General features: G+C 43.0%; 52 protein-coding genes (2 of these 52 running past the window's edge). 14 read left to right on the forward strand and 38 right to left on the reverse strand.

Translation table 11 applies throughout. From position 1 onward, the window contains the following. Nucleotides 1–43 carry the 5' portion of a purine nucleoside phosphoramidase gene (gene hinT, locus HWQ47_RS16005; protein ID WP_269967064.1) on the reverse strand. Its footprint begins 317 nt before the window's first position, so 43 of the gene's 360 nt are visible here — the first part of the coding sequence; its start codon is at nt 41–43; its stop codon lies beyond the left edge, outside the window. Nucleotides 44–327: 284 nt separating this feature from the next. Between hinT and HWQ47_RS16010 the strand changes: the two genes are divergently transcribed. Continuing rightward, on the forward strand, nt 328–741 hold the full coding sequence (locus tag HWQ47_RS16010) for a TetR/AcrR family transcriptional regulator (protein WP_269967065.1): 414 nt from the start codon (nt 328–330) through the stop codon (nt 739–741). Nucleotides 742–806: 65 nt separating this feature from the next. On the opposite strand, the gene HWQ47_RS16015 is transcribed toward HWQ47_RS16010, so the two are convergent. Continuing rightward, nucleotides 807–1178 carry a hypothetical protein gene (locus HWQ47_RS16015; RefSeq protein ID WP_269967066.1) on the reverse strand — a complete coding sequence of 124 codons (372 nt, stop codon included), beginning with the start codon at nt 1176–1178 and terminating at the stop codon, nt 807–809. 167 nt (nt 1179–1345) lie between these two features. Here HWQ47_RS16015 and HWQ47_RS16020 point away from each other — a divergent pair, with 167 nt between their 5' ends. Further along, nucleotides 1346–1903, forward strand: a complete 558-nt coding sequence (locus tag HWQ47_RS16020) for a hypothetical protein (RefSeq protein WP_269967067.1) — start codon at nt 1346–1348, stop codon at nt 1901–1903. Nucleotides 1904–2024: 121 nt separating this feature from the next. Here the strand turns inward: HWQ47_RS16020 and HWQ47_RS16025 are convergent, their stop codons facing one another. The 16 genes from HWQ47_RS16025 to bioB all read right to left on the reverse strand — a co-directional run bounded on the left by HWQ47_RS16025 (nt 2025) and on the right by bioB (nt 19013). Continuing rightward, complete coding sequence (locus tag HWQ47_RS16025; protein WP_269967068.1) at nt 2025–2657, reverse strand: helix-turn-helix transcriptional regulator; 633 nt, start codon at nt 2655–2657, stop codon at nt 2025–2027. Between the two features lie 496 nt (nt 2658–3153). After that, complete coding sequence (locus HWQ47_RS16030) at nt 3154–3339, reverse strand: hypothetical protein (protein ID WP_269967069.1); 186 nt, start codon at nt 3337–3339, stop codon at nt 3154–3156. A 128-nt stretch (nt 3340–3467) separates the two neighbouring features. Continuing rightward, the gene (locus tag HWQ47_RS16035) at nt 3468–5267 is read right to left on the reverse strand and encodes a bifunctional protein-serine/threonine kinase/phosphatase (RefSeq protein ID WP_269967070.1); all 1800 of its coding nucleotides are present in this window, start codon (nt 5265–5267) and stop codon (nt 3468–3470) included. After that, the gene (locus HWQ47_RS16040) at nt 5267–6733 is read right to left on the reverse strand and encodes a NarK family nitrate/nitrite MFS transporter (RefSeq protein WP_269967071.1); all 1467 of its coding nucleotides are present in this window, start codon (nt 6731–6733) and stop codon (nt 5267–5269) included. Before HWQ47_RS16040 ends, HWQ47_RS16035 begins: the two co-directional genes overlap by 1 nt. A gap of 2 nt (nt 6734–6735) precedes the next feature. Continuing rightward, nucleotides 6736–7092 (reverse strand): nitrite reductase small subunit NirD, encoded by a 357-nt coding sequence (gene nirD, locus HWQ47_RS16045; RefSeq protein ID WP_269967072.1) that lies wholly within the window; start codon nt 7090–7092, stop codon nt 6736–6738. A 32-nt stretch (nt 7093–7124) separates the two neighbouring features. Further along, complete coding sequence (nirB, locus tag HWQ47_RS16050; protein ID WP_269971765.1) at nt 7125–9743, reverse strand: nitrite reductase large subunit NirB; 2619 nt, start codon at nt 9741–9743, stop codon at nt 7125–7127. 329 nt (nt 9744–10072) lie between these two features. Continuing rightward, nucleotides 10073–10618 carry a response regulator NasT gene (locus HWQ47_RS16055; protein WP_269967073.1) on the reverse strand — a complete coding sequence of 182 codons (546 nt, stop codon included), beginning with the start codon at nt 10616–10618 and terminating at the stop codon, nt 10073–10075. Beyond that, nucleotides 10619–11770 carry a glycosyl transferase gene (locus HWQ47_RS16060; protein ID WP_269971766.1) on the reverse strand — a complete coding sequence of 384 codons (1152 nt, stop codon included), beginning with the start codon at nt 11768–11770 and terminating at the stop codon, nt 10619–10621. It lies immediately after the preceding gene. Further along, nucleotides 11770–12666, reverse strand: a complete 897-nt coding sequence (cobA, locus tag HWQ47_RS16065) for a uroporphyrinogen-III C-methyltransferase (protein WP_269971767.1) — start codon at nt 12664–12666, stop codon at nt 11770–11772. Before cobA ends, HWQ47_RS16060 begins: the two co-directional genes overlap by 1 nt. A gap of 35 nt (nt 12667–12701) precedes the next feature. Beyond that, nucleotides 12702–12956, reverse strand: a complete 255-nt coding sequence (locus tag HWQ47_RS16070; RefSeq protein ID WP_269967074.1) for a hypothetical protein — start codon at nt 12954–12956, stop codon at nt 12702–12704. A gap of 30 nt (nt 12957–12986) precedes the next feature. Beyond that, a complete protein-coding gene (gene cctA, locus HWQ47_RS16075) occupies nt 12987–13334 on the reverse strand; it encodes a tetraheme c-type cytochrome CctA (RefSeq protein ID WP_269967075.1) in 348 nt (115 codons plus the stop codon). Between the two features lie 449 nt (nt 13335–13783). Then, complete coding sequence (gene htpX, locus HWQ47_RS16080) at nt 13784–14644, reverse strand: protease HtpX (RefSeq protein ID WP_269967076.1); 861 nt, start codon at nt 14642–14644, stop codon at nt 13784–13786. 272 nt (nt 14645–14916) lie between these two features. Further along, nucleotides 14917–15594: a dethiobiotin synthase gene (bioD, locus tag HWQ47_RS16085; RefSeq protein ID WP_442802059.1), complete on the reverse strand. Its 678-nt coding sequence runs from the start codon at nt 15592–15594 to the stop codon at nt 14917–14919. A gap of 3 nt (nt 15595–15597) precedes the next feature. Further along, nucleotides 15598–16398, reverse strand: a complete 801-nt coding sequence (locus HWQ47_RS16090; protein WP_269967077.1) for a methyltransferase domain-containing protein — start codon at nt 16396–16398, stop codon at nt 15598–15600. Between the two features lie 315 nt (nt 16399–16713). Then, nucleotides 16714–17934, reverse strand: a complete 1221-nt coding sequence (locus tag HWQ47_RS16095) for an 8-amino-7-oxononanoate synthase (protein ID WP_269967078.1) — start codon at nt 17932–17934, stop codon at nt 16714–16716. Nucleotides 17935–17948: 14 nt separating this feature from the next. Beyond that, nucleotides 17949–19013 carry a biotin synthase BioB gene (gene bioB, locus HWQ47_RS16100; protein ID WP_269967079.1) on the reverse strand — a complete coding sequence of 355 codons (1065 nt, stop codon included), beginning with the start codon at nt 19011–19013 and terminating at the stop codon, nt 17949–17951. 110 nt (nt 19014–19123) lie between these two features. Here bioB and bioA point away from each other — a divergent pair, with 110 nt between their 5' ends. Further along, nucleotides 19124–20491: an adenosylmethionine--8-amino-7-oxononanoate transaminase gene (bioA, locus tag HWQ47_RS16105; RefSeq protein WP_269967080.1), complete on the forward strand. Its 1368-nt coding sequence runs from the start codon at nt 19124–19126 to the stop codon at nt 20489–20491. Between the two features lie 28 nt (nt 20492–20519). On the opposite strand, the gene bluB is transcribed toward bioA, so the two are convergent. The 5 genes from bluB to HWQ47_RS16130 all read right to left on the reverse strand — a co-directional run bounded on the left by bluB (nt 20520) and on the right by HWQ47_RS16130 (nt 26826). Then, nucleotides 20520–21185, reverse strand: coding sequence for a 5,6-dimethylbenzimidazole synthase (gene bluB / locus HWQ47_RS16110; RefSeq protein WP_269967081.1), 666 nt, complete (start codon nt 21183–21185; stop codon nt 20520–20522). Between the two features lie 191 nt (nt 21186–21376). Continuing rightward, the gene (locus HWQ47_RS16115) at nt 21377–21865 is read right to left on the reverse strand and encodes a hypothetical protein (protein ID WP_269967082.1); all 489 of its coding nucleotides are present in this window, start codon (nt 21863–21865) and stop codon (nt 21377–21379) included. A 181-nt stretch (nt 21866–22046) separates the two neighbouring features. Continuing rightward, entirely contained in the window at nt 22047–22493 is a 447-nt protein-coding gene (locus tag HWQ47_RS16120) for a hypothetical protein (RefSeq protein WP_269967083.1), read from the reverse strand. A gap of 53 nt (nt 22494–22546) precedes the next feature. Further along, entirely contained in the window at nt 22547–24577 is a 2031-nt protein-coding gene (locus HWQ47_RS16125) for a DmsC/YnfH family molybdoenzyme membrane anchor subunit (RefSeq protein WP_269967084.1), read from the reverse strand. Nucleotides 24578–24621: 44 nt separating this feature from the next. Then, nucleotides 24622–26826 (reverse strand): molybdopterin oxidoreductase family protein, encoded by a 2205-nt coding sequence (locus HWQ47_RS16130; protein WP_269967085.1) that lies wholly within the window; start codon nt 26824–26826, stop codon nt 24622–24624. A gap of 368 nt (nt 26827–27194) precedes the next feature. Between HWQ47_RS16130 and HWQ47_RS16135 the strand changes: the two genes are divergently transcribed. Next, entirely contained in the window at nt 27195–28220 is a 1026-nt protein-coding gene (locus tag HWQ47_RS16135; protein WP_269967086.1) for an FHA domain-containing protein, read from the forward strand. Between the two features lie 30 nt (nt 28221–28250). Further along, nucleotides 28251–30965, forward strand: coding sequence for a serine/threonine-protein kinase (locus HWQ47_RS16140; RefSeq protein ID WP_269967087.1), 2715 nt, complete (start codon nt 28251–28253; stop codon nt 30963–30965). A gap of 16 nt (nt 30966–30981) precedes the next feature. Here HWQ47_RS16140 and HWQ47_RS16145 read toward each other — a convergent pair whose 3' ends face one another. Then, nucleotides 30982–31581 carry a hypothetical protein gene (locus HWQ47_RS16145; protein ID WP_269967088.1) on the reverse strand — a complete coding sequence of 200 codons (600 nt, stop codon included), beginning with the start codon at nt 31579–31581 and terminating at the stop codon, nt 30982–30984. A 924-nt stretch (nt 31582–32505) separates the two neighbouring features. Between HWQ47_RS16145 and codB the strand changes: the two genes are divergently transcribed. The 5 genes from codB to HWQ47_RS16170 all read left to right on the forward strand — a co-directional run bounded on the left by codB (nt 32506) and on the right by HWQ47_RS16170 (nt 36539). Then, a complete protein-coding gene (gene codB / locus HWQ47_RS16150) occupies nt 32506–33771 on the forward strand; it encodes a cytosine permease (protein ID WP_269967089.1) in 1266 nt (421 codons plus the stop codon). A 10-nt stretch (nt 33772–33781) separates the two neighbouring features. Continuing rightward, entirely contained in the window at nt 33782–35080 is a 1299-nt protein-coding gene (locus HWQ47_RS16155; RefSeq protein ID WP_269967090.1) for a cytosine deaminase, read from the forward strand. A 207-nt stretch (nt 35081–35287) separates the two neighbouring features. Next, the gene (locus tag HWQ47_RS16160) at nt 35288–35779 is read left to right on the forward strand and encodes a GNAT family N-acetyltransferase (RefSeq protein ID WP_269967091.1); all 492 of its coding nucleotides are present in this window, start codon (nt 35288–35290) and stop codon (nt 35777–35779) included. 15 nt (nt 35780–35794) lie between these two features. Beyond that, nucleotides 35795–36304, forward strand: coding sequence for a GNAT family N-acetyltransferase (locus HWQ47_RS16165; RefSeq protein ID WP_269967092.1), 510 nt, complete (start codon nt 35795–35797; stop codon nt 36302–36304). Between the two features lie 91 nt (nt 36305–36395). Continuing rightward, nucleotides 36396–36539: a hypothetical protein gene (locus HWQ47_RS16170; RefSeq protein WP_269967093.1), complete on the forward strand. Its 144-nt coding sequence runs from the start codon at nt 36396–36398 to the stop codon at nt 36537–36539. Between the two features lie 79 nt (nt 36540–36618). Here HWQ47_RS16170 and HWQ47_RS16175 read toward each other — a convergent pair whose 3' ends face one another. The 6 genes from HWQ47_RS16175 to cobB form a co-directional block, all read right to left on the reverse strand. Beyond that, the gene (locus HWQ47_RS16175) at nt 36619–37839 is read right to left on the reverse strand and encodes a carbohydrate porin (RefSeq protein ID WP_269971769.1); all 1221 of its coding nucleotides are present in this window, start codon (nt 37837–37839) and stop codon (nt 36619–36621) included. 12 nt (nt 37840–37851) lie between these two features. Further along, nucleotides 37852–39096, reverse strand: coding sequence for a quaternary amine ABC transporter ATP-binding protein (locus HWQ47_RS16180; RefSeq protein ID WP_269967094.1), 1245 nt, complete (start codon nt 39094–39096; stop codon nt 37852–37854). Continuing rightward, nucleotides 39089–39985: an ABC transporter permease gene (locus HWQ47_RS16185; RefSeq protein WP_269967095.1), complete on the reverse strand. Its 897-nt coding sequence runs from the start codon at nt 39983–39985 to the stop codon at nt 39089–39091. The genes HWQ47_RS16180 and HWQ47_RS16185 overlap by 8 nt, the downstream gene beginning before the upstream one ends. Nucleotides 39986–40054: 69 nt before the next feature. Continuing rightward, the gene (locus tag HWQ47_RS16190; protein ID WP_269967096.1) at nt 40055–41059 is read right to left on the reverse strand and encodes an ABC transporter substrate-binding protein; all 1005 of its coding nucleotides are present in this window, start codon (nt 41057–41059) and stop codon (nt 40055–40057) included. A gap of 373 nt (nt 41060–41432) precedes the next feature. Beyond that, a complete protein-coding gene (locus tag HWQ47_RS16195; protein ID WP_269967097.1) occupies nt 41433–41888 on the reverse strand; it encodes an ATP-binding protein in 456 nt (151 codons plus the stop codon). Nucleotides 41889–41934: 46 nt separating this feature from the next. After that, nucleotides 41935–42699: a Sir2 family NAD+-dependent deacetylase gene (cobB, locus tag HWQ47_RS16200; protein WP_269967098.1), complete on the reverse strand. Its 765-nt coding sequence runs from the start codon at nt 42697–42699 to the stop codon at nt 41935–41937. 356 nt (nt 42700–43055) lie between these two features. Here cobB and fur point away from each other — a divergent pair, with 356 nt between their 5' ends. After that, complete coding sequence (gene fur / locus HWQ47_RS16205) at nt 43056–43487, forward strand: ferric iron uptake transcriptional regulator (RefSeq protein ID WP_269967099.1); 432 nt, start codon at nt 43056–43058, stop codon at nt 43485–43487. A gap of 200 nt (nt 43488–43687) precedes the next feature. Beyond that, nucleotides 43688–45331 carry an FMN-binding glutamate synthase family protein gene (locus tag HWQ47_RS16210; protein WP_269967100.1) on the forward strand — a complete coding sequence of 548 codons (1644 nt, stop codon included), beginning with the start codon at nt 43688–43690 and terminating at the stop codon, nt 45329–45331. Between the two features lie 91 nt (nt 45332–45422). On the opposite strand, the gene sucD is transcribed toward HWQ47_RS16210, so the two are convergent. The 8 genes from sucD to sdhC all read right to left on the reverse strand — a co-directional run bounded on the left by sucD (nt 45423) and on the right by sdhC (nt 55041). Next, nucleotides 45423–46295 carry a succinate--CoA ligase subunit alpha gene (gene sucD / locus HWQ47_RS16215; RefSeq protein WP_269967101.1) on the reverse strand — a complete coding sequence of 291 codons (873 nt, stop codon included), beginning with the start codon at nt 46293–46295 and terminating at the stop codon, nt 45423–45425. Beyond that, nucleotides 46295–47461, reverse strand: a complete 1167-nt coding sequence (gene sucC / locus HWQ47_RS16220) for an ADP-forming succinate--CoA ligase subunit beta (protein WP_269967102.1) — start codon at nt 47459–47461, stop codon at nt 46295–46297. The genes sucD and sucC overlap by 1 nt, the downstream gene beginning before the upstream one ends. A gap of 111 nt (nt 47462–47572) precedes the next feature. Further along, on the reverse strand, nt 47573–48748 hold the full coding sequence (gene odhB / locus HWQ47_RS16225; RefSeq protein WP_269967103.1) for a 2-oxoglutarate dehydrogenase complex dihydrolipoyllysine-residue succinyltransferase: 1176 nt from the start codon (nt 48746–48748) through the stop codon (nt 47573–47575). 28 nt (nt 48749–48776) lie between these two features. Then, nucleotides 48777–51599, reverse strand: a complete 2823-nt coding sequence (sucA, locus tag HWQ47_RS16230; protein WP_269967104.1) for a 2-oxoglutarate dehydrogenase E1 component — start codon at nt 51597–51599, stop codon at nt 48777–48779. A 220-nt stretch (nt 51600–51819) separates the two neighbouring features. Next, nucleotides 51820–52527, reverse strand: a complete 708-nt coding sequence (locus tag HWQ47_RS16235) for a succinate dehydrogenase iron-sulfur subunit (protein WP_269967105.1) — start codon at nt 52525–52527, stop codon at nt 51820–51822. A gap of 10 nt (nt 52528–52537) precedes the next feature. After that, nucleotides 52538–54304, reverse strand: coding sequence for a succinate dehydrogenase flavoprotein subunit (gene sdhA, locus HWQ47_RS16240; protein WP_269967106.1), 1767 nt, complete (start codon nt 54302–54304; stop codon nt 52538–52540). Next, a complete protein-coding gene (gene sdhD / locus HWQ47_RS16245) occupies nt 54305–54652 on the reverse strand; it encodes a succinate dehydrogenase, hydrophobic membrane anchor protein (protein WP_269967107.1) in 348 nt (115 codons plus the stop codon). Then, nucleotides 54646–55041, reverse strand: a complete 396-nt coding sequence (sdhC, locus tag HWQ47_RS16250) for a succinate dehydrogenase, cytochrome b556 subunit (protein WP_269971770.1) — start codon at nt 55039–55041, stop codon at nt 54646–54648. The genes sdhD and sdhC overlap by 7 nt, the downstream gene beginning before the upstream one ends. 409 nt (nt 55042–55450) lie before the next feature. Here sdhC and HWQ47_RS16255 point away from each other — a divergent pair, with 409 nt between their 5' ends. Continuing rightward, nucleotides 55451–56743, forward strand: a complete 1293-nt coding sequence (locus HWQ47_RS16255) for a citrate synthase (RefSeq protein WP_269967108.1) — start codon at nt 55451–55453, stop codon at nt 56741–56743. A gap of 533 nt (nt 56744–57276) precedes the next feature. After that, nucleotides 57277–57671, forward strand: partial view of an efflux RND transporter periplasmic adaptor subunit gene (locus HWQ47_RS16260; protein WP_269967109.1) — the start only. The gene runs 697 nt beyond the window's last position; the window shows 395 of its 1092 coding nt (coding positions 1–395); it begins with the start codon at nt 57277–57279; its stop codon lies off the right edge, out of view.

Genomic DNA, 57671 nt, shown 5'->3' on the forward strand with positions numbered 1-57671 from the left:
TCTCACGGCGTATAATCTTACTAAAAATGGTTTCTTCAGCCACTTCACTGTCCTCTTCAACATGGGAATCTTAGGAGTATACCTGTAATTGCCATTATTGGGAGTATTCTGTCACTCTCGGTTGTAAGGTGTCACTGACATCGATAACGGATTAATATGAGCCACCCACCTAGTTAAACAACAAACTTACTAGGAAATTGAAACATAAAATCTCAACACACTTAAAATAAGTAACGATTACACAATTGTATACACATATACATTGACATTGACAAGAAAATCCAAGAATATAGATTCTTAGATTATTTGATTATTTGAGATAGCAGTATGCTAACGGGTAAAGAGACAGCATTATTAAACGCCGCCACGGATTTGATAAAAGAACATGGCATGATCGCTTTGAATATGTCTGACGTACACAAGAAAGCTGGTTATTCAAGAGCAGCCCAGTACCAATCTTTTAGTGATAAAAACTCACTGCTTGCTGCATTGTGTATGAGAGAACTTGTTCAAAACACTTCAGCACTTAAAGAACAAAGGTATACAGAGATAACGGCGGAGTTTACCGTAGTTTTAAGGCCTGTCGTCTATAATTATCTGAAACTTGCTGATCGGTTAATGATTGACTCTGCATTTAACCATATGTTTTCAGCAGTGAAATCTCTTCCGGATATCGAGCAGTTTTCATTCCTGAAACAAGGTTTCAACTTCCTCAATGAAGAGCGTCTTAAAGAAGCTTAATTATTTATACCTTATATTTTGAGTCTTTATTTCGCACCTAAAGACTCAATAATCTTCCGTTACGGTTAAGCCTTAATTAAATAAACGATACCGTCTTTCTCATAAACGTTACTAACGTTATTGCCATCACCTAATACTATGATTTTTTGTCCTTTCTCTGTTACAGCTTCACCTGCTGCATTTAACACTACGGCAATTCCCATCGCGGTTAGTATCGGTGAATGAAAGGAACGATAATGATGGTGATGTTTCGGTACTATAATCACTGGCGCAATAATCGGTGTTCGTGTCACACGTTTAGGTACTACCCGTTGACATTTTATTCCACCAGCACGTTCACAGCCCACAGTCGCAGCACTCGATAGTGTAGGCGTCAGTATCCCCATAACAAACATCAAAGAAGTCAGACAAGTAGAAAGAGATTTTGTGTTAAACATATTAGCCTCGAAATGGAAACGTTGAGCGCAGGAGTATACACATATGTGTAATCGAGATCAATTGTACAATTTGTGATTAGCTTCAAACATTGAATCCCATGTACTTCAAATAATAAGATTATAATTAGTTATTAGTTTCATTATTTGGTTATACAGACGTAGAGACAATGAACAAAATTACTTTAATTCTTATTTTTATGCTTTATTCATCATCATCTTTGGCTCACGCTCCATTTGGGTTGACATGGGGAGCAGATTTATCCCTATATGGAACCCCTAATGTAAACGGACAAACAGTAACTGTATTCACTAATAAACTACCTGAAAGCTACTCAAAAGCAAAAAGCTACTTTCTCAAAGGAAGTACTGATCGAGGGCTCAATTTAATTAGAGTGTCCTCGGAGACATACGCATTAGACAATGTAAAACTTAAAAATATATATAAGGAAGTCAAAGATGATTTGCTTTTAAAAGGTTATGAGTTTGTTGGCTTACAAGCGGGAACATTTGGATCCTACCACTGCATTATACAAAGTAACTGTCACGGCAACATCTGGCATGCCAAATCAAAACAAGGTAACACTGCCATGTTGTCAATCCAAGGAGCAAACAAGAATAAAGCTTATATATTGCTTGAATATTACAGCCTATCATTTACTGAAACAAAAAATCAATTTGATTCACAAAATGTTACTGTTAAGAATCAATTATCGCAACCAATTTAATATTGGTTGCCTAGTAAATAAAAATATCAAAGCTAACGATTAAGTAATAACTTCATAACTCTCATACTTAATAGAGAATATGCGCTTTGATCTAACAAGCAACTTATAGCAGGTTATCACATTAATGCTGCACCTCATGCAGGTGAGTCTGCGCCCAAGCAATCGCTTGTCCTCGGCTTGAAACACCTATTTTTCTAAAGGCACGGTAGAGATGGGTTTTAATCGTACTTTCACTCACAAAAAGTTGATTAGCTATATCCACATTAGTACTACCACTTAAGAGTGCTTGCAACACTTCACGCTCTCTTATGGTTAAACTTTCACTTCCTTCAAGTTGAGAGGGGTTATCCTGTTTTTTCTGTAACAAATCTGAAGGAATCACTGATTGGCCTCGGAGAATATTCCCCAAGCCATGACCAATATCTTCAAGCGTTGTATTACAGAAAAACACCCCTGCGGTCACTGTTGGATGAATAAGAAAGCGAGCATCAATTTGTCTTGGGAAATGCAGAAACACAACTCTTGCAGATAGTTTTTTTTCAACGAATCGTTGAATTTGATAAGCCTTTTGTATATCCACAGTGGCGAGATCTATGATAACCAATGAAAAAGTGCCATTGGAAACTTCAAACTCAACGTTCTCTGGTGGAATTTTGAGCAACTTAACCAAAAACTCTTGAGGCCAACGCGTGTCCAGGAGATCAGTAAGAAGATTCGAACGAGAGATGACAACCCAATTTATGACTTTGAACATACTGCTGACTCCATGTCGACAAAATTTATGCACATTGACTGCCCAAACAAGCACAGACCTATAAGTTACACCAATTAAAACGAATAACCTATACATTATATTTCGTTGATGAACAAAAATAACAACAAATATCCCGTCAAGCCATTGTACTAAAATTAACTTTTTGGGGTCACTCACAAGCAAATTTCACTATTCGATGGCAAAGAATACTTGTATTAAAAATGACAACCTTATCCTTCATAGATAAGCCATAGCATAAAAGTTAACGATACTAATAACCGTGAATTCAATAGTATGTAGCTGATAGATAACAACATCGTCAACCTAAAGTATTAAGATTGTTATACCAAACTGCTATTTTTACCTTTGTACTAATACTTAACTACTAATACACAGTCTACAGAAGTAAACAATTATTGATTCTGTTGCAGCCATGGTAGCTTGACTCGATATTGACGCTGAGTTTTAGAAAGATGAGTATATTCCAATGCTATTTCTAATGACTTCTCAGCAGCCCTTTTGCGAGTGCTTCTGTTGCAGAGAGGTTTTGACCTTCATAATTAAAATTAACTAACTTTTTATTAATATATTCATATACTTGATTGTTTTTTGGTAACTGAGAAATTTGATCCTGACCAATAAAATCATGAACAACATCTACCACTGCTTCAGCAACTGACATGACTTGCTGTAATCTGTAATCTAATCAGAATCCTGCGCTTAAAAGATTTAACTTCAACGTCACAAGCTATCTTAATCACCTGAAATGTTCAACTTACTGTCTCTTGATTCTTGGATTGCACTATTTCCTTAATGAAAAAGTAACAGGAGGAGAGTTGAAAGTGCAAAAAACAGTGTCAGACCTTTCCAAAACCTTAATGGATGTCTATCCAGCACAGAAAGCCCAAGATCAGGCTTATCCTTGTCTGTCATAGGTTGATGTAATTCATGGATAAATTCAGAGGTATCCCCTTGTCTATGTTCTGGATTTAAACTTAGGGCTTTCTTTAATGGCTTATCTATCCAAAGTGGAATTAACGGATTTAGCTCATAACAGGGAATATAGGTAAGATTTTGATAATCAACCTTGGTTCGGCATTGAGCCAACTTTCCTTTAAAAGGAAGTTGACCAGTAAACATCTCAAATGCGACGACGGCTAAAGAGAACAAATCAGCTTTATTACTTACTCGATAACCGAGCACGCTTTCCGGCGCGGAGTAATCCGCAGTCCCTAATATTCTATCCCTTTGCAGTGGCGTTGCGATCTCGGCTACACCTTTGATATAACAGGCGCCAAAATCGATAATTTTAATCTGACCTTCATAGGTGAGAAAAATGTTATCGGGTTTGAGGTCTTGATGCAGGGTCTCTTTTCTATGGAAAGCCCTTACTCCTGACTCTATTTGTTTCAGCAATATCAGCACCTCTTGGACAGGTGCATTAGGATTTCGACTTATCCATAAGTTGAGGGGAATTCCATTGAGGTGCTCAGTAACGTAATAAAGTGCAGACTTTGGTTTATCTCTATCGAGCAACTTCACCACATTCGGACTATGTATCCGCTGTCCAATCCAACTCTCGAGGATAAATCGCTCAATATAGGCGGCATCATCGAGATAATTAACGGAGGGTGTCTTGAGACAAACCTTATTCCCCTCTTCATCACTCACTAAATAGACTTGACTGCGTTGACTCTGATGCAAAACCTGTTCTACCCGATAACCATCTAATCTCATTCCAATCGACAAGGGGGGCGGAAAAGGTTGCTCTGACAGTTGTTGATAAATGTCATTGATGTTTTGCGAGGGCAAAGCGTCAATCGAAAGTAGTTGACAACTGACGTTATCATCACTGCCCTTCTCCATTGCTAGTCCACATACCTGCTGACAAAATAGATCTAGCTCAGTAAATTCAACATTGCCAGTCACACTTCTGCCACCTATATTTTCGCTTAACCACTGAGTCAAAGCATCACCAAGCTCGCCATCAGTAAACACATCATGAATACCATCGGTAGTCAGCAAGTAGAGATCACCCACCTCGATATTTAACTGACGATAATCCACATCAAGCTTAACATCTAGCCCTAAAGCTCGAGCAAGGTAACGCTTACTAGGGCTCAATACACTGACATGATCCCGACTTAACCTCTCCAACTCTCCCTGCCGAAAGCGATAGGCACGAGAATCGCCGACATGGAGCAAGTGGGCGCTGCACGACTTAAAGATAAGCGCTGTAAACGTGCAAACATACCCTCTTCTTGCATCACGGTAATCTTGACCTAAACCAAACAGCCAGCGGTTTAGCGCCGTCAATACCTGTGAGCTGGACTTTTCCACCCCCCAGGTATCTGGCGTCGAATAATAGTCAGAGATGAAATTAGTCACACTGATATGACTGGCTTTCTCGGCAGCTTCTGCCGCGCTCACTCCATCACAGATAACCGACACAGCCCCTTTTGTGGTTAACATTAACCCATTAGGAATGCGGATCCCCACCGCATCTTCATTCGTTGGTTTACATCCACGGCTAGAATATTGGCCAGCATTAATCTCAAGTTTACCGTTTAATGGCAATGCAACATCAAGCACCTCTTCAGGGGCTCCCATTAACTCACACTAATCATGGTCACTTCACCATCCTCGTTCACCTCTGTCATATGCCCCTTAGGCTCAGACAAAAACAGTAAGCTAATCAGTCCAAGTAGCGCACTTGCCCCAATGACATAGAAAAACACCTGCGTTGGCACCATGGAGTAAACGGTCAGAAAAAACACAGCACCAACATTACCATAAGCACCGGTCATACCTGCAATTTGCCCCGTTAATCTACGTTTAATTAAGGGAACAGCCGCAAAGACGGCACCTTCACCACTCTGAACAAAAAACGAGCAAGCCATGACCATTAGCACAGCCAGAGGTAAGGACCAGTCACCATTTATCTGCGCCATACCCAAATAGCCCAAAGCTAACCCTGCAGTTAAGATCATCAAGGTTGGCTTACGTCCACATCGATCACTTATCCAGCCACCACCAGGACGAGAAACTAAATTCATAAATGCGTAACTCGATGCCAATATGCCCGCCTGCGTTAATCCCAGTTCAAAGGTTTCAGCAAAATATAGGGGTAACATAGAGACCACGGCAAGCTCAGATCCAAAAGTGGAAAAATAGAGCACATTAAGTACCGCAACTTGCTTAAAAGGGTAGCGCTCAAATTCTGGTACCGGCCCATCGAACAAATACTTATTTACTCGGTAGGTCAGATATAAGTCGACTGCCAATATTAATATCAACACCCAATAGATAAACTCAGTACCACTTTGACTGAACATACTCACACCAGAGGGCGATAACTTCCACCCCAGTAGCGCTAACGTGGCGTACATGGGCAGTTTCATCAAAACCAGCAGAGCAAGATCGCCTTTACTCGTGACTTCTAATGCCCCCGCTTTTTTAGGCTTAAAATAGGTTGAACCTTTTGGGGTATCGCTAACATTGAAATAATAGATAATACCAAAGAGAAAACTGAGTATGCCAGTAACTGCAATAGCGTAGCGCCAGCCGTTTTCACCACCAAAAGCCAATGCTATCACGGGTAAGGTAAAGGCCGCAGCTGCTGAGCCAAAATTCCCCCAACCACCGTATATACCTTCGGCAGTCCCGAGCTCATTGGCAGGAAACCACTCACTGACCATGCGGATCCCAATAACAAAGCCCGCACCAATAAAACCGAGTAGGAATCGAGCTAAGGCAAGCTGCTCGAAACTATTACCCAACGCAAACATAAAACAGGGAATACTGCACAAAATGAGTAATCCTGAATAGGTCAACCTTGGCCCTATTTTATCCGTGACCATGCCAATAATAATACGGGCTGGAATAGTTAAGGCGACATTGAGGATCAGTAAGGTTTTTATCTGATCTTTAGTTAACCCTAAACTGTCGGCAATAACGCTCATCAAAGGAGCGGCATTAAACCAAACCACAAACGTAATAAAGAAGGCCATCCAACTCATGTGCATGATTTTCATCTTCCCTGAAAATGAAAATAGATTGAATTTTTCTCTGTTCATTGTTAGCTCCCTGACTGCAATGGATCAATGACTTCCGATGTCGGCTGAACCCACACCCTTCCATCCTCACAGCGAACCCGATAGAGCTGGACGCTCAAACTATCATCCTCAATACACTGACCACTGGTTAAACTGTAATGTTGTTTATGCAGCGGAGAAGCGACAAAGATGTCTCCCTCAAGTTCACAGATAAGTCCTCGAGAGAGTAGGCTTACTCCTGTTGCCGGATCGGTGTTGCAAATAGCAAATAATCCCTGTTCTCTCAGGTTAAAAATGGCAATAGCTCTGTTTTCAATCCATGCGGCTATGCCCCCGAAACAGGGAAGCGCCTTCTCATCACAAATATTGACCCAACTCATACTTTATCTCCTTGAACTCTTAGCAATTAACATTAAATTTCATTTGATTCAGTTAATTGAACACTTTCATCGACGGGAATGTTAATCAGATTAATCTTACTTGATGACGCGATAGGGAAGCGTTGTCCACGGCTGTATCCGTATTGTTCAACCGCTAAATTTGGCATCGACTCAGGGTTAACGAATTCACTGAATCGAGATAAAAATGTTGGGTTTTCTAAACTGGTTTTCCATTCGCATTGATAGGTTGAAACCAACTTCTCCATGTGAGTTTCAAGATCTGCAGCCAGACCTAAACTGTCTTCAATAACCACAGATTGAAGGTAGGCTAATCCCCCCTCAAGGGACTCTAGCCAAACAGAAGTGCGCTGCAGGCGTGCTGCAGTTTTGGTGTAGAACATTAAGATCCTATCGATATAGATCACTAACTCCTTAGTCGACAGATCCGTTGCAAACAGATCGCCATGTCTAGGTCTCATACCGCCGTTACCGCCAACATAGAGATTCCAGCCTTTATCACTAGCAATCACCCCGATATCTTTACTTTGCGCTTCTGCGCACTCTCGAGTACAGCCAGATACCGCAAACTTAATTTTATGTGGCGCACGTAAACCCTTATAACGATTCTCCAGATCTATCGCTAAACCCACCGAATCTTGCACCCCATAACGACACCAAGTGCTACCAACACAAGATTTAACCGTTCGAAGCGACTTACCGTAGGCGTGACCAGTTTCAAATCCCTGTTCAATCAACTCTTGCCAGATCATTGGCAGATCTGAGAGCTGTGCTCCAAAAAGGTCAATGCGTTGTCCGCCAGTGATCTTGGTATAAAGATCATGACGCTTGGCAATCTCTCCCAGTGCAATGAGCTTATCCGGTGTGATCTCTCCTCCTGCGATACGAGGTACAACAGAGTAAGAGCCATCTTTTTGCAGATTACCTAGGTATGCATCATTGCTGTCTTGCAGATTGGCATGTTGTACATTGAGGACATATTCATTTTCTAGCGTGGCAAAAATTGATGCTGCTACAGGTTTGCAAATATCGCAACCCAACCCCAATTGACTGAATTCACTCTTTCCATGGCTGTTAATTAGGCTAGGGAAATCTCGGATATCTTCAACCTGACATAGATGAAACAGCGCTTGTCTGTCATGCTCGAAATGGCAACAAATCCCTTTTGAAACCTCTAATCCTTGTGACTCCATGGTTTGTGTGATCACTTGTTGAACTAACGCACTACAACCGCCACAACCTGACGCTGCTTTAGTACAACCTTTTATGGCTGCTAAGCTATGATCCCCCTCCAAAACTCGCACAACGATGTCCGCTTTAGTCACCTGATGACATGAGCAGATAATCGACTCATCCGTAAATTCGATACCGGCGCCAGCCTCTTGCTGTAATAGCTCAATGGCCGGAGCCGTTAATGCATCGCCTGAAAGGTATTGATGCAGTAGCAGACTGTAATCAGTGACATCACCAACCAAAACAGCCCCCTTAAGAAAACGGCCGCTTTCATCAAGCCACAGTTTTTTATAGCTTCCCGCTTGATTGTCACTTAACTCAACATATTGCGCCTTTTCAAAACCTCGGCTCTGACCAATGGATGCCACATCAACCCCAAGCAACTTAAGCTTAGTGCTCATATCAGCCCCTTTAAACGATGTCACCTCTTTCCCTGACACTTTGGCCACTAGATGAGAGATGGCTGTACGTGCCATCTGATAACCAGGGGCAACTAAGCCAAAAATCTGCTGTTGCCAAAGAGCACACTCACCGATGGCATAAACATCGCCATCAGACGTTAAGCAATGATCATCAATCACGATCCCGCCCCGCTCACCCACCTCGATACCACAAGATTTCGCTAAACTATCCTGAGGACGTATTCCGGCTGAGAAGACAATTAAATCGGTTTCTAAATAGCTATCGTCATTGAAGGTCATGCGATGGAATGAATCCTCACCATCAATGATTCCTGTGGTCGCTTTACTGGTATGCACTGAAACACCCAGCTCTTCAATTTTATGACATAGAAGCTCCCCCGCCTTATCGTTCAATTGAACCGGCATCAACTGAGGAGCAAACTCAACAACATGGGTGTCTAGCCCTAATGTAAGCAACGCATTAGCCGCTTCAAGTCCCAATAGACCTCCACCAATAACAACTCCTGAGGTGGCATTTTCTGCCGCGACTTGGATCTGCTGCAGATCATCGATGGTGCGATAAACCATACAATGCTGACGTTCCTTCCCCTCAATCGGCGGCACAAAGGGATAGGAACCCGTTGCGAGAACCAATTTGTCATAAAAACAGAAATCACCATCTGCGGTATGCAGGCATTTATTGTCAACATCCAAACGCACAACGTCTTTACCTAAGTGAAGCTTAATCCCTTTAGCTTGATAAGCCTCGACACTTGCCAGCATCAAGGCATCCGCGCTACCGGATTCAAAATATTTAGATAGCTGTACCCTGTCATAGGCTGGCAAGCTTTCAGCACCAAAAACCTCAACTTGATATCTCTCATTTAGACCTTGCTCACAAAGCTGTTCTATAAAGTGGTGACCTACCATGCCATTACCAACAATCAGTAACTTGGGCTTTAGATCACCATCATCTCCGCTACATTCTCTGTTTAGCATTTGAGTTGTTTGTATCCATCCCATCGACCAGTCCCCACTTTTCATTGCTACTCTTAAAACAAAAGCGCCATGCTCCCTCAAGGGGAATATGGCGCCATTGCCAATAAATTCTAATTTTCATTTCAAAATAAAACGCTAAGACTAGGAATGCTAAGCTTGTGCCAATAAACACGACCATGTAATACATTGATTTAAAAGTGAATTAATAGCGTGTATATATAAATAGGTAGAAAATTTATGCACAAATTAAGCCCCTGTGCACCAGAAATGAGCAGATACTGAAGGGAGAAGTTAGAGGAAGAGTTTAAAGAGATTGATAATCATAGCGATTAAGCGAGTTGTTCGATAAGCTGATCGAGTGAAATACCTTGCTTCATGGTTTGTGTCTGTAGCCATTTATGGGCTTGTGCTTCTGTTAACCCTTCGGCCTGTAACTTAGCTTTCACTTTCGCCATCTGTTTTTGCCCTCTTAGGGCGTTCTCCAGCGAGATAATCTTGTTAAGTTGCATATCCGCGCCTTCAAACCGCAACCTTGCCAGTTCAATGACACTCTTTAAGCGCGTCATCTCTAATTGCCCCGGCACGAATGTCACTCGACCACACGCAAGCAAGCATTTAAGCGCCTCTTGTTGCCAATTCTGTGCACTCACTAACAAGGGAACGGCAGAAAACCTCATCAATCGATCAATGAAGGCTAAATATCTTTGTGATAACGACGTTGTAAACAAGAGTAAAACATCATCACTGACGTTTAGGTTCATACGTTCAACCTCACTTAAGCGGTTAATAAAAATCAACTCTGTTTTGCCTCCAAAAATTGACGATAACGCATCAGAGTCAACTGAGCTGCCTTCAGATATTACAATGAGTCGCATCTAACTCACCTCCAACTCAATGTCTGTTTTCATCTCTTTAGCTCGACAAGTTCTTCCTTGCCACGCATTTAACGCTTGCTTATCGGACTCCTCCACACAGCGATTACGTCCCTTAAGCAGGTATATCGCCGATAAAGTGCTTAACACACTTGCTGTAGCCAATTGAGTGAGTTTATTACAGTCCTCTTTCAGTTCGCCGTTTAAGGGATCAAGCTTTCCTTTACACCAAAGCTCACTCAACAGCATGTCAGCTTGCCCAGCATCACATCTTGTCTTGGATACGAGAGAGTTAATTCCAACTATGCCTACCAAACGTGTTGGAATAACAAGTCGCTGTTGAGTCTTTGCGGTAACAACTAATAGCTCAGTCGTAATCCGCGGATTAACCTCAGTTTCCCCCTGTACTCCTTTAAAAATACCTATATTCTGTTCACTATGATGTTCTCCAGATAACCCCGCCATTGCTGCGGCCACCTGAGCGTGCACTTCATCGAGTCCAGGATGAAAGTAACTGCGTAGACTCACCGGAGCAGAGGAAGGATTACAACAACGTATGGCTGTTTGAAACAAACTTCGCAGTCCAAGCTCCTGATGCAAAATCCGAAATTTTGCAACTAAAGGCGTTAAACAGTCGGCATCTAGATAACAGATCCCAACCTGGTCCAATGCCAGTTTTGCGCTTTCGGGTGATGTGACTATCGGGATCCCAAGCGATGTCACAAAATTGCCAATATGACGACGGTGGGACAGCGAATAAGGATCTCCATGGAGCAAAACCCGCTCCCCTTCTCCAGCCAGCACCTTGGCAGCTAACAGTAACCAAGGTAGCATGTCTCGCTTTCCAGCATAGCAAGGCCAATCTATGCTAGCTCCAATCGTTTTCCACTGGGTATCCATCGTCGACTGAATACCTAAGGCGACGCCTGCTATTTCTGCAATACTCTCTCCCCTAACTCGCATCAGCATCAGTGATGCCGCTAATTGCGCCCGCGTACCATAACCATGATTAAAACCTGTAATTAAAAATCTGGCTTCCTCAAGCATTAAGCTTCGAGCACCTTTCGCACCTCGTCCTAACGCTTTAACCAGCTGTTGATACTCTTGCTGCTTCAGTGAGGTTTCATCAGGTTCTGCTCCGCCAAGAGGGCCCATCAAAATTGTGACTTAGCGAAGCTTCTCGCACCATGTTTAACGGTAATAGCTTCAGAGGCAAGGGCTTCAACAGTAAGCGCATCAGTTGTTGTAGCTAACGAGCTCATCTCTCCAATTCCGTCCATCAGTTCAGATAATGCCAACCCAACACTCACCACCTCTCCCACAATCATCAACGTCGGACCATCAGCTTGAATACGCCTAGCAACTTCAGCCATAGTGCCGAGGCTCGCATAAGTCACTTGTTGATTCACTCTCGCCCCATTACTGATAAACACCATTGGCAATTCAGTGCTCGCCCCTGCATCAAGTAAACTTTGTACAATGCTGTCAGACTGCTCTTTGCCCATATAGAAAACCAAGGTCGTTTCAGCCATCAACAGCGAACGCCAACTGTGACCCGTGTTATCGAACACCCTGCCGGTAACCATGGTCACAGAGCGAGCAACACCTCGATGTGTTAAAGGAATACCTGCACTCGCAGCACAGCCAAGTGCCGCAGTCACGCCAGGAATGAACTCACTCTTAATGCCATTCTCAGCAAGGTATATCGCCTCTTCACAACCACGACCAAATACATTGGGATCTCCCCCTTTAAGGCGGACGACATCCCCTCCTTTTTTGGCAGAGTTAACGAGCAGTGCATTAATCTCGTCTTGCTTAGCACTTGGCTGACCGCAACGCTTTCCCACAAAGTGCATCACGCATCGATTTGATGCCAATGCCAAGATATCCTCACACACTAAACTGTCATAGATAATGACATCAGCATTGCTAATATATCGCGCCGCTTTGAGTGTCAATAACTCCACATCGCCACAACCCGCCCCCACAATAGCCACTGTTGAAGGAGTGCTAGCAAATTGATTTAAGCCGAATTCAATCACGTTTGTCATTTTCACACCGCACCTCCAGAAAGTTCATAGGGTAATTAATCTATACAACACGCTTTATCTAAAATGCTTACAGCACGATAATCCAAAGGTGTTGCAACCCTCTTGCCACTAGTTAACCTTTTGATTTTAAATTGAATAATAAAATATACAATTATATTGTTGGTGGTTTGAGCAGCAAGAGTGCAAGGTTTTGCACCAAAAAAGATCAGCGGGGAAAACACAGCAGTGATGAACCAAACGATAAACAAGCTCAAATGGGCAGATACAAAAATGCCAGCAAATGCTGGCATTTTTCAAATCTAATGGTTACATCACAACCACTACTTAAGTAAAGCCTCAGATGTACGGCCATCATCATGGCAACTATCACAAGTTGGCTTTTCACCTACACTCATGTCGTGAGGCGCATGACAGTCAGCACACATCAGATTGCCATCATGTGGCTGGTGAACGGCGTCCATCTCAGCCAAAGTTCCATGACAACTTTGGCACTGCTCAAACTCATAGGCACCATCTGCAGATGGCTCACCATCAGCATGACACGCTTCACACCCATCCATCTCAGCATGCATCTCTGCTAACTCTTGTGGTTCAGCCATCGCAACCGGAGATAACGCTAACGTAGCTAAAACTGCACCGAATAACACACTCAAAAATTTACTCATCACAATAATATCCTTTTAATAGAACTGCATAGTAAAGTTTTATATTAAGTAACTTCATCTTGCAACCTAAAACCCTAGCACGATATTGCATAAAACAGCTTAAGAAATACAATTTCGCAACCTTATATTAATGAGACCTTATCAACTCCGGCAGTAATTAAATGTGATCTCTATCAAATATATCCCTAAGTATCTGATTCATATTCAAAGTGAGGTTAAAACTAAACTAACGGATACTTTTCAAGCACAAAAAAACGGGAACCTAAGTTCCCGTTTTAATTTACTGATATCTCTATTTTTAGCTATTACGTAAGGCAGCAATACGCTTTTCTAGAGGTGCGTGCTGACATCATTAGTTTAGACACTCTCTATTTTCTAGCTATTACGTAAAGCAGCTATACGCTTTTCTAGGGGTGCGTGCTGACATCATTAGTTCAGACACTCTCTATTTTCTAGCTATTACGTAAAGCAGCTATACGCTTTTCTAGGGGTGGATGACTCATCATAAAATCAGACATAGATCGCTTACCAGTGATACCAAGTGCTGACATTTGCGCAGGTAAAGCACCGGTTTCAGGGCCTTGGCGTAAACGCTCAAGTGCAGCAATCATCTTCTCTTTCCCTGCAAGTTTAGCAGCGCCTTCATCGGCCTTGAACTCACGAATACGTGAGAAGTAGGCCACGATCATAGAAGCTAAGATACCAAATAGCATATCAAGTACGAACACTACGCCCATGTAGGCGAACATACCTAGGCCTTCACCCTCTTCGTCATTACTTGAAACGAAATTATCAATAATACCCGCGACGACGCGTGCAGCAAAAATAACAAACGTGTTCACCACACCTTGAATTAACGTCAGGGTAACCATGTCACCATTAGCAATATGGCTCACTTCATGGGCAAGTACACCTTCAATCTCGTCTTGCGTCATGCCGTAAAGCAATCCGCTACTGACGGCGACTAATGCTTTGTCTTTGCTTGGGCCGGTGGCAAAAGCGTTCAATTCAGCAGACTGGTAGATAGCCACTTCAGGCATCTTAATACCAACTTGCTCAGCTTGACGAGCCACTGTCTCAACCAACCAACGCTCTGTACTATCACGAGGCGTGGTGATCACTTCACAACCCATGGTTTTCTTAGCCATCCACTTAGAGATAGCTAAACTGAGGAAAGCACCGCCGAAACCAAAGATAGCGGCGAACACTAACAGTCCACCCATGGTTGAAGTGTTTACACCCAGTAGTGACATCACAATAGAGGCCACAAGTAAGATTGCAAGGTTAGTCGCAATCAATAAAAAAATACGCATTAATTAAGCTCCAGTTGGGTACATGAGTACCAGATTTTTACATTCTTAAAGACATAATATGTCCTAAAAGCGAAAATTCAAGTGAGAAACGTAAAAATAGTGTCGACTAACCTTTAGATGGTCATAATCAACTCAGTTCGAACTTGCTTTAAACTCGCTAAAAATAAAGAAGATGCAGTCTAGAAGCCTTATATTAAGCCAGTCTTAAAAAAATGGGAGGGTCTCATGTTAAGCGATAAAAAGGCCATTAAACTTTGTTCATCCTTTAATACTTAAGCAGTGATATTTGATAGGTAACGACGTGCCATCTCAGCACTAGCTGTGTTTAAGTGTGGAATAATACCAATACAAGTGGCGGTCATCATTTGATCTAGACTGGCAATATTGTCTTCAAGACAAGCAGTATCAGGATCGACGATATTACCCACCCAACCCGCAATCTTTACACCGTCGGCTAAAATTGCTTCTTGGGTCAAAATAGCATGATTTAAGCAGCCTAGTTTGATGCCCACGACGAGGATAACCGGTAAAGAAAGTTGTTGAACGACTTGTGATAAGTAACCACCATCGCCCAATGGCAAGCGCCATCCTCCAGCCCCTTCCACAAGACAAAAATCATGTTCATCAACCAAAGACAAAGTAGGCGTCAGATGATTAAGTACACACTGCGCCGAGATATCCGTTCCTGTTTGCACAGCAGCAATATGCGGCGCGATGGCTGGTTGAAATGAGATAGGGTTCACTTGAGAATAAGTTAACTCAATACTCGATTGTGAAATTAAGCTGAGCGCGTCTGAATTTCTTAGTCCTGAAACCGTCTCCTCACAGCCTGAAGCGATAGGTTTTAAACCTAAGGTCTTTTTACCTTGATGCTTTGCCTGACAAAGCAGCGCCGATGAGACCAAGGTTTTTCCACAGTCCGTATCCGTACCTGTGACGAAATAGATCATCTGTTACCTTCTCTCAATATGTAATCGTGCAATCTGATAGGTCAAAGGTAACCCTTTTTCCTGTCGCATACTTTCAGCCTTGTCTAACAACTTCTGCCAATCACCTCGACCACGTATCCCACTGTTTGATACTGATTGACTCAAGTTTGATACTGAAGCATCAGCATGAATAGAAGCGCCGACGCCTTTAATTGAATAGAGCAATGCTTTTAAATCGTCAAAGCACACCGTAATAGCCTCGAGATTGGCCACCTTAATCAACCAAATCTCGGGATCAAACTGTGAAACAATGTCACTCAAACCTCTAAAGGAGTTAGCCCTAAAACCCAACGCTGTTAACTCAGGTAAACTGCCTTCTGCCACCATGGCTAAGTGATAATCACCGCCGGATTTCAGTACCGACGCAGTGCTCGAAAAAGATTGCCTGATATCATCACACCACTGCAAAGCAAGATTGGAATACACGGTATCGACAGTACCAGCAGGAAGGGGAATCACTTTGGCATTCGCACATATGGTTTCATATGCAGGAAACTGACTCGCCACTTGCTCAAGCATTCCTTGGGCAATATCAAGTGCAATCACTTTATCTAAATGTATAAAATCACTAAAATCTGTACCTGGACCACAACCAATATCGAGTAAAACCCCACTTGGGTTCATCTGGTTAAGCAGCTGCTGTGCAGACATTTTCTGTAAACTATTGTGCTGGGAGTAGGTTTTAGCTGCCGCTGAAAAACGCTCGGCTACAATACTGGCTTTCATTTTATGTTTAACCCCATCACTCACTACTACGGGCCTCATCTCTACGCTCTCATCTAACAGCAAGTTTAATCATTAACGATTCTAAAACTTCAATTTTCATGGATGTTATCTGATACCAATCAATATAAGAAGTTGATCTACTCAGAGTGTTTTTTGGCAAACTAATTCAAGGCGAATGGATGACATAATGGTTGTTCCCTTATGAGTTCATTCAACACAGAAGTAGGCAGCCAAAAACACTCCTTACAGGCAAGTTTTAGCGGTTCTGATGCTGTGTTAACGAGCTTAACCGTAGAATAACTATGCTCTACACTCGTTGCCTTGCCTCAGGACCGCTAAACTCTCGCTGAGCGATCAAATCTTTATACTGATTGGTATGAGTGCCAATGCTAACGCGCTCACTAATTTATCTATGTCACTTTTTGTGTGCAAAGCTGTGATGGTGATCCTTAGCCTTGCACTCCCTTTAGGCACTGTTGGCGGCCGAATTGCGCCGACCCAGACACCTAAGGTTTTTAATTGTTGTGCAACGGCTAATGTTTTATCTACATCACCGATAATCAAAGGTTGAATAGGGGTGACAGAACCGCTCAAGGATATTTCGACACTCGCACAAACTTGCTTAAAATAAGCGATATTATCCGTCAAGGTTAGCGCGCTTTGCGATGGTTCTTGGCTCAATTTCACCGCAGCTAACGCAAGGCTAGCACTGGTTGGTGACAGCGCCGTCGAATAGATGTACTCGCGTGCGTTGGAAACCAGAAAATCGATAAGCATCTGACTGCCAAGAATTGCAGCCCCCTGACAGCCTAAGGCTTTACCGAACGTCACCACTTGGATATCTGCGACTTCAGCATTGGCTGGCATCACATTCGGTGGTAAAGCCAACTGAATGCCGAACCCATGTGCATCATCAACAATCAACCAAGCATCGTGTTTTCGACATAAACGGGACAATGCCGCTAGCGGCGCGCAGTCGCCATCCATACTGAAAATACTCTCAGTGACCAACGCCTGCGGCTTATGTTTTTCAAGTAACCGCTCAGCACTAACAAGATCATTATGCAAAAAACGCTTAAAACTGACCTGACTGTCACTCAGGCCATCAATGATTGAGGCATGCACTAATTTATCAGCCACCACGCAGTCACCGCTGTCGAACAGGGTTTTCATCAACGCGGTATTGGCACTGAAACCAGAGCAGAAAAGCAGACCAGCTTCATGACCTGTCACTCGGCAAAGTTGTTGTTCAAGCAACTGATGAGCTTGACTATAACCTGTCACTAAAGGAGATGAACCACTGCCGACGCCATACTCTTGTGCACTGAGGTTCAATGCTGATAACAACTCTGGCGCCTGAGTTAACCCTAAATAATCATTACTGCTAAAGTTCAGATAATCGACACCATCGACCAAAAAATGCATCGACGGCTTAGTCAATTGAACTCGAACTGAATCTATTTTTTGTCTTCGTCTCAACAATCCAGCTTGTTTAAGCTGGGCTTGCCTCGCTTTGATTTTGTCAGCCAAAGAGACTGGCTTAACCTCAAGTTTATCTGCAGATTCATTCGTCACAAAATGTTGACCTATTACAGTGCGGCAGCGTCATAAAAAGCGGCACTTTGCTTATCTTTAATGGCATTAACCTTAGCTGTCGCCTTTTCAAATACCGCCTTATCTTCTTCAATACTGGCGTACTGTCCCTGTTCTGGATGTAGACCAAGACGCTTAAACAATGACATATCTTCATTTTCTTCTGGGTTATTGGTGGTCAATAATTTACAGCCGTAGAAAATCGAGTTAGCACCAGCAAAGAAACACATAGCCTGCATCTCATCGCTCATTTTCTCACGGCCAGCCGACAAACGAACCCGAGACAATGGCATCAAGATACGGGCGACAGCAATGGTTCTCACAAAGACCAGCGGATCGAGATCATCAATATTTTCAAATGGCGTACCCGCCACTTTAACTAGCATGTTAATCGGTACAGAATCCGGATGCTGCTCCATATTAGCCAGCTGTTGCAGTAAACCAGAGCGATCACTTGCTTGCTCCCCCATACCCACAATGCCTCCGGAGCAGACTTTCATGCCCGCTGCACGCACATTGGACAAAGTATCGAGCCTATCTTGATAAGTACGAGTTGTAATGATGTCGCCATAATATTCTGGTGACGTATCTAAGTTATGGTTGTAGTAATCTAAGCCAGCTTCGGCGAGCTCTCCGGCCTGATCTGGTGACAACATACCTAAGGTCATGCACGTTTCCATGCCCATAGATTTGACCTCGCGGACCATATCTTTCAGGTATGGCATGTCGCGCGCATGAGGATTTCGCCAAGCGGCGCCCATACAAAAACGTGATGCGCCAGCAGCTTTAGCACTACGGGCTTCGGTCAACACCTTATCAATCTCAATCAAACGCTCTTTCTCAAGACCGGTATCGTAACGCGCACTTTGAGGGCAGTATTTGCAATCTTCCGGACAAGCGCCGGTTTTAATTGATAACAAACGACTGATTTGAATCTCATTTGGATCGTAAACTTGACGATGTAAAGAGTGTGCCTTAAACAGTAGGTCATTCATTGGCAAAGAAAAAAGTGCTTCTATTTCTTCACGTTCCCAATCATGACGCAGTTGTATTTCCGACATAAACCCTACCTTTTCAGCTCTATTTAATTTGTTTTTATCTTGCCTAGGATACCTGCAAGCCGTAATCTGTCAATGCCATCTAGCTAACAAGGTTTACTAACGGTCAATTTATGAACACGCCTATCGATTCAAATACCCTTGCAAATAACAGCTCAATCGACTTCGAGTTTGATAAGCAGCATATCTGGCATCCCTATACTTCGATGAATAATGCCTTGCCCGCATTTGGTGTTGCCTCAGCAAAAGAGTGTGAGCTCACACTCCATGATGGCCGCAAACTTGTCGATGGCACCAGTTCTTGGTGGGCCTGTGTTCACGGTTACAGCCACCCCAAGATTATCCAAGCCATGCAGCACCAACTCAGCACATTGAGCCATGTTATGTTTGGTGGCATCACCCATCAGCCCGCGATTGAATTATCAAAAAAGCTAGTGGAAATCACCAGCCCAAAGCTAACTAAAGTATTCTTAGCCGATTCAGGATCCATTGCCGTCGAAGTGGCACTTAAAATGGCGCTACAGTATTGGCAAGGACGAGAGCAGCCACAAAAGCAGCGTATTCTTACGGTCAAATCCGGCTACCACGGTGACACATTTGCAGCCATGAGTGTCTGCGATCCCGAAGGCGGCATGCACACCATGTTCGGTGACTCCGTCACCCAACATGAGTTTGTTAGTGCCCCACAGACTAAATTTGGCCAGACCTTTGATGCAAGCGAACTCGATGAGATGCGCGCTAAGCTGGAATCTAAGCACCACACCATAGCCGCAATCATTATCGAGCCTGTCTTACAAGGTGCTGGCGGCATGCGCTTTTACAGCCCCGAATATCTGATTGGTCTGCGTAAGCTATGTGATGAATTCAATGTACTGCTTATTCTTGATGAAATAGCCACGGGATTTGGCCGTACAGGTAAACTGTTTGCTTATGAACACACACAAACTCATGGCCAAATGGTAGAAGCCGATATTCTCTGTTTAGGCAAGGCCCTAACCGGCGGTTACATCTCCCTCGCGGTCACCCTATGCAGTGACGAGGTTGCCCAGGGGATCAGTGACTCACCTGCTGGCGTCTTTATGCATGGCCCTACCTTTATGGGTAATCCACTGGCCTGTTCTGCTGCCTCTGCTAGCTTAGACCTGCTCGCAAATAATGAATGGCAGGCCCAAGTCTGTGCCATAGAAGCGCAATTAACCGATGAGCTTGCAGAAGCCATTCATTTTCCAGAGGTTAACGATGTGCGAGTATTAGGCGCGATTGGTGTCATAGAGATGAATTCAACCGTTAACACCGCCGAGTTACAGCAGCAGTTTGTCGATTTAGGCGTCTGGATCAGACCATTCTCGAACCTTATTTACATTATGCCACCCTATGTTATCTCAAAAGAGCAACTCAGCAAGCTAACCAGAGCCATGAAAACGGTTGCAAGAAACATCACTGTTTCAGATCAACAACCTAAATTCATTAGCCACGGATAAGCTTAACGAGTGAAAATGGGGATATGCCTTACCCAGCACCTGTGTCATCTGTTTTTGACCAGGTGCCATAATGGATAGCAGAGTTAACATCTCGTCTCGGCTGCCAGCCTAATGTTTCCAATTCAGGTTTATCTTTGAAATGCGAAACATAGCCAACACACAGGTAAGCAATAATCTCTATCTCTTCAGGAATATTAAGCGCTTGACGTAATACAGAATCATGAATAATACTCACCCATCCTACACCTAAGTTTTCAGCTCTCGCTGCCAACCAAAGGTTTTGCACCGCACACACACTGCTAAACAGATCCATTTCAGCTTTAATCGTACGACCTAATACCACCGGACCATTACGGTTACGATCGCATGTCACACAGATCCCTAAAGGGGCTTCTAAAATGCCTTCTAATTTCAGCTTACTGTACTGCTCAGCTCTATCTCCATCAAATTGAGTCGCTGAAGTTGAATTGGCGACATCAAAACCCGCTTTTATCTTCTCTTTAGTGTGCGCCTCTTGCACCAATACAAAGTCCCAAGGTTGCATAAACCCAACACTGGGTGCATGGTGAGCAGCGGTTAATACCCGTAGCAGCACCTCTTCAGGGATCGGTTCTGGGGAAAATTCGCCGCGAACATCCCTTCGCGTAAAAATAGTTTTATAGACAGCATCACGTTCTTTTTCGGTTATTTTCATAGGAGACTAAAGAGGTCGTAAGAGAAGTTAAGCGGATTATCTAACAAGGGGAACAAGAGCGCGAGGTTTTTGTCTCAAAATGCACAAAATTCAATAAGGTACCATCTTAATTAACGTTAAAGTTGAGCTAACTTGGGGTGCTCAGCTATAACCCCAAGTGGTATCGATAAGTATGAGTGATTACCTTTCGATCATTCGAACCATTTTTGCCAGTTTTCATTGGCACTTTTATGGGACAAAATCCCAGAGTTAAGCGCGTTCATAAAGGTTTCAGCCTGCTCCATGCCAAAGCCAGCCTGTTCAAAATTCAGCATCTGAATATTACCAATAAGTTTAAAGGGGCTAGATTGGAACATTTGGTAAAGTTCAATAGGCTGAGCTAAATCATTTGACCAGGCCTTAATCAGATAAACATCTTGTTTAGTGCCATCTTCCAGCTCAACAACACCTTCCTGAGCGTATGCCCAAGCATCTACCGAAGCTTGCTGATCCTCTATTGCTTTATGTGCAAGTTCTATCGCCTCTTGCTGGGTTGCAGCCTCGAAATTCTGAACTTCTCTTTTAGCGCCAGATTGTAAAATAAGATACGGGACCATTAATTCACCGTTTTGCCCACTGCCAATAAATGCAGTGTGCGCCAACGTTAACCCAACAAAGTTTCCGATTAACTCTATGTTCATTCATTTATCCTTGTCTATTGGCCTATCAATTAAAAATAGACCTAATTAAGCATCTTGTCGTCGATTAATTAACTGGTAACAGGTTATAAAACCTAGATATATTAAAAGATACCTGATTTAACGTCACCAATCGAGTAAAAAATGTTCGACTTAAGCAGTAATAGACCAAATAGGGTTGAGATTAACTCACTGCAGGTTGCTGGACTCTAGGCTTCCATTCCCACCACTGCATCTGTTCATCAGAGACATGCTTATGAATTTTATCAGTTTGTTGCTTATAAGAGCGGCTCTGGTATATATCCCAGGTGATAAGATAATCTGGGTTAGTCACCGTCAGCCCCTCAACACTTGTGTGGAATTGACCTTTTGGCGCATTGAACCAGCAAGTCAGATCCGTTGGGATCAGGAACTCTTTAACCGATGTTGGTGTATTTTTGTTACTGTTAACTTGCTTATCCCTCCCCTCAGACTTTAGTTGTTCGAACAGCGCTATCATTATGCCTTTGTCGGCATCATAGGAGGTGACCTTTCCAGCCAAAAGGGACTGTTTAAGCATCTCACCTTCGGCAGTAAAATAGGTAAGTCCAATCAAACACGTTTTCTCTATCATGGTTTCCAGTGTCAACATACTCACCTCTCGTTATTATTTTTTATTCAGTATTTTTTGTTGTTGCACTGCTTTTAATGACTCAATAGCGCAACACCACAAGCTGGGTTATCAGCCAACCCAATGTCTCGTGCATGTTGCTCAAACCCTTTATTTTTCCAGAAAAAAGCGCCAGGCATAGTCGTAGGTATCACTAAGTTATAAAACAGAGCTCGGCCGATAAGTGCGGTAACAAGATTAATCACACTAATAGCTATCCATGCTGCAAGGTAAAGTGATTCATTCGCCGTAAATACGCTTGCATAAATCACCAGTCCAGCTGCTATCAATATATTGAAACCCAGCAGTGAATTACGTAGTAGGTAAGTTTTACCGAAGGTAGTGCACTGCACATAATGCGCCGCTCCGCCCTCATTTTCGCTACGGTTGAGCGTGTGATTATGAGCTTTTAAACCTAGTGCCTCGATAATCAAACCCAGTAAGAAAAACACACCCAAAATTTCAACTACGCCTTGGTTCGCTTGGTTCGGCAGTGATTCGGTTTTAAAGAATATCAACATCAGTACACTACTGACCGTCGCACCGATAGACAAACTATTGCCGACAAAACTACTAGCTGTTTGCCAATGGTTCCAAAAGGGTCTCGCTTTGATTTGGTAACATTGATTCATATAATACAAGCCTGCCGCTCCCGAAATACAGGCTATCCCCCCACTCACTTCAACAAAACTTGCCCACGGAAATAACGTGTTAAGCGTGACGGTATCCACTCCAGCGCTGTGCAAGATTGACATTACCCACGCATTGCTAGGCATCAAAAACAGTACGGTAAGTCCCATGAAGGCAGAAAACAGGGCTAAACCTAACCCTTCTCGGCTCATAGGCGAGTAACGCAAGTTATTAAAACCACGGTAGAAGCGAAACGGTTTTCCTAAGTGCGTCACGCTCATAAATAAACCTAGGGAGGTCATGCCAATCGAGAGTAAGACCAAAGGCAAAAAGAAATTTGAGTCGGTAAATTGGATAAAAAACTCTATGCCAGCTAAAGAACCTATAAACGGGATCATAAATGTCCCCAGCGCCCCTTGCGCCAATAACGTAAATAATACCAGTGGGTTTTCACGGCTGTTCAGTTTTGACAGGTTCCAATGCCTTTGTTTACCCGCTTTTTGATCCACCACAGGTAAATACTGGCCACTCTCATCCTTATGGTACTTCACTGGCATGTCGTCAGTTCTCGTCATCTCCTCAGGCAAAGTTTTAGTCTGTTGAAAACGAATATTGGGCTGAGTGATATCAGGTGATGGAAACCCAGGAATACTGGTTTTACATTGCTGACGATTTTCAGGAGTGTTTTCAATCACACCAAAATCCAATGCATTACCTACACAAGCAGAAACGCACGCAGGTTTTAGCCCAACTTCGAGGCGATCTACACACATGTTGCACTTTGAGACTTGCCCTTTCACTGGATCTAACTGTGGTGCATTATATGGACAAACCCAAGTGCAGTATCCACAGCCAAAGCAGGTTTCAGGATCTTGCAACACAGCGCCATATTCAGCATGTTTAGTGTATGCCCGTGTCGGGCACCCCTTTAAACATACGGGATCGTCACAGTGATTACACGCCATGGAGATATTCATCCGCTTATAATCTGGGTATGACCCGCCTTCAACATAACCCACAGAGCGAAATGCTAAATGGGCCGGATTATCATTTTTCTCTGAACAGGCTGACTCACAAGCATGGCAACCGATACAGTTATCAGCAGTGAAGAAGAAACCATGCTGCTTATTGCGTTCAGGATTACTACCAACCTCTGGATTACCATTAATAAACAGTGAGCGACCGACCGGATTCTCAGTTAATTCAACCAGATCGATACGTTTGCCGTAGCGGTTCTCTACTTCACTCGGCGTTTTTGGCAAATAGGCATAGGCTTGTTCTTCACTGCGCACTTCCCAGTGATTTGAGCGACCTACTTGTTCTTGGCCCGCTTTAGGTGTACTCACTTTACCCGGGAACTCAGGGGTAAACACACCGACATCAGCCTCAGGCTTTACTATTGTGGGCTTTGCTTTTTCAGTGATCGGAGAGTTCATCAGTAGTCCTTAGCGTGAGCCATAAATTAATAATTTTTCAAAGCTTAAAATGCACGTCGCTCTGCATTGATGCGGGCGGCTTCGACTTGGTCAATGGGTTCAATGCGCGTACTGCACTGCTTAAAAGCAGGTTGCCTTGAATATGGATCGAGTAAGCCAAGGGTTAAACGATTGACACAATCATGGAAATGAAACGGAATAAACACCATGTTACGCGGCACCCGCTGGGTAAGCTGCACCATGACAACCGCATCGCCACGTCTGCTGGTTAAGCGCACATAGGTTTGATGCTTAACCCCTAAGGCCTTAGCCGCATCAGGGTTCATCTCCATGTAAGCCGTAGGACTGAACTTATTACAGTTGCCAATTTTTCCCGTGCGGGTTCGGGTATGAAAGTGCTCTACCACTCGGCCACTATTCAACCAGAAAGGATATTCTGCACAGGGCTGCTCATTGTTATTGTAAAAATGGATAGGTAGGAGGTTGGCTTTACCATTGGCGGTAGGAAAAACACCGTCACTGTAAAGTCTAACTTGACCTTTTAGCCCGATATCCCCGTCTCGGAACGGCCACTGTATCCCTTTAGCTGCTAAAATTTTAGCGTAGGTCATCCCTGAAATATCCAGATTTCTTGGCTGACCATTGGCCATCTTGCCCTTAGAAAGGTATTTCATCTCCTCAAATGCCTCTTGGGGCGATTCAGGAAAATGAACCCTCTGGCCATTATCAAAACGCTTAGCCATCTGATTAAAGATCCAAAAATCTGGCTTTGAGTTTTTATAGGGTGGCAAGACATTACTAATAAGGTTAACCCTACGCTCAGTGTTGGTGTGAGTGCCCTCCTTTTCGGCCCACACCGAAGCTGGCAAATACACGTGAGCATATTGATTGGTTTCAACATCTTGATAAACATCTTGAATAACCAAGAAGTCTAACTTCTCCAACGCTTTGCGAATTCGTGCCGTGTTGGGCATCGAAGTCATGGGGTTGGTAGCGACAATCCACAGGCCTTTTATCTCGCCGGTTTCTATCGCTGGGAAGATATCCGTCTCGGCAAGACCACGTTTTTTAGGGAAAAAATCTGCATCGATTCCCCAAAAGTCAGCGATCTCATTGCGATCGGCTTCATTCTCTAGATAGCGGTAACCTGGCAGCCCCGAACACGATGACCACTCCCGCGTCCCCATGGCATTACACTGACCCGTTATTGACAAGCTCGTTCCACCGGGCTTACCAATATTACCGGTCACCATATTGAGGTTGTTGATATTGGCAACGCCATCAGAACCATGGGTTGACTGATTAATTCCCATGGTCCAAATACTCATGGCTGTAGGAGCTTTTGCATAAATGCGTGCCACGTTACGTATGGTATCTTCATCAATTCCGCAGACATGCTGTGCAGACTTAGGGTTATAGTCCTGAACGAGTGCCTTTACCTCATTAAAGCCTTGGGTATGGGCATCAATGTAGGCTTGATCTTGTAAGCCTTCATTGATGATGACGTACATCATGGCGTTAATTAACACGCAATCCGTGCCCGGCGTAATAGGCAGATGAATATCGGCAAATTGCGCTAACATGGTCACGCGAGGATCGACCACGATTAAGGGGAAATGACGTTTTTCAAGGGCTTCTTTAAGTCGCCAATAGATAATGGGGTGTTGTTCAGGAAGGTTTGAACCAAACGCCATTAGACAGTGAGTATGTTCAAAATCATCATAACAGCCCGGTGGCCCGTCAGCCCCAAATGAGCGTTTATAGCCACTTACCGCTGATGCCATACACAAGGTCGTGTTGCCATCATAGTTATTGGTGCCTATCACACCGCGAGCCAGCTTACCTAAGGTATAAAACTCCTCAGTTAACAACTGACCTGACGACACGATAGCAAAAGAGTCACGACCATATTGTTGTTGGATCCGCTTTATCTGAGCCGCCGTGGTATCTAAAGCATGATCCCAAGATGTAGATTTGAAACTATCGAAATGTTTGTCTCGGATCAGTGGTTCAGTTCCTCTGCCCGGACTTTCAAATAGCTCATGCTCGAGTATTCCTTTTATGCACAACTTACCGCGGTTAACATCCGCGCCAGCATGTCCTCTTGTGGTGACGATTTTTTGTTGCTCATCTAAGCCAATCTCTATAGAGCACCCCGTAGAACAGTAATTACAAGTGGTGTATTTCCACTCTTTTACTTGCTTGCTTGGTATAACAATCGGTTTTCTTTTTTTGCGACCAAACAACATATCTACCCAACCTCTAACAATTATCCCTATGTCCGTAGCATTGCAGCAGTCATGCCAAACATTTAGTCGTTAAAAATCAAAATGATAAATAAAATCACAGCAAAAATAATGAGCAATTTAAGTGCTATCGCCTTGTTTTGGTGCAAATTTACAAATAAATATAAAATTTAATTCTTTCACTGTAGTTTCAAACACTAGCCTTGAATTTTTTAACGCGTTAAGATGAATAATTGAAATAATAAGCCTGTGTCTATCATTCGAAATCCGTACAATAGATAGCTATAATTTCAAGGTGTAAAGGTTATTCAGGGTTAACCTTTATTTTAAATAAAATCGGACTTTATTTAAAAATAAAAGGGAGTTGTTTTATGGCGTATATTATTGATCCAGTATCAAGTTCCAAAATTTATCTCTATGCTCACCACAGCTTTGGACGGTTAGCTTATTCCGTTAATACATTAATCAGTCAACCTGATATCTCAAAAATCCATGCAATCATAGAGTGGAATAATGGCATTTGGTCCATTAGGGATATCAGCACTAACGGCTGTTGGCTGAATAAGATAAAAATCTTTAGCAATAAACGATATCCTCTCAAAGCAGGGGATAAAATCAACTTTGCCTCTCTGGATAATCAAGAGTATCGCTTAGAGAGTGTTGACGCTCCAGCCGATCTTCTTATTCCTTGCACAAGCCAAGACAGCAAGCATCTTGAGCAAGCCATCACACTTGGAGAGTATAATCTTCTCCCTCAAGAAAACCCTGAACTGGCGCTATTTCGCGACAGAAAAATGGAGACATGGAAAGTGTCATCGATTGACTGTGAAACCGATGACAGCTGCACACTGGCAGAAGATGAAATAATCGAATTTCAACAGCAGAAGTGGCAACTACACCTTAGCCATCTGGAGCCATTAACCCAAGCGCTGCAAGCCTCACAATTAACCCTTGAAGATATCACTTTCGATTTTTATCTGAGTTTAGATGAAGAGGTATCACAACTAAAAGTGCATACCCCTGAATCAATCTTAGATCTCCATGTACGAAGTCATCACTATTTAACCCTGAATTTAGCCAGATACCGTTCATTAAGTGCTGAACAGGGGTTAGATGAGTCAGAACAGGGCTGGGTGTATGCTGAGCAACTCGTGAAAGATCTGGGAATAGAGATCCATCATCTTAATATTCAAATCCATAGAGCCAGAAAACAGTTCAGTGACAGCATTAATGTTAATGACGCCGAATATATAATTCAAAGACAGGCAGGAAAAATTCGCTTTGGCAGCACCCATTTTAATATTTATAAGGGCCATAAACTTGAGTGTGGCTTGCATCAAACGAATAAGCTTTCATCAGTAGATACTCAAGTGCAATATGAAACGAAACTCCAATAATCCATTGAACTATTAAGGAGTATTAATCTCTTGAAGCACAACGTTCCCTCACTCCCGCCTAAACTGCCTGAATTTATCTCAGACAATTATACGCTCACCGAGATGCTCGGTGAGGGAGGCATGGGAACCGTCTACCTAGCAAAAGACACTCGGCTACACAGAACCGTCGCCATCAAGGTGCTCCATCGTGTTCCTGAGCAGCAGACACTGACATCGCCACAAATTCAAGCGTTAGATGAAGCCCGATCACTCGCTAAGGTAAATCACCCTAATATTGTTCAGATCTATGACGTGTTGGTGCACCAAGATCAAGTGGCATTGGTGATGGAGTATTTAAGCGGCAAAACACTGCAACAGTTTCAAAATGAGCAGGTAACAACTCTCATTCAAAAACTGCAGATATTGCACCAGATAAGCTTAGGTCTCGATGCTGCCCATCACGTTGGAATTGTCCATTGCGATCTCAAAGCGTCTAACATCATTATCACAGCTCATTCTGATGACAACAGTGTAACCGCTAAGGTTGTTGATTTCGGCATTGCCCAAACTCAACAATTGATAAGAGATACTCAAGCGCTGACTCCTACATCTACTTTAAATGAAAGCCTAGCCAGTCAAGGCAGTAAAATAGCCATGTCCCCAGAGCAACTAGCCGGTCAGCCGATAAACCACTTAAGTGATCTCTTCTCTTTTGGGCTACTAGCGTACAATTTTATCTCAGGTCATCACCCTTTCGGTACAGGCTCTATCAATCAAATCGGTGACAGCATCATTAATCAAAATCCCCGTGATGCATCTGAGCTGATACCTAACATTCCACCAGCATTAGCAAGTTTACTCAATCAGCTTCTGCAGAAGCAGCCAGCAGACAGAGTTCAAAGTGCCAAGCAGGTGGCTGATAAAATAAAGCAAATCATTATCGCTCTAACCCAAGAGGAGATACTACAACAACAAACTGTTGCCAATGCACCAGTATATGATTCATTAACTGCAAATAAAGAAGCGCTAAACCCGACTGGTATAGCGAATGTATTCAATCGAGTGTCAAAGAGAGGTATCGTCTTAATCACTACATTCATCAGCGTACTGGTTATATTACTTCTGACAAGTTATCCATCACTATTAGCCTTAATGAATACCGCACCATCGAGCGCAACGATTAAGCATCAAGTGGTAGTTATTCCTCCAACGCTTGAAAGCACGAACTTAACCGATACAGCAGAATCCAATCTTCTCATGGCAACCATGGACGATGCCATTAGGCAGTACATCATACACAATGACGCGATGCAGTTAATCTCAAGCGCAGAGGTAGATGCCATCGAGGGTGGTATCAATGCCATCGGCAACTATACCGGCGCGACAGATATCCTCACCAGTGAAATCAACTGCGATATCACCCGCTGCAATATTACTCTCTCACGATTGAATAAGAGCTCAAACTCTCAGCGCTGGACAGTGTCAGAGCAGGATCACTGGCCCACGATATTGCAGAACTTCTACGCCACCCACAACGATACTCAGCTGAAAGTAGCTAAGCTATTTTCGGATAACCAGCCTAGAGAACAGGTAAATCAGCAAATTAGTGAACAAGATTACCTGACTTATATTGATCTTTATTCAACAATGTTACTCGAAGGGAAAGTGACGCCAGAATTGATGCAATCTTTAGCTACATTAATTAAGAAAACCCCTTACCTCTATTCCGCCTATTCGCTATATAGAGAAAGTGCATTAAGTTTTTATACCAGTACTAATGATGAAAAGTTTTTTCACCTTTTTAAGGAGATATTAGACCAATCCCCTCCTGAATACAGATACAGTGTTGAACAGGCTATAGATAAGTTCACTATCTATGCTTCCATCAATGAGTTCGACAAAGCCCATACCCAACTAAACATAGCGAAACAGCGTGGCGCTAATAAAGCCACTTTTATTGAATTTCAAGCCTATTTTTTCTTGGCCAGCAATCAATTAGACCTTGCCATAAGCACCTACCAAAAAGCGTTATCTCTGAGGCCAAGTACAAAACTATTATATAACTTAGCACTCAGTTATTGGTGGCAAAGTGATTCAAAACACACTAAAAAAACCTTAAAAACTCTACTTTCAATCAATCCAAAACACTATTTTGCCAATCAACTACTAGCTGATATTTCACTTATCGAGGGAGACTTAGAGCAAGCAATAGCGCTTTATCGTCCCTTAGTGGCAACAAACCATCAAAGTATTGATTTCAGTAACCTTGGACTTAGTTACGCCTTATCAGGCCAATACCAACAAGCACTGCAAATGGCTCAGTTAGCGGTAGATACCAGCCCCAACCACCCAAACTGGATATTAAACTTGGCCGATATTCAATTGATCTTAGGTAAAACAAACCAAGCCCATGTCCACTACCAACAGGTGTTGAATTTAAATCAGGGATTAGAAACTCGAAGTGCTCGGCTACAAAGAGCACAAGCTTATGTTCATATAGGAGAGCACCGAGCGGCAATTAAGGCATTAAATCAATTAAAAAAAATATCCACAAATGATGGTGAGGTATTCTTTGTCGCTGCACTCATATACACACGAATCGGTGAACATATCTCTGCGCTATCTCAGGTCGAAGAAGCACTCAATTCCAACATAGGCGCAGCCTGGTTTAATCTGCCTTGGTTTGATTCACTCTGTGAAATACCGAAGTTCAACCAACTGCTGGAAGAAGCTGACAAGCTTGAGCGTTGCCAGCTGAAAAATTGATGTGACGGCTATTAACCTACCCCATAGGACGCCTCACACCAACCTGTGGATCTTGCGAGTAATGAACAGTAAATTTTCCTTGTGCATCAGTAAAAGGTGGAGTCGGTAGATCTTTTGATGCCACATATCTAAAGGAGATAGTATCTCCTGCAACCGGCGTAGCTGTCACCTGCGCAATGGTCAATATGACTTGTAGCCCATTATCCGCCACCTGACTTGTGACACGATAAGCACTGGCATTTTGTTCCTCATCAAACACGATGCCGCTTTCATAAAAACGCCAACCTGCCGTAATGGCCTTATCACTCATCTTGCCTATGAGTACCGCCCTCTGTAGCAGCTGCAGCTCTTCACTGAGCACCACAGGATTTGTTTCGCTTGGCTTATAAGGCTCAAAACTGATGGTTAATGATGGACATGGACTCGGTATCGGAGCTAACACCCCATTATCGACTCGATAGACCTCAGTGTTCCAAGGGTAGCTCTCATCGGGTGTGATTGAAAAGTAATTAACAGCAGTACTCACGTTCATGTTATTCCCTTCGAACGCAGGTGCTGGAACAATGATCTCGACACCGTCTGCAAGTTCATTGGTCATATTCTCGGCTATGCTCATGATTAATATTCCTTCCATGTAATAAAGTATCTCTCAGGGTTTTGCTGAAATAACATTCTCATCATGATAAATACGTATGACAACGCCAATTTTGCAGAGGTTACAGCAAAACAGACTCGATGACTCATACCAATAATAACCAAAGTTATTAATCGTTTACCTATCAGAGCATTTAATTCAGCAACACAAATTAATACAGCACAAACCAAAGACTTACAAGCCCTTGCTATAGAAAATAACGTCCCTCTCGTAACAAATTGTGAATACAGGTTCCATAATGACATTCAGGTCAAATATATATCTAAAAACAAGATAACTAATTAATTTAAATACAAAATGACAATAGATTTGTCTAAAGAGTGAATACTCGCTGTTATATACTGTAATACAGCGTTTTTATTATCTTTGGTAAGCTTTTTCAACGTTAATAATACAGGGCTAACGAACATGGAAGTATGGAGTCTGAACCGTTTATACGACTGGTTAACTGGGAAGCAAAGAGATAACGACCTTATCAAGCAACTCAACCATGCTCTGTCTGGAGATTATTACTCTCAGGATTGGTTAATCAAACTCAGAAAGCAATGACGATGTTCCCCATTGCAGGGATAGAACAGCATATTTTATTCCCCATCAAAATTAGAATATGCTGTTAATAACAAGAGTGACATTCTAATACTTAAACACACCATAACCGACCGATACTCGCAACGTTTTACCTACATAACTCGCATTTTATAGGAGGTATGTCACTGTAAAGCTGAAAAATAAAATATCCATTTGAATTCCCTTGACACTACATTTGAAATCACTAAAATACGCGCCGTTTGCCAGAGAAGCGGTAAATCTGACCATATCAATATGGCGGGTTACAGCGCCTTTAGGCAAGCCGCACATTTTATTCATATGATGCAGGGGTAACAGATGGCAGGCGATAATAATTACAGTTTAGGGCCGGTGCCGCAATCGGCGCGTAAAGGCATTTTCTCTCTCACAATGGTGATGTTGGGATTGACCTTCTTTTCAGCAAGTATGTGGACAGGAGGCACACTCGGGGTAGGACTCTCCTTTAATGATTTTATTCTTGCTGTACTCATTGGTAATTTAATTCTCGGTATTTACACTTCATTTCTTGGTTACATCGGCGCTCAAACTGGGCTATCGACCCATCTCCTTGCACGTTACTCTTTCGGTTTAAAAGGCTCCTGGCTTCCCTCTCTTCTCCTCGGTGGTACACAAATTGGTTGGTTCGGTGTTGGTGTTGCTATGTTTGCTATACCTGTCCATAAAGCGACGGGCATAGACACTAACTTCCTCATTCTTATCTCTGGTCTACTGATGACCGCCACCGTTTACTTCGGCATTGCCGCCATCATGATCCTTTCAGCCATCGCCGTACCGGCCATCGCCCTATTTGGCGGTTTCTCAGTATTTCAAGCGGTGGACAGCATGGGAGGCATGGATAGCTTGATAGCCTTCACGCCAGAAAACCCCATGGAGTTCTCAACCGCACTGGTGTTAGTCGTCGGTTCTTTTATCTCAGCAGGCACACTGACAGCCGACTTTGTTCGATTCGGTAAGAAACCAAGAAGTGCTGTATTCGTGACTATGTTCGCCTTTTTTGTCGGCAACTCACTAATGTTTATCTTTGGTGCTGCTGGCGCTGCTGCCACTGGCCAAGCTGATATATCTGAAGTCATGATTGCACAAGGGTTGTTAATTCCAGCCATTATCATCCTAGGCTTAAATATTTGGACAACCAATGACAATGCCCTCTACGCCTCAGGCTTAGGTTTCTCCAATATTACTGGTCTGCCGAGTAAGTACCTGTCTATTTTAAACGGTGTCATCGGTACCCTTTGTGCGCTTTGGCTATATAATAACTTTGTTGGATGGCTCACCTTTTTATCCGCTGCGATCCCGCCTATAGGTGGGATAATCATCGCAGATTTCTTAAAGAATCGTGAAAAATACAAAGATTTTGCTAACGTTAAGTTCGACACCATTAACTGGGCTGCGATTCTAGGCGTAGCAATTGGTGTCGTTGCAGGTCATATGCTACCCGGTATTGTCCCACTCAATGCGGTATTCGCCGGGGCGTTCAGCTTCCTAGTCATAGATACACTGATCAAACGTAATACCAACAAAACATTTGTAAAATCAACTTGTAAAAATACAACCAATGCATAAGGAAAACACGATGCCAGCTGCAAATATGCTGATCCAAAATATTACTCTTCAAGGCAAGCAGGGCCTGCATCAGATCCTCATTGAAGATGGGAAATTTCAGGCTATTGGCTCGATGGAGGAACATTTAAATTTCAGCTCTCCAAACATATCCGCTGAGATACTTGACGGTGAAGGTGGTATGGCCATCGCTCCCTTCTGTGAACCTCATGTGCACTTAGACACCACCCAAACCGCAGGTGAGCCAAGCTGGAATATTTCGGGCACTCTGTTTGAGGGGATTGAGCGTTGGTCAGAACGTAAAGCCATGCTCTCTATCGAAGATGTGAAAAGCCGCGCTAAACAAACATTAAAATGGCAAATTGCCAACGGTATTCAACATGTTCGTACCCATGTTGATGTATCCGATCCGACTCTTATCGCACTTAAAGCCATGCTTGAAGTAAAAGAGGAGATGAAGCAGTGGGTCGACATTCAAATTGTTGCCTTCCCACAAGAGGGGATTTTATCTTACCCCAACGGTAAAGAGTTACTCGAAGAAGCGGTCAAGTTGGGTGCTGATGTGATTGGCGCTATCCCCCACTTCGAATTCACCCGTGAATACGGTGTTGAATCCCTGCATTATGTGTTCGATCTTGCCCGTAAGTATGACCGTCTTATCGATGTTCACTGTGATGAAATTGATGATGAACAATCACGCTTTGTGGAAACCGTAGCTGCGCTGGCGCATAAGTTTGATATGGGTGAGCGCGTTACTGCCAGCCATACCACTGCGATGCACTCATACAATGGCGCTTATGCATCACGCCTGTTCCGCCTGCTTAAGATGTCTGGCATAAACTTCATCGCCAACCCGCTAGTCAATATCCACCTGCAAGGTCGTTTCGATGATTACCCTAAACGCCGCGGAATAACCCGGGTCAAGGAGATGTTAGCCGCCAATATTAATGTCTGTTTTGGCCATGACGATATATTCGACCCTTGGTATCCACTGGGCACAGCGAACATGCTACAGGTACTGCACATGGGTTTGCATGTATGTCAGATCATGGGTTACGATCAGATAAACGACTCTCTTGCGCTGATTAGCAGTAAATCTGCGCGTACGCTGAATATTCAAGACCGCTATGGGATAGAGATAGGCAAGCCTGGTAGCTTAATCATCCTCCCCGCAGATAATGGTTTCGATGCCGTACGCCGTCAAGTGCCAGTTCGTTACTCAGTGCGTCACGGTAAAGTCTTAGCTGAAACTCAAATTGCGACCACGCAAATTCATTTAGCCGAAGCTGAAAGCGTCACTTTTCGTCGCTAACCGTTCCAAATAGAAACATGAAGGCCAGTAATGACTCAATCGTCATTGCTGGCCTTTTTCTTATCTATAATCCCAATCGAAATGAAAACCTTAGTTTGCGTCAAGTTTCTGTATTGATAATCTCAGCTAGAAAATCATTAGCCATGACAATTAACTTGATATAGATTAAAGAGATAACGTCAATGATACAGTGGGAGGAGAATAGAGATGGAAGTCATCATAAGACACACGGAGCCTAGCGATTTTGAGGGAGTACAATCACTGTATACTCAACCTGCATGTCACTCAGGCACTCTGCAACTCCCCTATCCATCATTATCAAACTGGCAAAGTAGACTCGCTAATTTGGGTAAAGACCACTACAACTTAGTCGCCCTTGTTGATAAGCAGATCGTTGGTCAAATCGGCATGGTGATAATGGACTCTCCGCGCCGTAAACATGTGGCAAATATAGGTATGGCGGTGAGCTACAAGCAACAAAACCTAGGAATAGGCACTCAGTTATTGAAGGCCATGATTGATCTTGCCGACAACTGGCTAGCAATAAGACGTATCGAACTTGAGGTCTACACCGACAATGATGCAGCCATTGCCCTTTATGAAAAAGCTGGTTTTGTCATGGAGGGAACAGCTAGAGACTACGCATTCAGAGATGGCAAATTTGTTGATACTTATCTGATGGCTAGATTGGCTAAATAGTGTTAAAAGGAAGGGATGATTAACATTAGATCTGCCACGAAAAATAACGTTGACAGTATTTGGGAGTTAAGAGCCAAGGCTATCAAGCAAACTTGCTTAACCCACTATCCAAAAGAGATCGTGCTCAAATGGGCAAGTTCCCCTATGCCAGCCAATTTTGAAGAGGTATTGATCCATTTAAACGCCATTGTCGCCGAAGATACAGATCCAAATAAGCCTGTCTCTCTGCTCGGTTTTGGCTTTATTGATAAAGAACGCAGCAAACTGGAATCTCTATTTGTTGACCCTCAAGCCTCTAGACGCGGCGTGGGGCGATTAATCGCAACAACTTTAGTATCAATCGCACGACAGGCTAATCTATCTCGACTTCAGCTTTCATCCACCCTTAATGCGGTAGCTTTCTATCAATCAATAGGGTTTGAAATCTTAGCTGAAACCAATTGGCAACACCCAGCAGATTTCGAGTTGGCATCAGTATCCATGGAGATACAAATAGTAGAGGAAATTAAAGATGATGATGTCTAATACCGAAAAGAACTCTTTTACTATCACTCGACTCAATACCACTCAGGGCATCATCAAAGCAACGGGCTAATGGACTTCAGCCTCTTTAACCATGACAGAAAATGAACTGCTGATATTGACTCTGGATATCATGGGCACTGATGGTTGGGTAGCTTTGGACTTAACGCAGTCGACAACCAAGGTATTACTGGATGAATTAAATGATGAGGTGTTACTTCATTTACAAACAAGATGAGTTCAACCACAGATCGAACTCATCTTGTTTATTTTTCAGAGCCTACACTGGCCCCTTTACAGATTTTCTCTTATATCGATTAGAAATAGTAGCCAAAGTTGATATTAACGCGCTTATTCACTTCGCCGTTACCCACCATTGAACCACCAATAAACGGCTGATTCTCAGCAACAACAAAATCGACATAGGTATAAAGACCACCCGCGGTGATCGCCATACCGGTGACATTCATAAAGGTATCTTCCAGATCAGCCGACTTATCGGTCACAAGCGAGTAATCATTGTAGAAAGTCAGGTTAGATATGGGTCCAATGCTCACTGGTAAACTGTAGGCTAGGTTACCAATATACGTGGTAGCTTCAGCAGGAATAGAATCATAAAAGTGATACGCACCTACGACCATCTGCTCAACATCCATACCATCAACATCATACTCATAACCTGTAACCTGTAGTTTAAGGTTCCAGCGGTTATAATTTACAACACCATGCATTGCAGCAGCGAACCGATCGCCATCTTGAGCACCCGCAATATCTAATTGACCCGACTGAACCGATGCACCAAGCTCAACAGCAACATCACTAAACGTTAAATTATGAACATAACGTGCATTGAAAGTATTAGATTCCGCCGCTTCTAAGGTAGGCGCATCATAGGTGCCCTCTCCTGTAAGACGCACACCGACTACATCATAGGCGTAACGATCACTACGATCAGAGACATAACCGTCTAAGCCGCCTAATTCATCATTTTTATAAAAGGCCAGATCTAATCGATTATCATCGGTTTTATAGGTGTAATTCAAACCCAGATCATAGTCATCTTCAAGCCCTAAGTAGAAATTGGAACTGAAAAAATAACTGTTAGATGCCCATGTCAAAATACCAAAAGGAACTTGAGTCACACCTATTTTACCCTGTTGGCTTTCATCAAAGTCATAGCCAACCCAGGCGTGATGAATCACGTTCATATACTGAAACCAGCGATACTGAGCTGAAAATAGAATGTCACCAATATTGCCGTCGACATCAATACGGAATAGATCAAAATCGAGATCTCCGCCACGATCTTTATTACTATCTGCATAATCTTCGTAACTGTATTGGAAACGAGCCGCTCCGCCGAATTCGATGGAGTTTTCCTTTTCTTCCTCTACCATGGTTTCTGATGAGATTTTTCCTGATTCTAATTGATCGATACGTGTCTTTAGAGCCAGAATTTCTTCATCTACTGAAGCTGCATTTGCGTTAGCACTTAATATCAAAGCGATACAAGAGGTTAGTAGTGTCTTACGGATCATCATTTATCCTTTTTACTTATCATTGTTTTCATTCTGTCTTTCACCATCAGTTTCATTTCTGTTGAAGCCCGACAGGACCTCCGCAAGATCTTCTCTTGAAACTAAGCCTTGCAGCGCACCATCATCATCGACAACAGGCAATGGAAAATCCGATTTCATGGTCGCAGGAATGATACTTTCTAAAGGTGCATCGGGAGATAGCGGACTCATATCCTCCACCTTGAATTCATCCATTGGGGCTTGATCATCGGATCGTGCAGCAACTTCCAATGCTTTCTCACATACCACACCTTGGAAGCCATCATCAGTCATGTAATAAGCATAATTAGCCGGAATATGTCTCATCTGTTTCAGCGCCTCACCGATAGTATCTGCAGTCAGGCGATATGCTGGTGGCTTCATTACAGTCTCCACCGTTAAGGCTCGGGGACGGTTAACATCTTTCACAAAAGCTTCAACATAGTCATCGGCGGGGTTAAGCAAAATATCAACCGGTTCACCAAGCTGGATCAACTCACCGTCTTTCAAAATCGCGATACGATCACCAATCCTCAACGCTTCATCGAGGTCGTGAGTGATAAAGATAATGGTTTTATTCAGCTCTTTTTGTAGCTCCACCAATTGATCTTGCATTTCACTGCGGATCAAAGGATCTAAAGCAGAAAAAGCCTCATCCATCAACAGGATCTCAGCATCAGTGCACAGCGCTCTCGCAAGACCGACACGTTGTTGCTGGCCACCAGAAAGTTGTGATGGATATTGCTTTTCATAACCTGCAAGACCCACTGTCTTCAGCCATTTGTTAGCTTTTGCGTTTCTGCTAGCTTTGTCTACTCCCTGTACACTAAGGCCGTAGGCAACGTTATCCTGAACATTACGATGGGGCATCAAACCAAAGCGTTGAAATACCATTGCCATCTTTTGGCGTCGAAACGTTTCCAGCTCCTTGGTATTCAATTTCATGACATCGATGCCTTCCACCAATATCTGTCCTTCGGTGGGGTCGATAAGACGGTTAAAATGGCGAATTAAGGTGGATTTACCAGAGCCAGATAGCCCCATAATCACAAAAATCTCACCCTTGTAGATATCTAGATTAATCGCTTTAAGGCCTAAGGTGTGGCCAGTTTGAGCCAAAATATCATCCTTAGATAATCCTTCTCGCACCAAAGGCATAACACTGGCTGGTTTCTTTCCAAAAACCTTGTAAAGATCCTTAATCTGAATCAAAGGTTGTTTATTTACTTCGCTAGACATTATGGCCATCCTGCAAATGTTTCTGAGTGCGTTTGGCGTAAGCCTGAGAGGCCCTGTCAAAAATGATAGCTAGCGCAACAATCGCTAAACCGTTAAAGAGACCTAAAGTAAAGTACTGGTTAGTAATAGATTTAAGTACTGGTTGCCCTAAACCTTTAACACCAATCATGGACGCGATCACCACCATTCCTAATGCCATCATAATGGTTTGATTAATGCCCGCCATAATCGTTGGCGCGGCAAGTGGCAACTGCACTCCCAGTAATCGTTGCATCTTATTGGCACCGTAGGCGGTAGCGGCTTCCAGCACCTCTTTATCAACTAAACGGATCCCGAGGTTGGTAAGACGAATAACAGGGGGAATTGCGTAGATGACAACAGCAATAACACCAGGGACTTTACCAATGCCCAGTAGCATGACAACTGGGATCAAATACACAAATGCTGGCATAGTTTGCATTACATCTAAAATAGGGGTTACCGTAGCTTGAGTACGATCACTTCGCGCCATAAATATGCCTATTGGGACCCCAAATATAATGGCTAACATGGTGCACACAGTAATAATGCTTAGGGTGCGCATCGTATCTTCCCACATGCCAAAGTAACCAATAAGTAGAAACGAAACTACAACGCTTAAAGACAACTTCCAGGAGCGGCTTGCCACATAAACTAAACCTGTAATGACCAACAGTACTGCCCACCATGGCGACTGAACTAGCAACTTTTCAAACCAAATAAGAAAATCGAGCAATGGGCTAAAAAAAAACTCTATTTCATCGCCATACTCTCGAGAAAAATCACGGAATGCACCGTCTAAATACTTGCGGATCTCCAATAGATCGACACGGTCCATTTTAGGAAATTTGCTTAGCCAAGAATCGGCCATAAATACCTCTATCGTTTTACATTTTTGTGTGGGGAAAAGCCGCGAGGTTGAGTAACCTCGCGTTATAATCTAACGTGCTTTAATTGCCTGTTTCACTTTAACAGCAACATCAGCCGCAACCCATTGCGTCCAAACATCTTCATAATTGGTCAGAAAGTATTCCGCAGCAATATCACCATCTGCTTGATTATCTTCCATCCAAGCAAGTAAGCCGCTCATCTGGGCATTGGTAAAGGCACGTTTACTAAGATAATCAAATCCTTGAACGGATTTTTTAGCGAAGTCAGAAGTGGTAACTGTTTGAACTAATGCTTTTGGATACATGGTCACTTTAGGATCAGCACATTCAGCCTGAGAGGTACAATCTTTGAAATGCTCTACATCAACATCAGTACCAAAATCCACTTTAACCATATTATATTTACCCAATACTGCCGTGGGTGCCCAATAATAACCAAACCAAGGCTTTTCTCGTTCATAAGCACGAGCAATTGAGCCTGCCAAACCTGCACCCGAACCTGGATCAATAAGATCAAATCCTGCATCACTCAATTTAAGTGCGCGATAAAGGTTTTCAGCTGAGAGCTGACATCCCCAACCCGCTGGGCAGCCATAAAAGGCTCCACGTTCAGGATCTTCTGGGTGTTTGAAAGTATTAACGTTGGCGATAACCCCTGCAATTGTCTTTAGACTTGGGTCCTTATCAACCATATATTGAGGAACCCAAAAACCCTCTTCACCACCATCAGAAAGTGACTCGCCCGCAATCACTAATCGTTTATCACTCACTGCTTTCTCAATCAGTTCTTTTACACTGTTACTCCACATTTCAGGGGCTATATCCGGCTGGCCCTTTTCAATCATTGATGTACTGGTTGGCATGGTGTCACCGGGAAGTAACTCTGCCTCACAACCAAAACCATGTTCCAAAATAAAGCGATCGACGTTAGCAATAAGTGAAGCAGAGCTCCAATTCATATCAGCGATAGTAACTTTGCCACATTGCTCATTGGCAGCGGCCTGTTGTATAAAGAGACTGCTTAGTAAGCTAACGGCTAAAGTGATGTTTTTCATAGAGCTCCCAGCTCGACGGGGTGATTATATAACCGCAAGACTACACAAATAATCATTAGTGTTCAAGTTGGTTCACCAAAGAGCAACACTGTCATATCATTCTACTGAAAATTATCTACTCGAGATTAGATGTCGATGGATAAACTGAGATTTTCAGTAAGTTTGATGCGAATATTGTCAAGCTAGATAGACGGTATTTCATTAGCGATCAATAGATATACTTATCCAACTAGCAAGAGTCACTCTAGTGTGAAATGAGTAAAAAGATTAGAGCTCGAATCATTTTAAACACCAAACTCGGTAATCTAAAATAAAAGTAACTGACTAAGTTGAAAGGAATGGCTTTCACAAGTTGCAAGCCCAAACATGTAAACTAAAACTCCTCGAACTGTTTTGCCATTCTCTCTATCTGCGCTAACGGCACACCATGACGATTACGTTTAGCACATAATGCTTGATGATCACGATTCTCCGGTGCGCCGATTAACACAAAGCGCACTTGATAGCCCAATGATCGGGCTGCGGCTTCATAAGCTATTGATTCCCATTGAGCTAAGTTAGTATTATCGCAGATAACAATTGGCTCTCGTTCAGAGAGAGCTTGAATAAAGCCCGTTAAATTTCTCTGGTGATATTCAGACAATCTTCTCGCATCGAATTGATACTGACCATTTCGATAAAAATAGTTATCGGTCGAGAAGCAGCCCGAACTTAATACCCGACTACTAATCTCAACTGGCTGAGATGCTATAAACTCATTCACCCAGTGAGATTTTCCGCTGCCGGGCAGACCGCGCATAATGACAGCTAGCCTTGCTGCTAGTTTCATGTTCTCGAGCTCTCTTGGAGAAAAATATCCGCGTTATTTTTTTCCATCAATTTGCACCTTTGAGTACTAGCTCGTCGGTGACTTCACACCTTGAACTACTGATAATTTTACCTTGAAGTATATTGTTTACTAACTCAGGTAAGATTTCACTGGCTTTACCCTGCAGATGATATTGAAATTGACTATGACGATCGGCTTTGACCAAGTTCACTTCTATGGTTTGTGCGCCATGATGATTTGCGGAGTCGACAAAACCCGCTGCGGGATAAACAGTTCCAGAAGTGCCAATAGCAATAAAGAGATCACAGCTATCAAGTGCATGCTGGATTCTATCGAGACCAATGGGCATTTCGCCAAACCAAACTACGTGAGGACGCAAACGTTGGGCGGGAATACAACAAGTACAAGTATGTTCCGGCCCAAGCGGGTTTTTTAAAATAAATGTTTGTCGTGATCGCGGACAACGACCTTTAGATAACTCTCCATGCATATGGAGCAAACGACGAGAACCAGCGCGCTCGTGTAGATCATCAATATTTTGTGTCACGACTAAAAGTTCACCATCAAACTCCTGTTCGAGTTGGGCTAATGCGCGGTGGCCTACGTTAGGTTCCACATCTCCATGATGTAACTGAGCCCAGCGTTCATTGTAAAATGTCTCAACCAATTCAGCATCTCTGGCATACCCCTCTGGAGTAGCAACATCTTCAATCTTATGTTCTTCCCAAAGGCCGTCTTGATCTCTAAACGTTCTTAAACCCGATTCAGCTGAAATTCCTGCGCCAGTTAATATCACTATTTGCCGATACATCTTCAGTCCTTTTTTATCTTTGTTATTGACATGATTAATCATTGTACCCTGACAAAAAACATGGCTAATTGGTATTGGGCGTTAGTATAATCTTAAATGGCCCCAATGGTGTTTGTTTCACCGTTTCCATAGGGTAACTGAACAAGTGGTTCGGTAAAACCCCAAATAACAATACAAAAAGTGTGTTTAATTCGCACCATATATCGTTATTATTGTCTTAATTCTGCAATTTATTTGTTTATCGCACTATAAAGCAAGATCAAAGGTTTATGTTTTCTGTTAGTGCACATATAATGAATTTCAATATACACAATTGAACCGATATTGGCTTAGGTTCTGCAATCAAGAGATAAGAAATGACAGATGGAAATCAAGCGCTAAAGAAAGCGGGTTTGAAAGTTACCTTACCACGAGTCAAGATCCTAGAACTGATGCAAGGACCAGAAAATCAACACATCAGTGCAGAAGATCTGTATAAAAGATTACTCGACATAGGTGAAGAGATAGGATTGGCAACGGTCTATCGTGTACTTAACCAATTTGATGATGCTGGAATGGTGACACGTCATCACTTTGAGAGTGGCAAAGCTGTTTTTGAACTATCAACCCAACACCACCACGATCATCTTGTTTGCCTATCTTGCGGTAAAGTCATTGAATTTTCTGACGATGTTATCGAATCTCGCCAAGATGAGATCGCAATGAAGCACAACATAAAACTAACAAACCATAGCTTATATCTTTATGGTGTTTGTACTAATGATGAGTGTAATCACGGCGAAGCATAACATCCCGTTAGATTGATTAATGGAGTTGTCTAAAAGAATCATTAAATATTAAGCCAGCTGATAGCTGGTTTTTTTATGTCATAAATTTAGCCTATACACGGTCTTCTATCCGTGCTGCTATGTCTTAACTAAAAACTTTGATTTCTCCACCTATGTAGACTCCAATAAGCCAACGCCTACACCAAGATTAAGGATACTTCATGACTGTAATGCAAATGGTATACTGGCTGATAGCCACTTTAGGAAATCTATCCGCGCTATATATATTAAAACTTGAAATGAATCTGATCTCGAGCCTTTTGCTCATGTTTACCTTAGGTTATTCAGCAATCGGTTTTTACGATATTAAATACAGCCCACACACCTTAAATCGTCTTTATCCCGTTGTCGCCTATCTACGCTACTTTTTGGAATCCTATCGCACCGAAATTCAGCAATACTTTATTGCTAATGACACAGAAGAGAAACCCTTCAATAGAGAGCAACGTTCCCTTGTTTATCAGAGAGCCAAAAACGTTCGTGATACTATTGCTTTTGGAACACAACGAGACTTAACGGAGGAGAACTATTTAAGCTTATGGCATTCACTTTCTCCACAAGAAATTAACGATGACGTTAAACGTATACGTTTTGGTGGACCAGATTGTACTCAGCCCTACAATGCCTCCTATTTGAATATTTCAGCCATGAGTTTCGGTTCACTCAGTGCAAATGCAATCGAAGCAATGAACTTAGGCGCTAAATTAGCAGGATGCTCCCATAACACCGGTGAAGGAGGAGCAAGTCCTTATCATCTTAAACATGGTGGCGATATCGTTTGGCAAATCGGTTCTGGTCTATTTGGTTGTCGAGATGATAATGGTAGCTTTAACCCTGATTCTTTTAAAGCGATGGCTACCCGCCCTCAAATCAAGATGATTGAAATAAAACTCAGTCAAGGCGCTAAGCCAGGACATGGTGGTGTACTGCCTAAAGCAAAGATAACCGAAGAGATCGCAGCTATCAGACATGTACCAATGGACAGAGACTGTGTCTCTCCGGCAGTCAACCCTGAATGCACAACACCGATTGCTTTGCTCAACTTTGTAAAAAGGTTAAGGGAATTAAGTGGCGGAAAACCAGTAGGCTTTAAACTCTGTATCGGTAACCCAGCAGAATTTTTGAGCATATGTAAGGCTATGTTAATAACAGGAATAACGCCTGACTTTATTACTGTTGATGGCGCAGAAGGAGGCACTGGAGCTGCACCCGTTGAGTTCACAAACCGCTTAGGTATGGTGTGTTTGGAAGGTGTTTATTTCGTCCACAACGCACTAGTCGGTGTCGGTTTAAGAGACAAGATCCGCATTATTGCATCAGGTAAAACGGCCTCCAGTTTCGATCTACTTTCCAAGATAGCCATGGGCGCCGATACAGTTAACGCCGCACGAACCATGATGATGGCACTTGGCTGTATTCAATCACGTCACTGTAACACTAATCACTGTCCAACCGGGATAGCGACTCAAGATCCAGCTCGTTCAAAAGCCTTAAATATTCATGATAAGAGCTTGAGGGTTAAGAATTTTCACCATAATACCTTAAAGAGTTTCTATGAGCTGGTAAGCAGTATGGGGTTAACAGATCCAGCCCATCTGACTCCTCAGATGATAAAGCGCCGCTCTCCTTACGGATTATTGATGTCGACAGGTAGCTTGATTAAGCCATTAGAAACAGATTCATTAATTGAAAATAAGTGTGACGATGCTTGGTCAAATTGGTGGGAGTCATGCAGTGCTGAACAGTTTTACGTTGAAGATCGCTATATTCTAAGGCCAGCTGAATTTAGCGCTTCAGTGAAGTGAAGCTGAACAAGATAAATACCAATTGGTATAATATAATATGTTACAGAAACAAAAAAGGCGCATAGGCGCCTTTTTCAAACGGGTAAGTGGATTACCAACCCGTTCTAGTACGTAGAGCTTTACCAATGTCGGCAAGTGAACGAACGGTTGTTACGCCGGCAGCTTCTAATGCTGCAAACTTATCTTCAGCTGTCCCTTTACCGCCAGCGATAATCGCACCAGCATGACCCATACGCTTACCTTCAGGTGCAGTAACACCGGCAATATACGAAACAACTGGCTTAGTTACGTTAGCTTTGATGTAAGCAGCCGCTTCTTCTTCAGCTGTACCACCAATTTCACCAATCATTACGATGGCTTCGGTTTGTGGATCGTTTTGGAACATCTCCAATACGTCGATGAAGTTAGTGCCTGGAATTGGATCACCACCAATACCAACACATGTAGACTGACCAAAACCTTCATCAGTAGTCTGCTTAACCGCTTCATACGTCAATGTACCAGAGCGAGAAACAATACCGACTTTACCCGGCTTATGGATGTGGCCAGGCATGATACCAATCTTACACTCACCAGGCGTGATAACACCTGGGCAGTTAGGACCAATCATGCGCACGCCAGTCTCTTCAAGCTTAACTTTAACCTGAAGCATATCTAAAGTTGGGATACCTTCAGTAATACAAACGATAAGCTCAATACCAGCGTCAATCGCTTCAAGAATCGCATCTTTACAGAAAGGTGCTGGTACATAGATAACTGATGCTGTTGCACCAGTTTCAGCCACTGCGTCTTTAACAGTATTGAATACTGGCAGACCTAAATGAACCTGACCGCCTTTTCCTGGGGAAACGCCACCGACCATCTTAGTACCGTAATCGATAGCTTGCTCAGAGTGGAAAGTACCTTGTCCACCAGTAAACCCCTGACAGATAACTTTAGTATCTTTATTGATTAAGACAGACATTATTTGCCCTCCGCAGCTTTAACAACTTGCTCAGCTGCGTCTGTTAGACTTGTAGCTGCGATGATATCTAGACCAGAATTTGCCAATACTTCACGGCCAAGTTCAGCATTAGTACCTTCAAGACGAACGACAACAGGTACGGTTACACCTACCTCTTTAACAGCACCGATAATACCTTCAGCGATCATGTCACAACGAACGATCCCACCGAAAATGTTAACGAGAACAGCTTTAACATTGTCATCTGACAAGATGATCTTAAATGCTTCAGCAACACGTTCTTTCGTCGCCCCGCCGCCTACATCTAAGAAGTTAGCTGGCTTGCCGCCATGTAGATTAACGATATCCATTGTGCCCATAGCTAGGCCTGCACCGTTAACCATACAGCCAACGTTTCCATCGAGTGCAACATAGTTCAATTCGAACTTAGCAGCATGCGCTTCACGCGCGTCATCTTGTGATGGGTCGTGCATTTCACGGATTTTAGGTTGACGGTAAAGTGCATTGCCATCGATGCCAATCTTGCCATCTAGACAGTGAATGTTGCCGTCTGTCGTGATCACAAGTGGGTTGATTTCAAGTAGCGCGAAATCGTGATCTTCAAACATTTTAGCTAAACCCATGAAGACTTTAGTGAACTGCTTCATTTGAGTTGGGTTTAGACCCAACTTGAAGCCAAGATCACGAGCCTGATAAGGCTGAGGACCCGTTAGCGGATCAATAATAGCTTTATGGATCAACTCTGGCGTTTCTTCAGCCACAGTTTCAATATCAACACCACCTTCGGTAGATGCCATAAATACAACGCGACGTGAAGCACGATCAATAACTGCGCCTAAATATAACTCATTAGCGATATCTGTACAGCTTTCAACTAAAATCTTAGCAACGGGCTGGCCTTTTTCATCTGTTTGGTAAGTAACAAGATTCTTACCTAACCAATGTTCAGCAAATGCCCTAATTTCGTTTTTATCGCCAGTAACTTTAACGCCACCTGCTTTACCACGGCCGCCTGCGTGTACTTGACACTTAACAACCCACATATCACCGCCAATATGGCCTGCTGCTTCAACGGCTTCTTGAGCCGTATCACATGCAAAACCTTCTGACACTGGTAAACCATATTCGGCAAATAAAGATTTCGCCTGATACTCATGCAAATTCATGATGATCTATCCGTATACTTCTTATCAAATTCAACCGACCTCTATTGGGTCAGTAGCGAGGGTATCTACCAGTGATCTCTCCTGAAATCACCGGTAAGCTGTCACTGCTAATTATAGGTCAAGCAGTAGACGAGTTGGATCTTCGAGGAAGTCCTTAATGGCAACCAAGTAGCCAACTGATTCACGACCATCGATAATACGGTGATCGTAAGATAGTGCTAGGTACATCATAGGCAAGATTTCAACCTGCCCATTGACTGCCATTGGGCGGTCCTTGATGGCATGCATGCCAAGGATTGCGCTTTGCGGCAGGTTAAGAATGGGGGTAGACATGAGCGAGCCAAATACACCACCGTTAGTAACAGTAAAATTACCACCGGTCATATCTTCAACGGTCAGCTTACCGTCACGGCCTTTGAGCGCTAATTCACGAATATTACGCTCGATGTCCGCAAGACTCATGGTATCTGTATCACGAAGAACTGGAGTCACTAGACCACGAGGCGTTGATACTGCGATGCTGATATCAAAGTAGTTGTGGTACACAATCTCATCACCGTCAATAGACGCATTGACTTCAGGGAAACGCTTTAATGCTTCAGTAACAGCCTTAATGTAGAAAGACATAAAGCCTAAACGAATGCCATGACGCTTCTCAAATACCTCTTGATACTGCTTACGAATGTCCATGATTGGCTTCATGTTAACTTCATTAAACGTAGTCAACATGGCGGTAGAATTTTTAGCTTCAAGCAAACGATTAGCAATCGTTTTACGCAAGCGTGACATAGGAACACGTTTCTGACCGCGTTCAGCTAACGGCGCTACAGCTATGGGAACTGGAGCTGACGACTTGCTCTTCACGAAAGCTTCAACATCTTCTTTCGTAATACGGCCACCAGCACCAGTGCCTTTAACTTGGCCAGCATCAATACTGTGCTCGCCGAGTAAACGACGAACTGATGGACTAAGTGCATCAGTTGAGTCATCTGCGGCTTCTGGTACACTTGCTTCAGCTTCAGCTTTCGTCACTTCTTGACCTGCTACTGCACCGGCGGTAAACATCGCGATAACAGCTTCACCAAGAACGGTATCACCTTCATTCGCTAAGAATGAAGCAATAGAACCATCTTCCGGAGCAACAACTTCAAGAACAACTTTGTCAGTTTCAATATCAACCAGATTTTGATCACGTGTAACGTGTTCACCAGGTTGAACGTGCCAAGTAGCAATAGTTGCATCAGCAACAGATTCTGGTAGTACGGGTACCTTAATTTCGATACTCATGAGGAGCTATCCTTTTTATTGTCTATTACTACAGTTTTAATGCGCTTTTAATCAAAGATTCTTGCTCTTTAGCATGCAGTGATGGATAACCACAAGCTGGTGCAGCTGACGCTTCACGACCGGCATAGGTTAACTGTGCACCCGCTGGAATTGAAGTCCAGAAGTGGTGCTGGCTGCAATACCAAGCGCCTTGGTTTTGAGGTTCTTCCTGACACCAAACAAAATCTTTAACATGTTGATATTCTGATAACATTGTTTCTATGTCTTCGTGTGGGAACGGGTATAACTGCTCCAAACGAATCAAGGCAACATTAGTGACATTTTCTTTGCGTCGCTTCTCAAGCAATTCGAAATACACTTTGCCACTACAGAATACTACTCGGTCAACTTTACTGCTGTCTAAGTTATCTGTTTCAGGAATAACATTCTGGAATGTTCCCTGAGCAAGCTCTTCCATTGACGATACCGCTAACGGGTGGCGCAACAGAGACTTAGGAGACATAACAACCAATGGACGACGCATAGGTCTGACGACCTGACGACGTAACATATGATAAACCTGCGCCGGTGTTGAAGGAACACACACCTGCATATTATGGTTTGCACAAAGTTGTAAGAAGCGTTCTAATCGTGCACTCGAGTGCTCTGGTCCCTGACCTTCATAACCGTGAGGCAATAACATAGTCAAACCACACAGACGGCCCCACTTTTGCTCACCCGAAGATAAGAACTGATCAATAACCACTTGAGCACAGTTAGCAAAATCGCCAAATTGCGCTTCCCAAAGCGTTAATCCGCCAGGCTCTGCTGTCGCGTAACCATATTCAAACGCTAATACTGAAGCTTCTGACAAAACAGAATCAGTAATATCGATTGGACCTTGATCTTCAGAAATATTACGCAAAGGCAGATAAGCTGTCGCATCGTTTTGATTATGCAGAACCGCATGGCGATGGAAGAAGGTTCCACGACCAGAATCTTGACCTGTGATACGAATACGTTTCTTATCTTCAACAATCGAGGCATAGGCTAATGTTTCAGCAAACCCCCAATCAAGAGGCTTTTCACCGCTAGCCATCAAGGCCCGGTCTTTATAGATTTTAGCGACACGAGACTGAAGTTTATGATTTTCAGGAACATAACTAATCTTTTCAGCTAAGTTATTGATACGTTCCATCGACATTTGGCCATCATATGGATCATCCCACTCCTTGTTGATATAAGGAGACCAATCAACAGAGTTCAATGTCATTGGACGCCACTCTTCAACCACGCAGTCACCGTGATCAAGTGCATCTCGATAATCATTAATCATCGAAGTTACTTCATCTGCCGCTAACGTGTTTTCAGCAATCAACCTATCGGCATAGATCTTACGTGGTGTTGGGTGTTTCTTGATTTGGGCATACATCAAAGGCTGGGTTGCACTTGGCTCATCGGCTTCGTTATGGCCATGACGACGGTAACAAACCAGATCGATAACCACATCACGTTTAAACTCATTACGGTAATCAACAGCAAGTTGAGAGACAAAAGCCACAGCTTCTGGATCATCAGCATTCACGTGGAAAATAGGTGCCTGTACCATCTTCGCAATATCGGTACAATACTCCGTTGAACGCACATCTTCGGTTGCAGAAGTAGTAAAGCCAACTTGATTATTAATCACAATTCTGATGCTACCGCCCACGGTGAAACCGCGTGTCTGAGACATATTAAATGTCTCTTGAACGATACCTTGACCTGTAATAGCGGAATCACCATGAAGAGTAATAGGCAATACTTGCAAGCCAGAATCACAACCACGACGATCTTGACGAGCACGAACTGACCCCATCACTACTGGATTAACAATCTCAAGATGAGATGGGTTAAAAGCCAATGCTAGATGAATGTTGCCACCAGGTGTTTGAAAATCAGATGAGAAACCTTGGTGATATTTAACGTCACCAGAACCGTTAAGTTCATCACTGTGTTTACCCGCAAACTCGTCAAATAACTCAGATGGTTTTTTTCCCAAAATGTTGACAAGTAAGTTTAAGCGACCACGGTGAGCCATGCCCACAACGACCTCTTTAGTCCCGGCTTCGCCTGCGCGGTACAAGATCTCACGCATCATAGGAACTAACGCATCACCACCTTCCAGTGAGAAACGTTTCGCACCAGGAAACTTAGCACCTAGGTACTTTTCAATACCCTCAGCAGCGTTTAAGCCGACTAAGATTCTGATTTTAGCGAGTTTATCGTAATTAGCTCTACCTAAAGAAGGTTCTAGCCTTTGCTGTATCCAGCGTTTTTCATCGGTATCTGTGATGTGCATGTATTCAGAGCCAATTGAACCACAGTAAGTGGCCTTCAAGGCTTTAATAAGATCACCAAGCTGCATCGTGTCACCACTATGAGCAAATGAACCTGTATTGAATTCACGCTGCATATCTTCGCTAGTTAAACCATGGAAGGCAGGGTCCAGTTCAGAGACTTGATCACGTTTCCACAGTCCCAGAGGATCTAAATTAGCATTCTGGTGGCCACGAAAACGATGAGCATTGATCATCTGTAGGACTTTAACTTGCTTAGCATCAACCTCAGGATCCGTCACTCGGGCTGAGCCCTTTTGACGTCCTTCTAACGCTAAACTACGAAAATAATCACGTATTTTTGAGTGGGCAGCTTCCGGAACATCTTTCGATGCACCGTTTGCGTAAGGGAGGTTATCAAACACCACTTGCCAATCTGTTGCAACAGATTGAGGGTCTTCTTGATAGGCTTCATACATCTCTTCTACATAGGTCGAATTTGCACCACTTAGGTGTGATGATTCGAGCCAGGCTTTCATGATGCCTTGGTGCATTTCTATTCCTTTCAAACTTTATACACGAATTTAGCCAAGTCTTAGATATGTATTCTTTGTAATAAAACAAGGAGTACACAATCGCTGCTATCCCGAGAAATGAATATTTTCATCATTTCACGACAAATTGTAGTTCCATTACACAAAAGAGCCACTTCTCAAATGAAAAGTGACTCAATTCGAGCTATATAATTATTAGTTTCAGCTCTTGGTCTTGCATTTATACTGCTCTCTTCAGCAACATGGACTTAATATGTCCAATCGCTTTAGTCGGATTGAGTCCCTTAGGACAAACATCCACACAGTTCATAATACCATGGCAACGAAATACGCTGTAGGCATCGTCAAGCTCTGATAGACGCTCTTCTGTCGCAGTATCACGACTATCAATTAAAAAACGATAAGCATGTAACAGGCCGCTAGGGCCGATAAACTTATCTGGGTTCCACCAAAAAGATGGACAAGCGGTCGAACAACATGCACACATGATACATTCATATAAACCATCTAAATGTTCACGCTCCTCAGGAGATTGCAGATGTTCACGCGCAGGCGTTTTTTCATCATTAATCAAATAAGGCTTTATCTTTTCATATTGCTTGTAGAACTGACTTAAGTCCACAATAACATCACGTACAACTGGCATACCTGGTAGTGGTCTGATCTCAAGTTTCTTACCTTTAAAGCTTGAGATTGGTGTGATACAGGCCAGACCATTTTTACCGTTCATGTTCAGGCCATCACTACCACAAACACCTTCACGGCATGAGCGACGAAATGCTAATGTTGAATCTTGCTCTTTTAGAAGTATCAGTGCATCAAGGACCATCATATCGGTACCATCTTCCACTTCTAACGTATAATCTTTCATGTAAGGCTTAGCGTCTACATCAGGATTATAGCGATAAACTGCGATATTCAAATTCATCTCAAATTCCTTAGTAAGTGCGCTTGATCGGCGGGAATGCGGCACGAAGCTTAGGCTCCATGTTCACAGGTCGACGATCCATCTCTTCGGTTGCAGGATCAAACAGGCTGTGACACAACCAATTCTCATCATCACGTTCCAAATAATCTTCACGTGAATGTGCACCACGACTCTCTGTGCGAAAGTTAGCCGCGTAAGCTGTCGCAATAGCCGTTGCCATCAGATTATCCAACTCTAAACATTCAATACGTTGAGTATTGAATTCAGAAGAGTTATCAGAAAGTTTAGCATTCGCTAGACGTTCACGTATGGCTTTAAGCTCTTTTAAGCCTTCTGCCATAGCATCTCCACTACGAAACACTGAGAAATTAAGCTGCATACAAAGCTGTAAGTCTTTACGGATCTGTACAGGATCTTCACCGTCTTTGTTGTTTTCCCAACGATTTAGACGCTCAAGTGACTTAGCGATATCTGCATCAGTGGCATCTTTAGGTGTAGCGGTTTCATCTAATGCTTTACCTAGATGCTGTCCCGCAGCACGACCAAAGACCACTAAATCAAGCAGTGAATTACCACCTAAGCGGTTGGCACCGTGTACAGATACACAAGCAATCTCACCTACAGCGAATAGACCAATAACGTCGCTCTCTGTACCATCAGCGTTCTTACGCAACACCTGGCCACTCACTTTAGCCGGCAAACCACCCATCATGTAATGACAAGTAGGGAGAACAGGGATTGGCCCATCAGCAGGATCGATATGCGCAAAAGTACGAGATAATTCACATACCCCAGGAAGACGAGCTTCTAACGTTTCTTTGCCGAGGTGATCCAGCTTAAGCAATAGATGTGGACCAAGAGGACCGTGAAGACCGCGGCCTTCACGAATTTCAGTCATCATAGAGCGGGCAACAACATCCCGTGAGGCTAAATCCTTCGCATTAGGCGCATAGCGCTCCATGAAACGTTCGCCGTCTTTGTTTAGCAGGTATCCACCTTCACCACGACAACCTTCGGTCACAAGTACACCAGCACCTGCAATCCCTGTAGGGTGGAACTGCCACATCTCCATGTCTTGCATCTGTACACCAGCGCGCATCGCCATACCAACACCGTCACCGGTATTAATGTGAGCATTAGTGGTTGAAGCAAAGATACGTCCAGCACCGCCCGTCGCAAGTACTGTTGCTTTAGCTTTAAAGTAAACAATTTCACCACTTTCGATATCGATTGCTGTACAACCGACGATAACGCCATCTTCATTCTTCACTAAATCAAGTGCATACCATTCAGAGAATACTTCAGTTTTATGTTTTACGTTTTGCTGGTATAAACAATGTAAAAGCGCGTGACCCGTACGGTCAGCCGCTGCTGCGGTACGTGCAGCTTGTTCACCACCAAAATTCTTTGACTGGCCACCAAATGGGCGTTGGTAAATAGTGCCATTTTCGAAACGTGAGAATGGTAGACCCATCTGCTCTAATTCGATAACCGCTTCAGGTCCCGTCTTACACATGAACTCTATTGCTTCTTGATCGCCGATAAAATCGGAACCTTTGACGGTGTCGTACATATGTTGTTCCCAATGATCTTCATGGGCATTACCCAGCGCTACGGTGATACCACCTTGCGCAGATACGGTATGAGAACGTGTTGGAAATACTTTTGATAAAAGCGCACAGCTTTTACCTTCTTTAGATATCTGTAATGCTGCTCGCATACCTGCGCCGCCAGCGCCGATAACAATCGCATCAAATTCGCGAACTGGAATACTCACTTAAACACCCCACACTATCAAAATACCGGCAGCCATATAGCAGAAGGCGGCAACGACAAAAACGAACTGAAGCACACCACGTAAAGCTAAAGGCTTAACATAGTCTGTAAGTACTTGCCAAACCCCAATCCATGCGTGGATCAGTACCGCAACAAGTGCGAGTAGGGTAAATACCTTCATTGACAATGCGCTAAATAAGCCATGCCAAACGTCGTAGGTTAGTGGAGAGCTACATGCAATAAATCCAACCAAAAAAATGGTATATACAGCCAGAACTATTGCACTTGCGCGTATAAGAATGAAGTCATGGACACCGCTGCGGCCAAGACTTGCTGCGTTAGTTACCATACCCAAATCCCCACAATGATTGAAAACGCGGCCGACAAGGCAAACGCGACTTTTGCTGATGCAATGCCTGAGGCTAATTCTTCCCAACGCCCGGTATCCATTATCAAGTGGCGTATGCCAACGATAAGGTGATAACCAAGTGCAGTAAGAATTCCCCAGATGACAAATTTAACCAACAAATTATCAAAAAGAGATTGAATGCCCGCGAAACTCTCAGGGGATGCTAAAGATTCATTTAACAACCAAATGAGAATACCGACAGCAAATAGCATGATGACACCGGATACACGGTGAAGAATGGACGCAATCGCTGTTGCAGGAAAGCGAATGGTTTGCAGATCTAAATGGACAGGTCTTTTCTTTTTCACGTTCTGCTCACTCTGCTCTATTGAGCTATATTTTTGTTATACGAACCGCTTTTGCTCAAACACCAAACTGTGATATCAATCACAATTTTCATTGTCGCAAAAGAAAAGTTTAAACAAACAATTAACCATTCTAGTAAACACTTATTAAGTACGCAAATAAATGATAACCAAGTGATAATGTAAGTCGCTCATAAGAGCCGTGGCAAGTATACGCGGGGCAAATGTCAAATACAAACATCACATTATGCAAATTTAGTTTTTTTGGTAAAAAAACTGCCAAGTTCCTGTTCTGATATACGGTTTAACTAAAATAAGACCATGGTCTAACGAATTAAAACACTTATTTAAATTGAAATGTGATCTATATTCACTGTAGAGTATTGGCGATTGATAAGCCGCACTCACATAAGAATGAAGTAAGGAGAAGGGTATGGCTGACAAAATAGCCAAGTTGGAACTGCCAGGAAATGAAACTATCGAACTGCCAGTCATGGAAGGCACCGCAGGATTCGATGTGATAGACATTAGTAAACTAGGTAGCAAAGGTCACTTTACTTTCGATCCAGGATTTCTCGCTACGGCCTCCTGTGAATCAGCAATTACCTACATTGATGGCGAAAAAGGGATACTGCTTCACCGTGGTTATCCAATAAGTGAATTAGCCGTTAATTCAGATTATTTAGATCTATGTTATCTGCTCCTGTACGGAGAGCTCCCATCTAAGACTCAATATGACAGTTTTGTTTACACTGTCAAAAACCACACTATGGTCAATGAGCAGTTAGCTTTCTTCTTTAGAGGCTTCCGCCGTGATGCTCATCCTATGGCAATGTTATGCGGTGTTACTGGTGCATTGTCTGCATTTTACCAAGACTCTTTAGATGTCAACGATGAACGTCATCGCGAAATAGCCGCTTACCGTCTAGTCTCTAAAATGCCAACTATCGCCGCCATGTGTTACAAGTACTCAATTGGTCAACCTTTTGTGTACCCACGTAATGATTTGAGCTACGCGGGTAATTTCCTCAGCATGATGTTTGCAGTGCCATGTGAAGAGTATAAAATTAACCCAATTGTAGAACGTGCTATGGACCGTATATTCATTTTACATGCAGACCACGAACAAAATGCATCGACCTCTACAGTTCGTCTAGCCGGTTCTTCTGGTGCGAATCCATTTGCGTGTATCGCAGCGGGTATTGCATCACTTTGGGGACCTGCTCATGGTGGTGCTAATGAAGCTTGCCTGAACATGCTCGAAGAGATTGGTACTGTCGATCGTATACCTGAATTCATTGCTCGCGCTAAGGATAAAGAAGATCCTTTCCGTCTTATGGGCTTTGGACATCGCGTCTACAAAAACTTCGATCCACGTGCCAAAGTGATGCGTGAAACTTGTCACGAAGTTTTAGCTGAACTTAAAGTCAACGATCCACTGCTTGATGTTGCAATGGAACTTGAGCGTATTGCACTTGAAGATGAATATTTTGTCTCTAAGAAGCTTTACCCTAATGTTGATTTCTATTCAGGCATCATCATGAAGGCTATCGGTATTCCAACTAGCATGTTCACCGTATTATTTGCACTTGCACGTACTGTCGGTTGGATTGCTCACTGGAAAGAGATGCTAGATCAACCAGGTCATAAAATCAGTCGCCCACGACAACTTTATACTGGTGACTCAGAACGCACCTTTGTTCCTAAAGAAAAACGTAAAGCTTAAAATTAGGTAACTGATGTTAAAGGCACTCATTGAGCGCCTTTTTTATTGCCACAAAACCACTTTCTGAACCATGAGACAGAATGAAACACTGGACTATTCGCTGCTCATGCAGCCACTTGTGACAGAGTATAATTTCTAATGCTTATTTTTTTTGATTGTATTAAATTTAAGTGGCCATAGCTCATCAATATCTGAACTCGACCTATCCCAATTAACCCCTCTTATCTTGGCCAACACTTTTTCCCTATTAAACAGGTCATTAAAACCTTGTATCTCTACTTGATGTCAATTTTCAACGTAAATATATCTAGCTACATTTTGTTGCAATTAGAATCAATTCAGTCACCCATTTAATGTGGAATAATTCTATAGTCAAAACCATCACATTTTAAACATTATCACCACATAGTTTACAACCTCGTTAATCAACTCACTAAAACACATGATATACCGCTGATTAATAAGGACTTTAATCTTTGGCACGACTTGTGCAACTCAGAGTTAATTGGATCAAAAAATATAGGTAACTTTACATGGACTCTCTAAACAAACGCGCTAATAACTATTTCAAACTTACCCTCCCCTTAGTATTAGTCGCCTTATTAAGTGCCTGTGGCGCAGAAGAGGAAGTCAAAGAGGAGGAAAAATATGCTGTCCCAGTTGAAACAACAACCGTACTTCAAGGAGACGTGTCCTCCTTTTACAGTACGACTGCAACACTAGAAGCACCACAGGAAGCAAATGTTGTTACACGGATCTCAGGCTTAATTGAAACGATCAAAGTTGAAGAGGGTGACAGAGTGACCAAAGGTCAACTGCTTGCTGTGATCGATGCAAAAAGGCAAACATTTGAATTGGCTAGCTCTCAAGCCGAAGTTGAAATTATTGAGCAGGAATTAAACCGCTTAAACAAAATGAGTAACAAGCA

The sequence above is a fragment of the Shewanella sp. MTB7 genome (genome assembly GCF_027571385.1).
GTDB lineage: Bacteria > Pseudomonadota > Gammaproteobacteria > Enterobacterales > Shewanellaceae > Shewanella.

Excerpts from the sequence above, each read along its gene's own strand:
- sdhD (WP_269967107.1), bottom strand. The coding sequence starts at position 54,652 with ATGGTAACTAACGCAGCAAGTCTTGGCCGCAGCGGTGTCCATGACTTC.
- HWQ47_RS16040 (WP_269967071.1), bottom strand. The coding sequence starts at position 6,733 with ATGAACAGAGAAAAATTCAATCTATTTTCATTTTCAGGGAAGATGAAA.
- sucC (WP_269967102.1), bottom strand. The coding sequence starts at position 47,461 with ATGAATTTGCATGAGTATCAGGCGAAATCTTTATTTGCCGAATATGGT.
- HWQ47_RS16210 (WP_269967100.1), top strand. The coding sequence starts at position 43,688 with ATGACTGTAATGCAAATGGTATACTGGCTGATAGCCACTTTAGGAAAT.
- HWQ47_RS16190 (WP_269967096.1), bottom strand. The coding sequence starts at position 41,059 with ATGAAAAACATCACTTTAGCCGTTAGCTTACTAAGCAGTCTCTTTATA.
- HWQ47_RS16135 (WP_269967086.1), top strand. The coding sequence starts at position 27,195 with ATGGCGTATATTATTGATCCAGTATCAAGTTCCAAAATTTATCTCTAT.
- HWQ47_RS16170 (WP_269967093.1), top strand. The coding sequence starts at position 36,396 with ATGACAGAAAATGAACTGCTGATATTGACTCTGGATATCATGGGCACT.
- HWQ47_RS16055 (WP_269967073.1), bottom strand. The coding sequence starts at position 10,618 with ATGCGACTCATTGTAATATCTGAAGGCAGCTCAGTTGACTCTGATGCG.
- sucA (WP_269967104.1), bottom strand. The coding sequence starts at position 51,599 with ATGCACCAAGGCATCATGAAAGCCTGGCTCGAATCATCACACCTAAGT.
- odhB (WP_269967103.1), bottom strand. The coding sequence starts at position 48,748 with ATGAGTATCGAAATTAAGGTACCCGTACTACCAGAATCTGTTGCTGAT.
- HWQ47_RS16125 (WP_269967084.1), bottom strand. The coding sequence starts at position 24,577 with ATGAACTCTCCGATCACTGAAAAAGCAAAGCCCACAATAGTAAAGCCT.
- bioD (WP_442802059.1), bottom strand. The coding sequence starts at position 15,594 with ATGATCTATTTCGTCACAGGTACGGATACGGACTGTGGAAAAACCTTG.
- bluB (WP_269967081.1), bottom strand. The coding sequence starts at position 21,185 with ATGAAAATAACCGAAAAAGAACGTGATGCTGTCTATAAAACTATTTTT.
- fur (WP_269967099.1), top strand. The coding sequence starts at position 43,056 with ATGACAGATGGAAATCAAGCGCTAAAGAAAGCGGGTTTGAAAGTTACC.
- HWQ47_RS16155 (WP_269967090.1), top strand. The coding sequence starts at position 33,782 with ATGCCAGCTGCAAATATGCTGATCCAAAATATTACTCTTCAAGGCAAG.
- HWQ47_RS16115 (WP_269967082.1), bottom strand. The coding sequence starts at position 21,865 with ATGAACATAGAGTTAATCGGAAACTTTGTTGGGTTAACGTTGGCGCAC.
- HWQ47_RS16030 (WP_269967069.1), bottom strand. The coding sequence starts at position 3,339 with ATGTCAGTTGCTGAAGCAGTGGTAGATGTTGTTCATGATTTTATTGGT.
- HWQ47_RS16145 (WP_269967088.1), bottom strand. The coding sequence starts at position 31,581 with ATGAGCATAGCCGAGAATATGACCAATGAACTTGCAGACGGTGTCGAG.
- HWQ47_RS16090 (WP_269967077.1), bottom strand. The coding sequence starts at position 16,398 with ATGAGGCCCGTAGTAGTGAGTGATGGGGTTAAACATAAAATGAAAGCC.
- HWQ47_RS16070 (WP_269967074.1), bottom strand. The coding sequence starts at position 12,956 with ATGCCAGCATTTGCTGGCATTTTTGTATCTGCCCATTTGAGCTTGTTT.
- HWQ47_RS16255 (WP_269967108.1), top strand. The coding sequence starts at position 55,451 with ATGGCTGACAAAATAGCCAAGTTGGAACTGCCAGGAAATGAAACTATC.
- cobB (WP_269967098.1), bottom strand. The coding sequence starts at position 42,699 with ATGTATCGGCAAATAGTGATATTAACTGGCGCAGGAATTTCAGCTGAA.
- HWQ47_RS16165 (WP_269967092.1), top strand. The coding sequence starts at position 35,795 with ATGATTAACATTAGATCTGCCACGAAAAATAACGTTGACAGTATTTGG.
- HWQ47_RS16235 (WP_269967105.1), bottom strand. The coding sequence starts at position 52,527 with ATGAATTTGAATATCGCAGTTTATCGCTATAATCCTGATGTAGACGCT.
- bioB (WP_269967079.1), bottom strand. The coding sequence starts at position 19,013 with ATGTCGGAAATACAACTGCGTCATGATTGGGAACGTGAAGAAATAGAA.
- HWQ47_RS16015 (WP_269967066.1), bottom strand. The coding sequence starts at position 1,178 with ATGTTTAACACAAAATCTCTTTCTACTTGTCTGACTTCTTTGATGTTT.
- nirB (WP_269971765.1), bottom strand. The coding sequence starts at position 9,743 with ATGCTAAACAGAGAATGTAGCGGAGATGATGGTGATCTAAAGCCCAAG.
- HWQ47_RS16060 (WP_269971766.1), bottom strand. The coding sequence starts at position 11,770 with ATGGGCCCTCTTGGCGGAGCAGAACCTGATGAAACCTCACTGAAGCAG.
- HWQ47_RS16160 (WP_269967091.1), top strand. The coding sequence starts at position 35,288 with ATGGAAGTCATCATAAGACACACGGAGCCTAGCGATTTTGAGGGAGTA.
- HWQ47_RS16130 (WP_269967085.1), bottom strand. The coding sequence starts at position 26,826 with ATGTTGTTTGGTCGCAAAAAAAGAAAACCGATTGTTATACCAAGCAAG.
- HWQ47_RS16185 (WP_269967095.1), bottom strand. The coding sequence starts at position 39,985 with ATGGCCGATTCTTGGCTAAGCAAATTTCCTAAAATGGACCGTGTCGAT.
- cobA (WP_269971767.1), bottom strand. The coding sequence starts at position 12,666 with ATGACAAACGTGATTGAATTCGGCTTAAATCAATTTGCTAGCACTCCT.
- htpX (WP_269967076.1), bottom strand. The coding sequence starts at position 14,644 with ATGCGTATTTTTTTATTGATTGCGACTAACCTTGCAATCTTACTTGTG.
- HWQ47_RS16020 (WP_269967067.1), top strand. The coding sequence starts at position 1,346 with ATGAACAAAATTACTTTAATTCTTATTTTTATGCTTTATTCATCATCA.
- HWQ47_RS16120 (WP_269967083.1), bottom strand. The coding sequence starts at position 22,493 with ATGTTGACACTGGAAACCATGATAGAGAAAACGTGTTTGATTGGACTT.
- nirD (WP_269967072.1), bottom strand. The coding sequence starts at position 7,092 with ATGAGTTGGGTCAATATTTGTGATGAGAAGGCGCTTCCCTGTTTCGGG.
- bioA (WP_269967080.1), top strand. The coding sequence starts at position 19,124 with ATGAACACGCCTATCGATTCAAATACCCTTGCAAATAACAGCTCAATC.
- HWQ47_RS16175 (WP_269971769.1), bottom strand. The coding sequence starts at position 37,839 with ATGATCCGTAAGACACTACTAACCTCTTGTATCGCTTTGATATTAAGT.
- HWQ47_RS16180 (WP_269967094.1), bottom strand. The coding sequence starts at position 39,096 with ATGTCTAGCGAAGTAAATAAACAACCTTTGATTCAGATTAAGGATCTT.
- HWQ47_RS16195 (WP_269967097.1), bottom strand. The coding sequence starts at position 41,888 with ATGAAACTAGCAGCAAGGCTAGCTGTCATTATGCGCGGTCTGCCCGGC.
- HWQ47_RS16025 (WP_269967068.1), bottom strand. The coding sequence starts at position 2,657 with ATGTTCAAAGTCATAAATTGGGTTGTCATCTCTCGTTCGAATCTTCTT.
- sucD (WP_269967101.1), bottom strand. The coding sequence starts at position 46,295 with ATGTCTGTCTTAATCAATAAAGATACTAAAGTTATCTGTCAGGGGTTT.
- codB (WP_269967089.1), top strand. The coding sequence starts at position 32,506 with ATGGCAGGCGATAATAATTACAGTTTAGGGCCGGTGCCGCAATCGGCG.
- HWQ47_RS16010 (WP_269967065.1), top strand. The coding sequence starts at position 328 with ATGCTAACGGGTAAAGAGACAGCATTATTAAACGCCGCCACGGATTTG.
- HWQ47_RS16035 (WP_269967070.1), bottom strand. The coding sequence starts at position 5,267 with ATGGGAGCCCCTGAAGAGGTGCTTGATGTTGCATTGCCATTAAACGGT.